The following is a 48,694-nucleotide window of genomic DNA, read 5'->3' on the forward strand; positions in this document are numbered from 1 at the left end:
GTGGGTCGTGCAGGATTCGAACCTGCGACCAATTGATTAAAAGTCAACTGCTCTACCAACTGAGCTAACGACCCATCAAGGTTGTGAAGCTTCTGAAGAAAACATCTAACATACAGCAGGTTAAGATGGTGGGTCGTGCAGGATTCGAACCTGCGACCAATTGATTAAAAGTCAACTGCTCTACCAACTGAGCTAACGACCCATCTTCAGGCTGCCGGACGCTTTGTTAAACTGCCCGGGCAACGGCGGCATATATTACTGATTTAGCGGGAGGGCGCAACCCTTATTTATCACCAAATCACTCAATTGCTTACCTTTCATGCTGCAAGACCAGAAATCATACGAAATCCGGTCTCTGCTGCACGAATTACATCCCAGCCAGACGCTTTTGCGCCAGCTTGGCAGATTCGCTGGTCGGGAATTGTTTGATCACTTGTTGATAGACCGCTTTGGCTTTCGCCGTATCGTTCTTCTCTTGCATGATCACGCCAACCTTAAACAGCGCTTCCGGGGCTTTCGGCGATTTCGCGTAATTCTTTACCACAGTGGCAAAATAATAAGCGGCATCATCTTTCTTGCCCTTGTTGTAATACAACTGACCGAGCCAGTAATTGGCATTGGGCTGGTAGGTGGAGTCAGGATACTTCTTCACCCACGCCTGCAGGGCCGTGATGGCCTGATCGAACTGTTTCTTCTCAAGAATCAGCGCAACTGCCGCATTGTAATCGGTATTCGCATCGCCGGTTTGTGCAGGGGCAGCGGAACTTCCACTGGCATTGCTACCACCTGCATCAGCGTTTCCCGCTGCTGCACCTGCGCCCGCCGCTGCGGCATCACCGCCACCGCTCGCCTGTGCCCCCGCATTACCGCTGCTCAACGTATCGATCTGCTGATAGAGCTGCTTCTGGCGCTCAATCACCTGATTAAGTTGATAGCTGTTCTGCTGGATTTGGCCGCGCAGCGAATCGATATCGCTTTGGTTGTCACTCATCTGCTGCTGCAACTGCTGCAGAAGCTGAGCCTGGGCATTGGAGATACGTTCAAGATTGGTGACACGGTCTTCGACCGAGCCTGAGCCAACGCTACTGATTGACGCCTGGGCATTAGCGGCCCAGGGGGCCGCTACGCCAACCAGTAACGACAGACTCAATAAATGAAGTCTGAAGTTACTCATCATGTAATGCTCTTAGTAAACCAGTACGGCACGACGGTTTTTAGCGTAAGCCGCTTCGTCATGACCCAGTACAGCTGGTTTTTCTTTACCGTAAGAAACGATAGACATCTGGTCAGCAGAAACGCCTTTACCCTGCAGGTACATTTTCACTGCGCTAGCACGACGTTCGCCCAGGGCGATGTTGTACTCTGGGGTACCGCGCTCATCCGCGTGACCTTCGATGGTCACTTTGTAAGACGGGTTGCCACGCAGGAAGTTAGCGTGCTGATCCAGCATCTGAGCATAGTCAGAAGACACGTCGTACTTATCCAGACCGAAGTAAACGATGTTGTTCTGCTGCAGCTGCTGCATCTGCAGACGCGCTTGCTCGTCAGAAGACATGTTACCGTTCTGGCCAGCACCGTAAGCGCCGTTGTCTGCGCCCATACCAGTCTGGTCGTTGTTGTTGTTTTTGTGCGAGCTACATGCAGCTACCGCGATTACCGGCAGAGCCAGCATCAAACCCTTCAGCACTTTGTTCAGTTGCATTTCTTTATCCTATTATTTTGTTTGCTATACATTGTCATCCCCCGCTATGCAGGGGACTCATGCATTACAGATACGGCGACCAGGCAGGGAATTTGACCTGTCCATCGGTTGCCGGAAGACGCGCTTTGAAACGCCCATCTGTTGAAACCAACTGCAACACGGAACCCATCCCCTGAGTAGAGCTATAGATTACCATCGTGCCGTTAGGCGCCAGACTTGGCGTCTCATCCAGGAACGTGTCCGTTATTGTTTGAACGGCTCCCGTTACCAGATCCTGTTTGGCGACATGCTGAGCACCACCGGCGCTGCTGATCATCACCATGGTTTTGCCGTCAGTTGACACATCCGCATCCTGGTTCTGCGCACCTTCCCAGGTAATACGTTGTGGCGCACCGCCGTTAATACCAATCTTATAAATCTGAGGCGCACCTGCCTGATCCGAAGTGTAAGCCAGTGTCTGGCTGTCCGGGAACCAGGTCGGTTCGGTGCTGTTGTAGCGACCATCGGTCACCTGACGCGTCTGGCCAGAAGCCAAATCCATCACATACAGGTTCAGGCTGCCGGTTTTAGACAGCGCGAACGCCAGTTTAGAGCCGTCCGGCGAGAAGGCCGGTGCACCGTTGTGACGTGGATAAGAAGCGACCTGACGAATCGCACCGTTTGCCAGCGTTTGCACTACCAGCGCCGATTTGCCGCTCTCAAAGGTCACGTAAGCCACTTTGCTGCCGTCTGGAGACCAGGCCGGAGACATCAGCGGTTCAGGTGAACGATGCACGGTAAACTGGTTGTAGCCATCGTAGTCGGACACACGCAGCTCATACGGGAACTGACCGCCGTTGGTCTGCACCACGTAAGCAATACGCGTACGGAATGCGCCTTTGATACCCGTCAGCTTCTCAAACACTTCATCACTGGCAGTGTGGCCTGCATAACGCAGCCATTGCTTAGTGACTTTGTAAGAGTTCTGCGCCAGCACCGTGCCCGGTGCACCGCCAGTGTCCACCAGCTGGTAAGCGATCTGGTAGCTACCGTCCGGGTTTGGCGTGACCTGGCCCACGACAACCGCATCAATACCCAATGCGCTCCAGGCAGCAGGTTGCACTTCCTGCGCGCTAGTCGGCTGCTGTGGCAGACGTGAACGATCCAGCGGGTTGAATTTACCGCTATTGCGCAAGTCAGCCGCGACGATGCCGCCAATGTCTTCTGGCGCCGCGCCTGGGCCAGCCCATTTGAACGGCACCACACCAATTGGACGTGCGGTGTTCACGCCCTGCGTAATTTCAATGCGCACTTCTGCGTGCAGCATGGCTGCCCACAGCAGTACAAAAAAACCTAAGGTTACACGAAGTGCCTGCTTCATCTTTTCTCCCTTATCTGAACCTGAGTCCACGATAATTCGCACAGTTCCTGAAAAACACGAGTGTTCATAAATTACGGCAAGCTAACCTTAGTTCAACCTGCCGTGAGTTACTGCATTATTCCGGTTTGAAACGCATTGGGGCGTTTTTAAACACTTCATACACCGCTTGCGATGGCGGCTTAGGAATTCGAGCCTGCTTCGCGGCGGTGATTGCGGCCTGGCACAATGCCGGGTCGCCACCTTCTGCTTTGACATCAATCAGCAAACCGTCAGGTGCCAATTTAATACGCAGATTACACTCTTTACCCTTAAAGGTATCCGCATCGTAGAAGCGACTTTGAATCGCACCAACGACCTGGCCCAAGTAAGAGTTAATCTCAGCGCCTGATGCACCCGCTTTCTTCTGATTCCCCTGCCCTGCCGCACCGCCAGAAGCCGTGCCACTTTTCGGTGCATTCTTACCGGACGAGAGACCACCTAACAGGTCATCAACATCACTTTCATTCTTGGCAGCTTCAGAAGCGGCTTTCTTTTTAGCATCTGCGGCTGCTTTCGCTTTGGCTGCTGCATCAGCTTTCGCTTTCGCGGCAGCATCCGCTTTCGCTTTCGCATCGGCAGCCGCTTTCTCTTTCGCTGCCTCAGCGGCTTTCTCTTTTGCTTCTGCGGCAGCTTGCTCTTTAGCCTCTTTGGCTTCCTGAGCGGCTTTCGCCTTCGCATCAGCTGCAGCCTGTGCTTTGGCCTCTGCGGCAGCTTGCGCTTTCGCTTCGGCGGCGGCTTTGGCTTGCTCTACCGCTTTCTCTTTCGCCGCTTCAGCAGCCGCTGCTTTGGCCTGTTCGTCCGCTTTCTTCTTCGCGTCCGCTGCAGCCTGCTTCGCCTCTTCTACCGCTTTGGCTTTGGCATCTGCCGCCGCTTTAGCTTGCGCATCCGCTTCAGCTTTGGCGTCGGCCTTAGCTTTTGCGGCAGCCGCTTCTGCAGCTTTCTGCTGATCCTGCGCCTGCTTCGCGGCCGCTTCAGCGGCTTTCTGTTGCTCAGCTTGCTGTTTGGCCTGCTCTTTGGCTTCCTGCTGCGCCTGCAAACGCTCTTTTTCCAGCTCTTTCAGACGCTGCTGCTCAGCGGCTTGCTTCTGCTGTAACTCTTCGGCCTGCTGCTGCGACTGTTTCTGACGCTGCTGCTCGGCACGCTGGCTGTCGCGTTGCTGATTCTGCTGGCGGTTGTACTGTTCAACCACCGCGCCGGAATCGACCATCACGGCATCAATGTCACTGCCGCCGCCACCGCCGCTGGATTCGATCTTTTCGTTAAACGAGCTCCAGATCAGCAGGGCGATCAGCACGATGTGCAGAATCACCGAAATGATTATCGCGCGTTTTAACTTGTCGTTCTGCTCGGTTACCTTCGACACTCTCGGATCCCAAAAACGGTTCGCTTTAAATCGGCTGTGTCATCAAACCGACAGATTTCACGCCTGCCTGATGTAACAGGTTCAACGCCTTGATGATTTCGTCGTAAGGCACGTCTTTTGCTCCACCAATCAGGAATACCGTCTTCGGATTGGCTTCAATGCGGCGCTGTGCTTCGCTTACCACCTGTTCCGGCGGCAGCTGCGTCATACGATCGTGATCCACCACCAGGCTGTATTGCCCGACGCCAGCCACTTCAACAATGACCGGGGGATTATCATCCGTTGAGACCGTTTTCGAGTCGGTCGCATCAGGCAGGTCCACTTCCACGCTTTGCGTAATAATCGGCGCAGTTGCCATAAAGATGAGCAGCAACACCAACAGTACGTCCAGCAGTGGAACTATGTTGATTTCCGACTTAAGGTCGCGGCGCCCGCGACCACGGGTTCTGGCCATCGTTAACCTCGACTTACTTCGTGTTGTCGGTGGAGAAAGCCTGACGATGCAGGATAGCCGTGAACTCTTCCATAAAGTTGTCGTAGCCCTGCTCCAGCTTGTTGACGCGCTGGTTCAGACGGTTATACGCCATAACGGCAGGAATGGCCGCGAACAAACCGATGGCAGTGGCGATCAGCGCTTCGGCAATACCCGGCGCAACCATCTGCAACGTCGCCTGTTTCACCGCGCCAAGCGCGATAAAGGCGTGCATGATCCCCCACACCGTACCGAACAGACCGATATACGGGCTGATGGAACCAACGGTGCCAAGGAAAGGAATGTGGTTTTCCAGCGCTTCCAGTTCACGGTTCATTGAGATGCGCATCGCACGGCTGGCTCCCTCGACCACCGCTTCTGGCGCGTGGTTGTTAGCACGGTGCAAACGGGCAAACTCTTTGAAGCCCGAATAGAAAATTTGCTCAGATCCGCCCAGCTCATCGCGGCGTCCCTGGCTTTCCTGATACAGGCGCGATAATTCGATGCCTGACCAGAACTTATCTTCAAAGGCTTCGGCTTCGCGACCCGCCGCATTCAGGATGCGCGTGCGCTGAATAATGATCGCCCATGAGGCAATAGAAAAGCCGATCAAAATCAACATGATAAGTTTGACCAGAAGGCTCGCCTTCAGGAACAAATCAAGAACATTCATGTCAGTCACTGCTTGAACTCCGCGACAATAGACTTGGGAAGCGCAATCGGCTTCATTAGATGTGGGTTGATGCAGGCAATCAGGACTTCTGCTTCATTCAGCACTTTGCCTTCTGCATTCACGATACGCTGCGAGAAGGTCATGGTGGCGCGAGTCATGGCGGTCACTTCACTCTGGATATCCAGAAGATCGTCAAGACGTGCTGCGGCAACAAAGTCTATCGTCATGCGTCGTACCACAAACGCCACCTGTTCTTCTAACAGGGCTTGTTGATTGAAATGGTGCTGGCGCAACATCTCGGTACGTGCTCGTTCATAGAAAGCAAGATAACTGGCGTGGTAAACCACACCACCGGCGTCGGTGTCTTCGTAATAGACCCTAACCGGCCAGCGAAACAGCGTTGTACTCACTCTACATCCCGGTCTCATTTTAAACGTTGCTACTATACGCAAGTGAGATCGGCTTGGGAATGGTCCGCCAGAGCCAGGAGAAAATAATTATCACACGTTAACAACTGGAAGGAATTTCAGGATATTTCTTGACCAGGCGCTGACATAAACTCACGTCAGCGCCCGAATAAAGCGGATAAAAAACAGCCTTGGGGGCTCAATGATAGAACCAATAGATTCCCAGAATCAGTACGATCATCGCAGGCAACGGTGAAAACACGGCTCGCCAGCGCGTTTGCAATGGACGGAAGCCCGTACCATGAATCACGCCGGTGCACACCGCCCAAATCATCAATAATCCATGCCAGATGGCTAAGTCGCTCGTGCGGGCGGCAAAGCGTGACGGTTGCCAGATAACACAGCCCGCCAGCCACAGCGCCAGTATCAGCGAAAGGGCCCGTAACGGGCCCTTGTCCATCAGACGATACAGCGTCTGAATCAGTGTGCGCATCAGTGTTGTTTATCCTTTGCGCCACTCTCTTCTGCTTGCTCAATCGCCAGCGCCGTGATCACGCCAAACGCACAGGCCAGCAAAGTGCCAAGAATCCAGGCAAAATACCACATGCTCAATCTCCTTAATCAGTACAGGGAGTGCGTATTGCTCTCAATGTGTTCTTTGGTGATACGGCCAAACATCTTGTAATAACACCACGCGGTATAGGCGAGGATAATCGGGACAAAGATGATGGCGGCGAAGGTCATCACTTTCAGCGTCAGCAGGCTTGAGGTGGCATCCCACATGGTCAGGCTAGTGCCCGGCACGGTGCTGGAAGGCATAATGAACGGGAACATCGCGATGCCTGCAGTCATGATGACGCATGCCAGCGTCAATGAAGAAAAGACAAACGCCCAGGCGCCCTTCTCCATGCGCGAACAGAGCACGGTCAGCAGCGGCAGCACCACGCCAAGCAGCGGGAACAGCCACAGGATTGGCGTCTGTTCAAAGTTCACCATCCACGCACCGGCTTCACGCACCACTTCTTTGCCCAGCGGGTTGGATGCAGCGTGATGATCGATGACGCTTTTCACCACATAGCCATCAATTCCGTATTTCACCCACACACCGGCTAATACGAAGCACACCATCATCACCAGCGCACTGATTTGCGCGGTGCCGCGCGCTCGCAGGTGCAGATCGCCGTTGGTACGCATCTGCAGATAGGTCGCACCCTGTGTCAGGATCATCGCGACGCTGATCACACCCGCCAGCAAGCCAAACGGATTGAGTAACTGGAAGAAGTTACCGGTGTAGAACAGACGCAGATACTCATCCGCATGGAAAGGTACGCCCTGCAGCAAGTTGCCGAAGGCCACGCCAATCACCAGTGGTGGTACAAAGCTGCCGATGAAAATGCCCCAGTCCCAGGTGTTGCGCCAGCGCATGTCCTCAATCTTCGAACGGTAGTCAAAACCCACCGGGCGGAAGAACAGCGAAGCCAGCACCAAAATCATCGCCACATAGAAGCCGGAAAACGCGGCGGCGTAAACCATTGGCCAGGCGGCAAACAGCGCGCCACCCGCGGTGATCAGCCATACCTGGTTGCCGTCCCAGTGCGGGGCGATGCTGTTAATCATGATACGTCGTTCGGTATCGGTACGGCCAAGGATGCGCGTCAGCATACCGACCCCCATATCAAACCCGTCGGTAACCGCAAAGCCAATTAGCAGCACGCCAATCAGCAACCACCAGACAAAGCGCAATACTTCATAATCAAACATGGTTGCTCTCCTTATCCACGAACGGGCTGAGCAGCCGCTTTCACGGTCTCATGATGGTAGCGGCCAGTCTTCAGGCTGCTAGGACCCAGACGGGCGAACTTGAACATCAGGTACATTTCCGCCACCAGGAAAAGGGTGTAGAGACCGCAAATCAGAATCATTGAGAACAGCAGATCGCCAACGGTCAGTGAGGAGTTCGCTACGGCGGTTGGCAACACTTCACCAATCGCCCAAGGCTGACGACCGTACTCAGCAACAAACCAGCCCGATTCAATGGCAATCCATGGCAGCGGAATACCGTACAGTGCCGCCTTAAGCAGCCAGCGGCTCTTGCCAATGCGGTTGCGAATCACACTCAGGAATGACAGAGCGATAATACCCAGCAGCAACACGCCACACAGCACCATGATGCGGAAGGCGAAATAGAGCGGAGCCACACGTGGAATCGAATCCTGTGTCGCTTTCTGAATCTGCGCTTCAGTCGCATTCGCCACATCCGGGGTGTAGCGCTTCAGCAGCAAGCCATAACCGAGATCCTGTTTGCTGGCTTCGAACTGGCTACGCACCGCAGGATCTTTGCTGCCCGCGCGCAGTTCATTCAGCAACGCGTAGGCTTTCATGCCGTTGCGGATACGCACTTCATGTTGCGACAGCAGATCTTTCAGACCGGTGACCGGTGTATCCACCGATCGCGTCGCGATCAGCCCGAGCAAATACGGGATTTGAATCGCGTACTTGTTCTCCTGCGAATCCTGATCGGGAATACCAAACAGCGTGAAGGCCGCAGGTGCAGGCTGCGTTTCCCACTCGGCTTCAATTGCCGCCAGTTTGGTTTTCTGCACGTCACCCATTTCATAACCGGATTCATCACCCAGCACGATAACGGACAGAATCGCGGCCATGCCAAAGCTGGCTGCAATACCGAATGAGCGCTTAGCGAAAGCCACATCGCGGCCTTTCAGCAGATACCAGGCACTGATACCCAGCACGAACATCGCGCCAGCGGTGTAACCTGCCGCCACGGTGTGGACAAATTTCACCTGCGCAACCGGGTTGAGCACCAGCTCGGAGAAGCTCACCATCTCCATGCGCATGGTTTCGAAATTGAATTCAGAAGCGATCGGGTTTTGCATCCAACCATTCGCCACCAGAATCCACAGCGCAGACATGTTAGAACCGAGCGCCACCAGCCAGGTTACCGCCAGGTGCTGGACTTTGCCAAGGCGATCCCAACCGAAGAAGAACAGACCAACAAAGGTGGATTCAAGGAAGAACGCCATCAAGCCTTCAATGGCGAGCGGCGCACCAAAGATATCGCCGACATAGTGGGAGTAATATGACCAGTTGGTCCCGAACTGAAACTCCATGGTGAGACCGGTTGCGACACCCAGCGCAAAGTTGATACCGAACAACTTGCCCCAGAACTTGGTCATGTCTTTATAAATTTGCTTACCCGTCAGGACATATACGGTTTCCATGATCGCCAACAAAAACGCCATACCCAGCGTTAAGGGGACGAACAGGAAATGGTACATCGCCGTCAGGGCAAACTGTAAACGCGACAGCTCGACAATATCTAACATGATGACTCCTTGCTCCTCGCATGAATTTACTCTGCGGCTGACAACGGTAAACAGCGAACATTGACGTGCAGAATAAGATCCAGGAACGACTGATTATTGATTCCAGTTTTATTACTGACAGAACAGAGAAATCTGTAGCCCGAAATGAGTGAGTAACAGTGGTGAAAATTTCCCGAAAAACCGATCGCTTCAATCTGTTTCGAGCAGGAGTGTGATGCAAGAAGGCGACAGAATTGCGCTAACAACGCCTGGCTCAAACTCCTGAAAATTCGCGGAAAAGACTGAATTGATGCAGCGCAATTTATACCGTTTGTCGTGCGTGATGCCAGCAGTAAAGTTTGTTATATCTCACGCTTTATTGATCTGGATTAAGACAATAATTTTTCAGATATGTAGTGTTAGCGTTGTTGTTAATTAGTTGTCATGAACGCGTGATGCAATTAAGTAAATAATTACTTCTCCCGTATTTTTTTAACGTTAATACCGGATACTCAGGTTTAATTTCCCCTGTGAGATCACGCACATTTTCCTATCTTTACCTTACCAACTCAGTAAGCATAGCCGCAGATTGTATCTCCGTTACGGTTTTTCCCTGCTTTTTGTGTGACTCTGCACAGGGCGCTGTGGCCACTGGCTTCCCCTTCCTTTCAGGCATAAAAAAAGCCACCCGAAGGTGGCTTCATGCACATCACCAGTGATGACTTATTTGATTGGCAGAACTGCTTTAACGGCGTCGCCAATGTCAGCCAGGCTGCGTACGGTTTTCACACCGGCCGCTTCCAGCGCGGCGAATTTCTCGTCAGCAGTGCCTTTACCGCCAGCAATGATGGCGCCTGCGTGGCCCATACGTTTGCCTTTCGGTGCAGTCACGCCCGCGATGTAGCCCACAACCGGCTTGGTCACGTGCTCTTTAATGAAGGCTGCGGCTTCTTCTTCCGCGCTACCACCGATCTCACCGATCATGACGATCACTTCGGTCTGTGGGTCATCCTGGAACATTTTCAGGATATCGATGAAGTTTGAACCTGGGATCGGGTCACCACCGATACCGACGCAGGTTGACTGGCCATAGCCGATGTCAGTGGTCTGCTTAACCGCTTCATAGGTCAGGGTGCCTGAACGAGACACGATACCTACGCGACCTGGCTGGTGAATGTGACCTGGCATGATACCGATCTTACATTCGCCTGGGGTGATCACACCTGGGCAGTTCGGGCCAATCATGCGCACGCCAGCTTCATCCAGCTTCACTTTCACGGTCAGCATATCCAGCGTTGGGATACCTTCGGTGATGGTGATGATCAGTTTGATGCCTGCGTCGATGGCTTCCAGGATACCGTCTTTGCAGAACGGGGCTGGAACGTAGATCACGGTAGCAGTGGCGCCAGTGGCTTCTACTGCTTCACGCACGGTGTTGAACACTGGCAGACCGAGATGTGTGGTGCCGCCTTTGCCTGGCGTGACACCGCCAACCAGTTGCGTACCATAGGCCAAAGCCTGCTCAGAGTGGAAAGTCCCCTGGCCACCGGTGAAACCCTGGCAAATGACTTTGGTGTTTTTGTCGATAAGAATGGACATTATTTACCCTCCGCGGCAGCAACAACACGCTGCGCAGCGTCTGTCAGGCTGGTTGCTGCAATGATGTTCAGACCGCTGTCCGCCAGTTTCTGCGCGCCCAGCTCGGCGTTGTTACCTTCCAGACGTACCACCACTGGCACGTTCACACCCACTTCTGCAACTGCACCGATGATGCCGTCTGCGATCAGGTCGCAACGCACGATGCCGCCGAAGATGTTAACGAATACTGCTTTAACAGCATCGTCAGACAGGATGATTTTGAAGGCTTCGGTTACGCGCTCTTTGGTTGCGCCGCCGCCGACATCAAGGAAGTTAGCAGGCTGGCCACCGTGGTGTTTCACGATGTCCATGGTACCCATTGCCAGACCGGCACCGTTCACCATACAGCCGATGTTGCCATCCAGCGCAACGTAGTTCAGTTCCCACTGTGTTGCGTGTGCTTCACGTGGATCTTCCTGGCTTGGATCGCGCATTTCACGCAGCTCAGGCTGACGGAACAATGCGTTACCGTCGGCGCCCAGTTTGCCATCGAGGCAGATCAGGTCGCCCTGCTTGGTGATCACCAGCGGGTTGATCTCAACCATCGCCAGGTCGCGTTCCAGGAACATGGTCGCCAGACCCATGAAGATTTTGGTGAACTGGCTAACTTGCTTACCGGACAGGCCCAGTTTGAACGCCAACTCACGACCCTGGTATGGCTGAGGTCCGGCCAGCGGATCCAATGCCATTTTGTGGATCAGGTGCGGGGTTTCTTCCGCCACTTTCTCGATTTCCACGCCGCCTTCGGTGGAAGCCATGAAGATCACGCGACGGGTAGCACGGTCAACGACCGCACCCAGATACAGTTCCTGGTCGATGTCAGTCGCGGCTTCAACCAGAATCTGGTTTACCGGCTGGCCATCAGCATCAGTTTGGTAGGTCACCAGACGCTTGCCCAACCAATGCTCAGCAAATGCACGGATATCTTCCTTGCTGTTCACCACTTTCACGCCACCCGCTTTACCGCGGCCACCGGCATGTACCTGACATTTTACTACCCACGGACCTGCGCCAATTTTAGAGGCGGCTTCTTCTGCTTCACGTGGCGTAGCGCAGGCGTAACCAGTTGGAGCTGGCATGCCATAGCGAGCAAACAACTGCTTCGCCTGGTATTCATGTAAGTTCATGATGTTCTATCCATTCAGATATGAGTTTGGGCGCACCGTTGTGCGATGCGCCCGGCGAAAATTAGACGTCCAGCAGCAGACGCGCCGGATCTTCCAGCATCTCTTTCACCGCGACCAGATAGCCCACGGATTCGCGACCATCGATCAGACGGTGGTCATAAGAGAGTGCCAGATACATCATTGGCAGGATCACAACCTGACCATTGACCGCCATCGGGCGCTCTTTGATCGCGTGCATGCCCAGAATCGCGCTCTGCGGTGGGTTGATGATCGGCGTAGACATCAGGGAACCGAACACACCGCCGTTGGTGATGGTGAAGTTACCGCCGGTCAGCTCGTCAACCGTCAGCTTACCGTCACGGCCTTTCACCGCCAGTTCTTTAATTTTCTTCTCGATGTCAGCCATGCTCAGCGCATCAACATCTTTCAGCACTGGGGTTACCAGGCCGCGCGGCGTAGACACCGCGATGCTGACGTCGAAGTAGTTGTGGTAAACCACATCTTCGCCATCGATAGAAGCGTTCACTTCTGGATAGCGTTTCAGGGCTTCAACCACCGCTTTGATGTAGAAGGACATGAAGCCCAAACGCACACCGTGACGTTTCTCAAACGCGTCGCCGTACTGCTTACGCAAATCCATGATCGGCTTCATGTTGATTTCGTTGAAGGTGGTCAGCATCGCGGTGCTGTTTTTCGCTTCCAGCAGACGCTCAGCCACACGCTTACGCAGACGCGTCATTGGTACGCGTTTTTCGCTGCGGTTAGCCACAGCAGCCTGTGGTGCCGCGGCCGCTGCTGCAGGCGCCGCTTTCGCGCCGTCAGCTTTCTTCGCGACATGCTTCTCAACATCTTCACGCGTCAGACGACCACCCACACCGGTGCCTTTAATCTGGCTCGCGTCGAGGTTGTTTTCAGCGATCAGGCGACGAACCGCTGGGCTCAGCGCATCGTTGCTCTCTTCTTCCAGAGACGCGGTTTTACGCTGTTCTGGTGTCGCTTCTTTCGTTTCTACTTTCGCAGAGGTCTCTTTACCACCGCTGTTGCCTTCCACCAGGCGGCCTAACAGCTGGCGCGAGAGCACCGTAGCGCCTTCGTCTTCCAGAATCGCTTCCAGTACACCGTCTGCTGAAGCAGGCACTTCAAGCACAACTTTGTCCGTTTCAATCTCAACCAGTACTTCATCGCGACTGACCGCATCGCCGGGTTTTTTGTGCCAGGTTGCAACCGTTGCATCCGCTACGGATTCAGGCAAATCGGGAACCAGAATTTCTACGCTACTCATTTTCTTTCCTTTTAATTAACCAAGGTTCAGCGCGTCGTTAACCAGGTCTTGCTGCTGTTGTTGATGTACGGACATGTAGCCCACGGCTGGTGAAGCAGAAGCCGGACGACCTGCGTAACGCAGTGACGCACCGAAGGGAACCACTTCGCGGAAATGATGCTGACTGCAATACCATGCGCCCTGGTTCAGTGGCTCTTCCTGACACCAGACGAAATCCTGCACATGCGCATAATTTTTCAATACGTCCTGCACTACTTTGTGCGGGAACGGATAGAGCTGTTCGATACGCACGATGGCGACATCGGTCTGCTCATTCTTGCGACGCTGTTCCAGCAGATCGTAATAAACCTTACCGGAACACATCACCACGCGTTTCACTTGTTTCGGATCCAGATCGTCAATCTCGCCAATCGCCGGTTGGAAGCTGCCATTGGCCAGCTCTTCCAGGCTGGAGACCGCCAGTGGATGGCGCAACAGCGATTTCGGTGACATCACAATCAGCGGACGGCGCATACCGCGCAGCGCTTGACGACGCAGCATGTGGTAAACCTGTGCTGGCGTTGACGGCACGCATACCTGCATGTTCTGTTCAGCACAGAGTTGCAGATAGCGCTCCAGACGCGCAGAGGAGTGCTCTGGCCCCTGACCTTCATAACCGTGTGGCAGCAGCATCACGAGGCCACACATACGGCCCCACTTCTGCTCGCCGGAGCTGATGAACTGGTCGATCACCACCTGAGCACCGTTGGCGAAGTCGCCGAACTGCGCTTCCCAAATGGTCAGCACGCGCGGTTCTGCGGTGGCATAGCCGTATTCAAAGGCCAGTACCGCTTCTTCTGACAGCACGGAATCCCAGACCTTGAACTGACCCTGGCCGTTATGGACATGGTGCAGTGGGGTGTAGGTTGAGCCGTTGGTTTGGTTGTGGATCACCGCATGACGGTGGAAGAAGGTGCCACGGCCGGAGTCTTCACCCGACAGACGGACAGGAATACCTTCGTCAACCAGCGTGGCGTACGCCAGGTTTTCCGCGCCGCCCCAGTCAAATGGCTTGTTGCCTTCCGCCATTTCTTTACGGTCATTGTAAATCTTCGCCACGCGCGACTGCACTTCGACGGCTTCCGGTACGCTGCTGATGCGGCGCGCCAGCTCTTGCAGGCGTTTGTACTCAACCGTGGCAGGATAGTTTTCATCCCACTCGTGGTTCAGGTACGGCGACCATGTGAAGGAGTGCAGGCTCATCGGACGCCATTCTGGCACCACGCATTCGCCTTCATCCAACGCATCACGGTAGAGATTGACCAGTTCAGTCGCATCTTCTAACGTCGCCACACCTTCGCTCTCCAGCTGATCGGCGTAGATCTTACGTGGCGTTGGATGTTTCTTGATTTTCTGGTACATCAGCGGCTGGGTTGCACTTGGCTCATCCGCTTCGTTATGGCCGTGACGGCGGTAGCACACCAGATCGATAAACACGTCGCGTTTAAAGGTGTTGCGATAATCCAGCGCCAGGCGAGTCACGAAGGCCACCGCTTCTGGATCGTCCGCATTCACGTGGAAGATTGGCGCCAGCACCATCTTGCCGATGTCGGTGCAGTAAGGCGTTGAACGCGCATCTTTCGGGTTCGAGGTGGTGAAACCTACCTGGTTGTTAATCACGATGCGAACGGTACCGCCCACTTCGTAACCGCGCGCCGCAGACATGTTCAGGGTTTCCTGCACCACGCCCTGGCCGATCACCGCCGCATCACCGTGGATGGTGATCGGCAGAACTTTGTTGCTGCCTGGCTCAGCCAGACGATCCAGACGTGCACGCACCGAACCCATGACCACTGGGCTTACGATTTCGAGGTGTGACGGGTTAAACGCCAGCGCCAGGTGCACTAAACCACCTTCGGTTTCAACGTCAGACGAGAAGCCCATGTGGTACTTCACGTCGCCGGTGCCGAGGTGCTCTTTGTGTTTGCCGGAGAATTCGTCAAACAGATCCTGTGGCTTTTTACCCAGTACGTTAATCAGGACGTTGAGACGACCACGGTGTGCCATCCCCAGTACCACTTCACGCGTACCGCTTTTGCCTGCATGGCGAATCATTTCGCGCAGCATCGGCACCAGAGCATCACCGCCTTCCAGTGAGAAGCGTTTTGCACCCGGGAATTTCGCGCCGAGGTATTTTTCCAGACCTTCAGCCGCGGTCAGCTCTTTCAGGAAACCTTTTTTCTCGTCGCTGCTGAATGACGCATGGCCGACCACCGATTCCAGACGCTGCTGAATCCAGCGTTTCTCATCGGTGTTGTTGATGTGCATGTACTCTGCACCAATCGAGCCACAATAGGTCTGCTGCAGCGCCGCGAACAGATCAGCCAGCTTCATGGTCTCTTTACCAATGGCAAAGGAACCTACGTTAAAGCTTTCCTGAAAATCGGCGTCGGTGAGATCGTGATAAGAAGGGTCAAGATCCGCCACCCGATCCTGTTTCCACAGGCCGAGCGGATCGAGGTTAGCGTGCTGATGGCCGCGGAAGCGGAACGCATTGATCAGCTGCAGCACTTTAACCTGTTTGGAATTAGTAGCCGGATCGGTGACTGAGGATGTGTAGCGGGTCGCATCTTTTGCCAGGCGGCGGAAGTAATCACGCGTGGTGGAGTGAAACTGCTCAGGTTTCACGCCAGTGCCGGGCAGCTGTTGGAACAGCTCGCGCCACATTTCATCAACTGAGTCAGGATCGGTCAGGAAATCCTCATAGAGTTGCTCTATGTAGGATTGGTTCGCGCCGGCCAGCCAGGAGGAGTCCAGCCAGGGTTTCATCGCGCTGTTCTGCATTGTGATCCCTTAAGCATTAATCTGCTTTTTATGAGGTTTCATTTGTTGCCGCTTTCGCGGCTTGCCGTAGTGAGTTCAGCGATACGAACCTGTGCGCAACCGGCGCCTGGCCCGTAAGGGAACCTTTATAAGCGTGGTCAGTACCGCGCTTATAAAGGCTTCCGTAAACTGCCGGGAACCTTAAGTTCCCGGACAGTGACTTCAGTGTGTTACGCCCCGCGTTGCAGCAGCATCGACTTAATATGGCCGATAGCGCGCGTCGGGTTTAGTCCTTTCGGGCACACGCTCACACAGTTCATGATGCTGTGACAGCGGAATACACTGAAAGCATCGTTCAGATTGTCCAGACGCGCATCGGTTTCGGTATCGCGGCTGTCGATCAGGAAACGGTAAGCGGCTAACAAACCTGCCGGACCGATGAACTTGTCCGGGTTCCACCAGAACGATGGGCACGAGGTCGAGCAGCAAGCGCACAGAATACACTCGTACAATCCATCCAGGTGCTCACGGTCTGCCGGGGTCTGCAGATGCTCGCGTGCTGGCGGATTTTCCCCATTATTCAACAGGAAAGGCTTAATCTTCTCATACTGCGTATAGAATTGTCCCATATCAACGACGAGGTCGCGGATCACCGGCAAACCAGGCAGTGGACGGATAACAATTTTCTTCGTGCCATTACCCAGCGCGGAGACTGGCGTGATGCAGGCCAAGCCGTTTTTGCCGTTCATGTTGAGGCCGTCAGAACCGCAAACACCTTCACGGCATGAGCGACGGAAGGCCAGCGTTGGGTCCTTCTCTTTCAGACGAATCAACGCGTCCAGCAACATCATGTCACGACCGTCTTCTGACTCCAGCGTGTATTCCTGCATACGCGGTTTGTCATCGACTTCCGGGTTGTAACGATAGATAGAAAATTCGAGTCTCATGATGATCTCCGCAATTAGTAGGTACGCGCTTTCGGCGGGAAGGCCGCACGCAGTTTCGGTTGCATGTTCACCTCACGGCGCGTCATGCTTTCCGTTTGCGGAACATAGAGGCTGTGACACAGCCAGTTAGCATCATCACGTTCCGGGTAGTCGAAGCGGCTGTGTGCGCCACGGCTTTCGGTACGGAAGTTTGCAGCGACCGCCGTGGCGTACGCGGTTTCCATCAGGTTATCCAGCTCAAGGCACTCGATACGTTGGGTGTTGAAATCTGGCGAACGGTCATCAAGACGCGCTGACTTCAGACGTTCACGAATCACTTTCAGCTCTTCCAGACCTTCACGCATCGCATCACCTTCGCGGAATACCGAGAAGTTGTTCTGCATGCAACGCTGCAACGCTTTACGGATTTCAACCGGATCTTCACCCGTGGTGTTGTTTTCCCAGCGGTTGAAGCGCGCCATGGCGGCATCAATGTTTTCCTGCGTGGCTTCGCGCAGTTCACCCTGCTCTTCCAGACACTCCAGCAGGTGCACACCCGCCGCGCGGCCAAATACCACCAGGTCGAGCAACGAGTTACCGCCGAGACGGTTAGCGCCGTGTACTGATACACACGCAATTTCGCCTACCGCGAACAGGCCCGGAATCACTTCGTCTTCACCCTGCTCGTTCACGCGCAGCGCCTGACCGGTCACTTTGGTCGGCACGCCGCCCATCATGTAGTGGCAGGTTGGAATAACCGGAATCGGCTCTTTAATCGGATCGACGTGCGCAAAGGTACGCGACAGCTCAAGGATACCCGGCAGACGCGATTCCAAAACTTCTGCGCCCAGATGATCGAGTTTCAGCTTGATGTGCGGGCCCCATGGACCGTCACAACCACGGCCTTCACGAATTTCCACCATCATGGAGCGTGCGACCACGTCACGACCTGCCAGGTCTTTGGCGTTTGGCGCATAACGCTCCATGAAGCGTTCGCCGTGTTTGTTCAGCAGGTATCCACCTTCACCACGGCAACCTTCAGTGACCAGCACACCCGCACCGGCGATACCGGTTGGGTGGAACTGCCACATTTCCATATCCTGCACCGGCACACCGGCACGCAGCGCCATACCTACGCCGTCACCGGTGTTGATGTGCGCGTTAGTAGTGGACTGGTAAATACGGCCTGCACCGCCCGTTGCCAGAATGGTCGCTTTCGCTTTGAAGTAAACGGTTTCACCGGTTTCCATGCAGATAGCGGTACAGCCGACAATCGCACCGTCTTCATTTTTCACCAGATCCAGCGCATACCATTCGGAGAAGATGGTGGTTTTGTTTTTCAGGTTCTGCTGATACAGGGTATGCAGCAGTGCGTGGCCAGTACGGTCGGCTGCCGCAGCGGTACGCGCCGCCTGCTCACCGCCGAAGTTCTTCGACTGACCACCAAACGGACGCTGATATACGCGGCCGTCATCAAGACGGGAGAAAGGCAGACCCATGTGTTCCAGTTCCAGAATCGCTTCCGGACCGACGTGACACATATACTCGATCGCGTCCTGGTCACCGATATAGTCGGAGCCTTTGACGGTATCGTACATATGCCATTCCCAGTTATCTTCATGGGTGTTACCCAGCGCAACGGTAATACCGCCCTGCGCCGATACGGTATGAGAACGGGTTGGGAAAACTTTGGATAACAGGGCACAAGTCTGGCCCGATTGGGAGATTTGCAGAGCCGCGCGCATTCCCGCGCCACCCGCGCCGATCACCACGGCATCAAATTCTCTGACTGGCAAACTCATTTACACACCCCACACAACAACGATTCCATAAACGGCATACGACAACAGCGCGACCACAATCACAAACTGCAGCAGCAAGCGGGTTGCTACTGGTTTAACGTAGTCGGTCAGGACCTGCCACATACCAATCCAGCCGTGGACCAGAATCGAGAACAGCGTCAGTATCGTAAACACTTTCGTGAAGGCAGAGGCGAAGAAGCCGTGCCAGGCGTCATAGGTCAGGGTGCCGGTCATCACCACAAAACCAAGGAGGTAGATGATGTAGAGCGTCATTAAGATTGCAGCAGCACGCAGTAACAGCCAGTCATGAATACCGTTGCGTCCTAATGCAGAAGCATTGCTTACCATACGAGGACTCCAGCCAAAATTGAGAGCACGACAGTGATACCAAAAGCCGCTTGCGCGGAACGGGTTCCCACCTGCAGGGTTTCTTCCATAAAGCCAAAATCAGCCAGCATATGACGAATACCGCCCACGACGTGGTACGCCAGCGCAGTCAGGATGCCCCACATGATGAATTTGGCGAAGAAGCTGTCCATGATGGAAGCCGCTTGCTGGAAGCCTTCAGGAGAAGAGAGAGAGAGACCCAGTAACCAGAGCAGTATTCCGAGAGCGACAAAGGTGATCACGCCGGAGACGCGGTGGAGAATGGACGATATTGCAGTAACGGGAAACCGGATCGTCGAGAGATCCAAGTTAACAGGTCTTTGTTTTTTCACGGTTTTGCCCACACAGCTCTTTTTTATTTTGCTTCCTCCGGACCTGAGTCGCATCAGAGCACAGCGCGTGTTCAGACTGCAACCGCCACCAAAAAAGCAACATCCAGTGTTAAGTGAAGCGAAAAAACGCTGGGTGGCTCCTGGTGTCAGGGTATTCCGGAGACCTGGCGGCAGTATAGGAGGATCACATTCTGATTACAATTCCCCTACAATCTCTTTGGTCACATTTAGGCTGAACAGTGATCCGACTCACGAATTTCACAATTCATACATTTTTAATTATCTGATTTGACAAAAGATCAACATTTCAGTTACAAACAAACGCATTAAAGCCCTATGATGCACAAAAGTTATGGGGATACACTTTCCCCTAAGCTCAAGTTATGTAACATTGCCTTTACGAGCAACACAAAGCATCAGGTTATTGGTTACCAAGAAGTTATGTCGTGACAGGATCTTTAACATCCGCGCTGTTCAGCATGTCATGCCCGAACGCCACCGACTGGCCCTAATACATCTCCCTGTAACCCTGCACGACAAACGTTACCGCAGAGTGATACTGTGAAGATTGTGGTTTTATACAACATGAAGGCTATTCTGGTGTCTAAGATCCTTACCTACTAAGGCGCTATGGAGACGAAAAATGACAGATAAAAAAGTGACGCTAACCCTACAAGATAATGCTTCCGTTGAACTGGATGTGATGCAAGGTACGCTGGGACAAGACGTTGTTGATGTCCGCACACTTGGCAATCACGGCCTGTTCACTTTTGATCCCGGTTTCACCTCTACTGCGTCATGCGAATCTAAAATCACTTTTATTGATGGTGATGAAGGCATTCTGTTACACCGCGGCTTCCCGATTTCCGAACTGGCAACCCACTCCAACTACCTCGAAGTGTGTTACATCCTGCTGAATGGCGAAGCTCCGACCCAAGCCCAGTTTGAAGAATTCCGCACCACCGTTACCCGCCACACCATGATCCACGAGCAAATCACCCGACTGTTCCATGGCTTCCGCCGCGACTCGCATCCGATGGCGGTCATGTGTGGTGTCACTGGCGCCCTGGCGGCGTTCTATCACGACTCCTTAGACGTCAACATTGAACGTCACCGTGAAATCGCTGCCTTCCGCCTGCTGTCCAAAATGCCGACCATGGCAGCGATGTGCTACAAATATTCGATTGGTCAGCCGTTCGTTTACCCACGTAACGACCTGTCCTACGCAGGCAACTTCCTGCATATGATGTTCGCCACACCGTGTGAAGAGTACAAAGTGAACCCGGTGCTGGAACGCGCCATGGACCGTATTCTGATTCTGCATGCTGATCATGAGCAGAACGCCTCTACCTCAACCGTGCGTACCGCCGGTTCTTCTGGTGCAAACCCATTTGCCTGTATCGCTGCGGGTATCGCTTCACTGTGGGGACCGGCACACGGTGGCGCCAACGAAGCTACCCTGCGTATGCTGGAAGAGATCAGCACCGTTGAGCACATCCCAGAATTCGTACGTCGCGCGAAAGACAAAAACGATTCGTTCCGTCTGATGGGCTTCGGTCACCGTGTTTACAAAAACTATGACCCTCGCGCCACCGTGATGCGTGAAACCTGTCACGAAGTGCTGAATGAGTTGGGTATGAAAGATGACCTGTTGGAAGTGGCGATGGAGCTGGAACATATCGCGCTGAACGACCCGTACTTCATCGAGCGTAAACTCTATCCAAACGTCGATTTCTACTCTGGCATTATTCTGAAAGCGATGGGTATTCCTTCTTCCATGTTTACCGTTATCTTCGCGATGGCGCGTACCGTGGGTTGGATTGCACACTGGAAAGAGATGCACGACGAAGGCATGAAGATTGCGCGTCCACGTCAGCTGTATACCGGTTACACCGAGCGTCCATTTAACTCGGCGCTGAAAAAGTAACCCACAGCTAAATGAGTGTGAAAGAAAGGCTGCCATTTCATTGAGATGGCAGCTTTTTTATTGTTCGCATTATGGGGTCAAAACTGACATCCCGGGCACCAGTAAAATGGCCGCGACGATAGCGTGCCTTTCTCAATCAGCGTGCCGCAGCGCCGACATCTCTTGCCCTGGCGATGAAACACCTCAAAGCGAAACGCCGCATCGGCATGGTATTTCTTCATACTGCCGCGCATCTGATACGACAAACGTGGCACCGCCAGCATCGCCTCACTTAATGCATTGAGCTGTGCCTCAGTGAGATCCTGCGCCCGATGCGACGCCAGCAATCCGGCATGCCATAAAATCTCCACACGCAAATAGTTACCCAATCCCGCCAGAAAGGCCTGATCGAGTAACAATCCGCTGAACTGACGGCGACGAAAACGCGGCGATAGCAGCCGCTCACGCACCTCTGCCACCGTTAAAGTGGCATCGAGCACATCAGGCCCCACGCGCTGCAGAAAGGGATGTGCGCCGACGGTATCTGCATTGAGCAGTTCAATATCCGAAGCGCTATAGAGCAGGATGGTCTGTTCGGCGTTTGCCAGCCGTACGCGCAACTGCCGCGAAGTGTTGGGTTCAGTGCCGGTCGGCACCACACGCCACACGCCGTACAATTGATTATGGCTATAAAGAATTAAGCCATTCGAAAAATGCGTCAGCAGTGCTTTGCCACGTGTTTCAAAAGCCGTAATGGTTTCACCCATTAGTGCCGGTTCGTAGGTTTTCAGTTCAGGAAAGGCAAACCACACATCAGTGAGTGGCCTGCCTTCCATCGCCGCTGCCAGTTGATCCGCCGCACGGCGGATCTCCGGTCCTTCAGGCATAACGTCTCCTGTTAATGCGTCGATCCACCGACCACGCGGATGTCATTTTCAGTGCTCAGCATCACCTGCAACGAGGTTTCCAGCGCCAGGATCACGCTGGCCGTCGCCATACTGGCGACGCCGGGATGGTTCACCGCCTGTTCCGGCATATAGGGAATATGAATAAAGCCCCCGCGCGCCGGGCTGTTGGTGGTCTTCAGCCAGTGCAACAGGCTGTACATCACGTGATTACAGGTAAATGTGCCGGCCGTTTGCGATACCGAGGCCGGCACCCCCACTTCACGCAGTGCTGCAACCATCGCTTTAATCGGTAAGGTGGAAAAATAGGCGGCAGGTCCATCCATCACGATGGGCTGGTCGATCGGCTGCTGCTGATCGTTGTCGGGAATACGCGCATCATCCACGTTGATCGCCACACGTTCGACGGTGATATCAACACGCCCACCGGCCTGGCCCACGCACAATACTCGGTCAGGTTGAATCTCATCCAGCGCTTGCGTTAGCACCTTTCCGCAGGTGGCAAACACCACGGGTAGCTGGCGCACCACAATTCGGGCTCCGGCAATCTCTTTACCGTCAAAACTGCGCACCGCTTCCCATGAAGGGTTAATGGTTTCGCCACCGAACGGCTCAAACGCCGTCATCAATACCGTTTTCATTGCGACCTCATAAGAACATCAGGAAGTAGAGCAGGAATACGTTTACCACCAACAGTAGCACACCGGTTGGCACCTGAGCCTTGATCACCCCGTTTCGATCCGGCAACTCCAGTAAGCGCGCGGGTACGATGTTGAAGTTCGCCGCCATCGGCGTCATCAAGGTGCCGCAATAGCCAGAAAACATGCCAATTGCCGCCATGACCGCCGGATTGCCGCCGTGTTGCAGCACCAGAATAGGAATCCCAATGCCAGCCGTCACTATCGGGAAGGCGGCAAACGCATTACCCATCACCATGGTCAGCAGCGCCATGCCAATCGCATACACCGCAACCGCAATCAGGCGATTGTCCACTGCCAGATACTGTTCAGTAAGATGTGAAATCGCAGTGCCGACGCCCGCGCTGGTGAATAACAGACCAAGCGTGGCAAGAATTTGCGGCAGAATAAATGCCCAACCCACTGCATCCAGCAGGCGGCGAGTTTCCTGCATCGACTGCAGCGGTTTTTCATGGGTGATTTGCAGCGCGATTATCCAGCCCAGCACGCAGCCGACCATCATCGAGAACAGGGTCACCAACGTTGAATGATTACCCGGGCCAAACACAGCATCTTGCAAGCCAGGGATGTTATTAAACGCCAGCACACCAATCACGGTGACCACCGGAATCGCCAGCGCGGGCAAAAACAGCTTATTACGCAAACGCTTCGCACTTTCGCGCTTCTGCTGATCGCTGCGCTGATGATAGCTGCCGAGGCGCACGCCGCCGAAACCGGCAATTAACGCCATCAACACCACCGCAATGCCGACGCCAATGTGCAGCATGCGTTTACCCGCAGCGGCATCGCCTGCCCACTGCCCCATTAGTTGATAAGCACCATCACCAATCAGGAACATCAGGCCATACAGCGCCCAGAATAAACCGGTCGTAAAGCGTCTTGGGTTAGCCGCATCACGCCAGGAGAGAACGGCGACCACCAGCAGGATCACCCCTGCCAGCCACATCAGATATTGTTGCTGAAACATTATTTCCCGCCTTTGGCGTGCAACGCCTGCTGATTAATGGCACCCAATTCACGCGCCAGCTGGCGGTCAAGGCGCACCAGTCGCGCCGAATGGATCAGGAAGGCACAGAGTGCGGTGGGAATACCCCACAAAGCGATATGCAGCGGCTCGGTGCTAATGCCTGCCGACTCCTGCATAAAGTTGTGCATGAAGATAATCGCGCCGAATGCGACAAAGATATCTTCACCAAAGAACAGCCCGACGTTATCGGTGGCTGCCGACATGGCGCGCAAGCGATGGCGCACTTCATCGGGCACTTCACCATAGCGGTTTTCTGTGGCGCCTTCTGCCATCGGTGCCAGCAGTGGACGCACCATCTGCGGATGACCTCCGAGGCTGGTTAAACCGAGTGCTGCGGTGATTTCACGCACGAACAGATAGACAATCAGCAAACGGCCCGCCGTCGCGGTTTTGATCTGCGCGATCCAGCTTTGTGCGCGCTCCTTCAAACCGTGGCGCTCCAGCAAACCGATCACGGCCAGCGGCAGCAGCAAAATCAGCGGCAAGTTGCGGGTGTTCAGGAAGCCGGAACCAAGTTTCTCCAGAATATCGGCCAGCGGCAGATGCGCGGCCAGGCCGGTCACAAAACCGGCAACAATCACCACCAGCACCGGGTTAAAGCGCAACACGAATCCCAGAACGATGGCGGCAATGCCGAGTAACGGCCAGAGATTGACCACGTTATCCATGTTTTTCCCCTCATCAGAAATAAAAAGCCCGATACAGATCGGGCGAGTTGTTATTCGTCATGCGCTGGTCACAGTAATTTGATGGTTAGCAAAAGCCGCACGCAACGTGCGCGCAAATTGCAGCGCGTGTGCACCATCGCCATGCAGACACACGGTTTCTGCATTCACCGGCACCCACTCCCCGCTGATACTCTTCACCTGACGCTGCTGCACCATAGTGAGCGTTTGCGCCAGCGCCTGCTCGGCTTCTTCAATCATCGCGCCTGGCTGGCTGCGCGGCACCAGTGCGCCGGTTGCCAGATAGCCACGGTCGGCGAACACCTCTTCCCGCGTGCGCAAGCCATGATGCGCAGCCGCCTTGATGGAAGCACTGCCCGCCAGACCGACCAGAATCAATGCGGGATCGATCGCTTTCACCGCGCGGGCAATCGCGTCGGCGAGCGTGGCATCCGCCGCGGCCTGGTTGTACAGCATGCCGTGTGGCTTCACATGCACTAAACGCTCACCTTCACTTTCGGCGATGCTCTTCAGTGCGCCGATCTGATAGATCATCTGCGCATACACCGTTTCCGGTGGCAGCTGCATCGCGGTGCGACCAAAATTTTCGCGATCCGGGAAGCTGGGATGGGCGCCAATCGCCACACCCGAGGCTTTGGCCCAGCGCACCGATTGCAGCATGGTTTGCGCATCACCGGCGTGGAATCCACAGGCGATATTGGCCGAACTCACCAGCGTTAGCAGCTCCTGATCGCTGGCGCTGCCTTCGCCGAGGTCAGCGTTAAGATCAATCTTCATGTGCAAGCCCCCAGGCAATTTGGTCAAAGGAGCGCTGTTGATGCTGCTTCGCCAGCAGCGCTTCTTCCAGAGTGCAATGGATAAAGTGAATCGGTTCGCCGAGTCGAATCTGCGCCAGTTGATACAGGTCAGCTTCGATAACACAGGCGATACGCGGATAACCGCCGGTAGTTTGCGCATCGGCCATGAGCACAATCGGTTGGCCATTAGGCGGCACCTGCACCACGCCGGGCACTAACCCATGTGACAACAAATCACGCGTGGCTTTACGCTGCAGTTGACGCCCCTGCATGCGGTAACCCATACGATTGCTCTGCGGGCTGAGCTTCCACGGGCTGCGCCAGAAACCTTCCTGCGCTTCGCGCGTGAACTCGTTGTACTCCGGGCCCGGTAAGGCGCGAATGCGGTTGCCCCACAACAACTGACGAACGCCCGCTTTGCCTTTGAAAGTGCGGGAGGGTTTTCCCAACGGCAGCTGATCGCCATCCTGCAGCTTACGGCCCTGGAAACCGCCAAAAGCCGCTTTGAGATCGGTACTGTGCGAGCCGAGCATCTCATCAATGGCGAAACCACCATTCACTGCCAGATAACTGCGCATACCGCGCACCGGCATCGCCAGGGACAGCACCTGACCTTTTTTCACCGGCAGTCGCCAGCCAGTCCACACCGGTTTGCCATCGAGATCGGCATTACAGCCCGCCCCAGTGAGTGCAAACCAGCCGTCACGTTTGAATTCCGCTTTGAACTGGCCGAGCACAATCTCTAATACCGCGCTCTCTTCCGGGTTGCCCACCAGCATATTGGCGGTGCGCATTGAGGGTTGATCGAGAGCGCCGCTAACGCTAATGCCATATTGCCGCCAGCCGGTACGGCCCTGATCCTGAATCGAGGTCATCAATCCGGCGCGTAGAATGTTTAACATACGCCCTCCTGTTGCGGCACAAAGCGCACGCTGTCACCGGGGCGCAGCAGTGTCGGCGGGTGTTGTAAGGGGTCAAACAGGCTGACGGGCGTATGGCCAATTAGCTGCCAACCGCCAGGTGCGGCCAATGGGTAGATACCCGTCTGACTGCCACCGATGCCGACTGATCCACTGGGAACGATAACTCGGGGTTCAGCACGGCGCGGCGTGTGCAGACGTTCATCCAAGCCGCCGAGATAGGGAAAACCAGGCTGGAAGCCGATGAAATAGACCACGTAATCAACACTGCTGTGCAGCTCGACGACCTGTTTTGGCGACAGGCTGGCCCCCTCAGCCACCACTTGCAGATCGGGGCCACCCGCGCCACCGTACACCACCGGAATCTCCACCCGACGTGATTCAGGAATCTGTTCCTCACTCTCTTCCCACCAGCGCTGAAGACGCTCAATGGCATCCAGCGCATTCAATTGCGGATCGCGCAGTAGCAGCGTCAGGTTATTCATCCCCGGAATCACTTCCTGAACCTGTTCATTGTGCTGCAGGCGCTGGCACAGTCCCCAGATGCGCTGCTGGCTGGCGAGTGAAACGGGGGGGGCCAGCTCCAGCACCACCGCTCGCTCACCCAGTAGATAACAACGTGCTCGTTGCAAAACCCACCTCCCGGTCATGATTGGCGCGGACAAAAAATGTCCACAAATCGCTTTGCTTATAATGAAAGTCAATAAGTTATGCGAAAGTGACAGAGATGTGTCAACAGATTTGCGTCCTTAACGTGGGTTAAGGACGCGGAGAGAGAGAAATCAGGCAGGATTGTCGATATCAATAAAGGTTACGTCGAGGCCATAGCTCTGCGCCAGCCATTCGCCCAGCGCCTTGATACCAGCGCGCTCGGTGGCATGATGCCCGGCGGCGAAAAAGTGCAGGCCTTGTTCACGTGCGCTGTGAATGGTTTGCTCAGAAACTTCGCCCGTGATAAACGCATCTACACCAAAAGCAGCCGCGCTATCGATAAAGCCCTGTCCGCCACCACTGCACCAGGCGACGCGTTTGATCAGTACCGGGGCATTATCACCACAGTGCAACGGTTTACGACCTAAGCGTTCGGCGATTTTCGCCGCCAGCGCTTCACCGCTCAACGGTTCAGCCAGCTCGCCCCATGGCACTAACGGCTGAATTTCCCCTTTCACTTCAATATCAAACAACTTTGCCAGCTGTGCATTGTTGCCGAGCTGTGGATGTGCATCGAGCGGCAGGTGCCAGCCATACAGGTTGATATCATTGACCAGCAGCGTATGCAGACGCTGGCGTTTCATTCCTTTAATCAGCGGCGATTCGCTCTTCCAGAAATAACCGTGATGGACCAGGATAGCGTCAGCATTGCGCTTGACCGCTTCATCGAGCAGCGCCTGACACGCGGTCACGCCCGTGATGACAGTTTTCACTTCCGCGCGACCTTCCACCTGCAAACCATTGGGCGCATAGTCACTGAAGGCGCTGGTGTTCAGCTGCTGATTAACAATGTGTTCTAACTCGACATGATTCATTTAGTAGGGCTCCCTGACCGCCTCAGGCCGCGCTGCGCGCGCGCTCGAAGGCGTCTAGTGTCTTTTTACGTGCGTCCTTATGTTCCACGATTGGTGCGGGATAATCGAGTTTCTTATTATTTTTCTTCGCCCAAATCTGCGGTTGATGAATATCACTCTCCGGCACGTCTTTCAGCTCTGGCAGCCACTGGCGGATAAATTCGCCTTTTTCGTCGAAGCGTTCACCCTGAGTAGTGGGATTAAAAATACGGAAATAAGGTGCCGCATCGGTGCCGGTGGAAGCTGCCCACTGCCAGCCGCCGTTGTTGGCCGCCAGATCGCCATCGATCAATTGCTGCATGAAGTAGCGCTCACCTTCATGCCAGTCGATCAGCAGGTCTTTTACCAGAAAGCTGGCAACAATCATGCGCAGGCGATTGTGCATCCAGCCCAGTGTATTGAGTTGGCGCATTGCCGCATCGACGATGGGATAACCGGTTTTGCCCTGCTGCCAGGCCGTGAGATGTGCATCGTTTTTTTGCCACTGTACGTTATGCGTCCACTCCACAAACGGCTGGTGCTTACACAACGCCGGAAAGGCCACCATCAGATGACGGTAAAACTCGCGCCAGATCAGTTCATTCAGCCAGGTAAAGGCTTTACCTTCGTTCAGTGCATCTGGGTGTTCTTTCAGAATACGATGCAAACATTGGCGCGGAGACAGCACCCCAATCGCCAGATAAGGCGATAAGCGGCTGGTACCATCTAATGCCGGTAAATCGCGCACCTCGGGATAGTGCTGCACCGATTGTTTGCCGAAATGGCGCAATTGCTTCAGCGCTGCCTCTTCCCCAGCCGGAAATAGCGATGCATCGAAATCTTCCTGCGGATAATCAAAAGCAGGGATTTTCTTACCCGCACTGATCGGCGCATCACGGCGCGCTTTCGGTGCATGATGACACTCCGGTAACCCCTGATGCAGTCGACGGACAAAGGCGCGGCTGAACGGCGTGAAGACTTTAAACATGGTGTGATTGCCGGTCTGCACGCTGCCCGGCGGCAATAACAGGCTGTCATCAAAGCCCTGACAAATTACGCCCTGAGCATCGAGACGCTTTTCAGCTGCAGCATCACGTTCGCGCTCATTTATCTCGTACTGATAGTTGTAATAAAGCTCATCCACCTGATGCTGGTCGCAAAACTCACTCAGATAATCCACCGATGCGGCAAAGTCATCGCACTGATGGTAATGCAACGGAATACCTCGCTCGGCCAGTGAGTCTTGCAACGCACACAGATTCTGGTGAATAAAGGCCGCCTGCTTGGGTGCCATATGGTGTTGCTGCCACTGTTTAGGCGTGGCAATAAACAGCGCCAGCACCCTGGCATGGCTGTCGCGGCAAGCGGCAGCCAGCGCAGTGTTGTCATTGATGCGTAGATCGTTTCGCAACCAGACTAAGTGGGTGGTCATAATGCTCCGAAATTATTGTCCGTAGCGCAGACGCAGCGCTTCCGGGTAAGGATCAAAGTAACGTTGCTGCGCCAGCCACGGATGCGGATATTCCGCCATATAGTGTTTCAGCATGGTGATGGGAACCAACAGTGGCTGGACGCCAGTGCGATAACGATCGATTAGCTGCGCCAGTTCCTGGCGCTGTGGTGAGGACAACTGCGGGCGGAAGTAGCCCTGTACATGCATCAGCACATTGGTGTGATTACGGCGCGAAGCCTGGTGGGACATCAGATGCATCAGGCGAATCCGGTATTCATAGGCGTAATCATCCAACGAATCCCACTGCTCCATCGCGGCCACAAAGCGTCCCATCTCGCGATACTCATCCTGCGCATGCGACAGCAGCAGCAACTTGTATCGACTGTGGAAGGCGATCAGCTTGTGGCGGGTTAAACCGCTGCGCCACATTTCATTGAACTCGTGCAGCGCATACACGCGGCCCATAAAGTTTTCGCGGATAGCATCATCATGCAAACGGCCATCTTCCTCTAAAGGCAGCCATGGCATCTCTTTTTGCAGAAAGGCAGTGAATACGCCGGTGCCCGCTTTGCGATTGTCATTGGTATCGGGCTGATAGACGCGCACGCGCTCAAGACCGCAGCTGGGTGATTTTGCGCAGAGAATATAGCCGCAAAGGTGATGCAGCGATTTCACACGATCGGCCGACCAGCGTTCCATCTCATCGGTCACCTCTTGCCCGCCATCTTTACTGAAACAAAGATGGATTTGATCATCCGACTCTTTGACCAGACGCAGTGCGGGACGCGGCGTGGGCAAGCCAATTGCCATTTCCGGACACACCGGTTCAAAGCGGATAAAGGGAGTCAGTTCTTCAGTTGCAAAAGCGAAACGCTTGTGGCCACCGTCAAAACGGACCTTATCCCCGAGCAGGCAAGCGCTGATACCGACAGGAATTTTTTCGCTCATACTTGTACAACCTCCAAATTCTTGTAGAGGTTTAAGTGTAGCTGAAACGGCGAGGGATAACAGCGGGTAACCGGGGAATACAGACAAAGTTTAGAATAAAAAAACCCGGCGCTTGATTGAAGCTGCCGGGTTCTTAGAGAGCCAAGAGAGCACTTACCAGTGGATGCTGCCTATCGCTTCTGTCTGCGCCAGCCAGACTGGCTTGGTGCTGGTCTTACACCAGACGCGGTGCAGATAGCTATAGAAACGGGCACGATCCTGGCGGAACAGCATCACGGGCAAGGCAAGTATGCCGACCAATACCGCCAGAAAACGGCGCAACACGATTTTATAGAGTGGATATGCCTGATACATGATTGCCTCCTGGGGTAATTTTTGCGTTGAAATGTGATCTGCCTCAGATATTACGCCTGGTTGTGTAATTTTACTACTCATCCGACCACTAATTTTGGTCTTTTTTTGTGCTTTACGGCTTAAGCTGAAAGTAAGTTACATAATTGTAAACGTAGGGATCTCGCAAGGTTACAAACATCATGACGGACGCGGTGACCAATTCTTGATAAAGTGCCGTGTTAACTTTACCTGTGGCAGGAGTCAGCGTGACGACCATCTTGATTGTTGAAGATGAAAAAGAGATTCGCCGTTTCGTGCGCCTGGCGCTGGAAAGCGAAGGTTTGAAAATTGTGGAAGCGGAGCAATTACAGCGCGGGCTGATTGAAGCAGCGACACGAAAGCCGGATTTAGTGATCCTCGATCTTGGGCTGCCGGATGGTGACGGCAACGACTTTATCCGTGAAGTGCGCCAGTGGAGCAGCATGCCGGTGATTGTGCTATCTGCGCGCAGTGATGAGCAGGACAAAATCGATGCACTGGATGCCGGTGCAGATGATTATCTGACTAAGCCGTTTGGTATCGGCGAGTTACTGGCCCGCGTGCGCGTGGCGTTACGTCGCCATCAAAGCAGCCAGCCTGAGCCGATCGTGAAATTTGGGGAAGTGAGTGTCGATCTGGCTGCGCGCCGCGTGCTGCGTAATGAACAGGAAATTCACCTGACGCCCACCGAGTTTCGCCTGCTGAGTTTGTTGCTGAACAATGCCGGGAAGGTTCTGACGCAACGTCAGTTGTTGAATCAGGTGTGGGGGCCGAATGCGGTGGAGCACAGCCACTATCTGCGCATTTATATGGGACATCTTCGTCAGAAGCTGGAAAGCAATCCCACCCAACCCAGCCATCTGCTGACCGAAACCGGTATCGGCTATCGGTTTATGCCATAAAAAAACGACCCATGTTGTCACATGGGTCGTTCCATAGAAAACGCGTGAAAAGGCGCACATAGCGCGCCTCGACGTTTAATTACGCGTTTTTCAGCACTTCGCTGACAATCTCTACGGCTTCTTTCTCGATCTGCTGGCGATGCTCAGCACCAAGGAAGCTTTCACAGTAGATTTTGTAAGCGTCTTCCGTGCCTGACGGACGCGCAGCAAACCAACCGTTTTCGGTCATCACTTTCAGACCACCGATTGACGCGCCGTTGCCCGGTGCTGCGGTCAGACGTGCAGTAATCGGATCGCCCGCCAGCGTGTCAGCACTCACCATTTCCGGTGACAGCTTAGACAGTGCCGCTTTTTGCGCTGAGGTCGCCGGCGCCTGCAGACGGTTATAGCTTGGCGCGCCGAAGCGTGCTGCCAGTTCGTCATAGTGCTGCTGCGGGTTCTTGCCGGTCACCGCAGTGATTTCGGCTGCCAGCAGGCACAGGATGATGCCGTCTTTATCGGTTGACCAGGCGGAACCATCGAAGCGCAGGAAGGAAGCACCCGCGCTCTCTTCGCCGCCGAAACCGAAGCTGCCATCAAACAGGCCATCAACAAACCATTTGAAACCAACCGGCACTTCAACCAGCTTGCGACCAATGTCATTGACCACACGGTCAATCATTGCGCTTGAGACCAGGGTTTTACCCACAGCAACATCTTTGCCCCACTGCGGGCGATGCTGGAACAGGTAATTGATGGCCACGGCCAGATAATGGTTCGGGTTCATCAGGCCCGCAGGCGTGACGATGCCGTGACGGTCGTAATCCGGGTCGTTACCGAACGCCAGATCGAACTTATCTTTGTACGCCAGCAGACCCGCCATCGCGCACTCAGACGAACAGTCCATACGCACCACGCCATCTTTATCCAGATGCATGAAACGGAAGGTCTGATCGACCGCATCATTAACAATGGTCAGATCCAACTTATAGTGCTCAGCAATACGCTGCCAGTAAGCGATACCGGAGCCACCTAATGGATCAACGCCGATTTTCAGGCCCGCTTTCTGGATTGCCGGGAAGTCAATGACTTGAGCCAGACCTTCAACATAGGGCTGAATCAGATCCTGCTCAACGATATGGCCGCTTGCCCAGGCCTGATCCAGCGGCAGACGTTTCACGTCTTTCAGTTCGCCTTTGATCAGCTGGTTAGCGCGATCTTCCACCACCTTGGTGACGTTGGTATCAGCCGGACCGCCGTTTGGCGGGTTGTACTTGATGCCACCATCTTCTGGCGGGTTGTGTGAAGGCGTGATGACGATACCGTCCGCCTGCGCGCCACCGCGTTTGTTGTGTTCCAGAATGGCGTTGGAGATCGCCGGCGTTGGCGTGTAGCCATTATCCTGCTGCACGATCACATCTACACCGTTCGCCGCCAGCACTTCCAGCACCGACAGAATCGCCGGCTCAGACAGTGCGTGAGTATCTTTACCCACGTAGCACGGACCGGTGATGCCATTCTTTTTGCGCTCTTCTGCGATGGCTTGCGCAATCGCCAGAATGTGCACTTCATTGAAGCTTTGGCGTCCCGCGCTGCCGCGGTGGCCAGAAGTGCCAAATTTCACCGCATGGTCCGGGTTAGCCGTATCGGGCTTCAGGACGTAATACTGCGAGGTTAATTGTGCAACGTTAATCAAATCGCTCTGCTGGGCAGGCTGCCCGGCACGGGGGTGATTGGCCATTGACGCTTCTCCCTGACGCTTCAGTTTAAATGGTGCCGCGAACTTTCTCTGTCAGTTCCTGTGGGAACTGCATAGCCAGCATGATGTGTTCCACCATGCTGCATTTGCGGCCTGTATTGGTATTGGTGATCACCCAGTACGGTGTGCCGGGAACGTGCTTCGGCTTAGTATGGGTGCCATTTTGCAGCAGTGTGTGCTCGTCACCCGCAAAATAGACGCGAGTGCGGCCCTGCAGCGAGGCAGTGGCTTCAGCAAAGGCTGCTGGATCAAGACGATAGAGCGTTGACAGTACCAGCATAAAGCGATTAACCGCCTTATTCTGCTCAGCATACTCATCAGAGAGCAGCAGTTCACGCACGGCGCGTACGCGATCCTGAGGACGCGCTTCGCTGCGCACTGGCTGCGCTTCCTTGACCGAAGCCGAAGCCGCAGCGACAGGTGCAGTCGGTGCGGTCTGGCCCGCGGTAAACTTCAGCATGCGGCGCAAAATATCGGAGGCGCTTTCACCAATGTGCTGCGTGTGGCTGGCAATATAACGGTAGAGTTCTTCGTCAACTTCAATCGTTTTCATCTTATTCCGTACAATTCTGGCAAATGACAGAACCACGCATTATTGCAACGGCCTTAGCAAAATCGAGCTGTGCAAAACGTGAGCGGGCTCTAACATAAGGATTATAAAGTTAAATCCGTGGCAGCCGATAGCGCTGGCGTCGTTTCAGGGCAAAAGTCGGAATATGCCCTAATGCCTGGCCGGCTGGCTCCTGGACAGGTGAATCCATGATACCCTAAGCCAAGGTCACAACCGTAAGAACTTTAGCCATGATTTTGAACGCCCGTCTGCAAACTGAACAATCTCCCCCTGAAGCGTCCCCGATTCTGTTAATTCATGGCCTGTTTGGCAGCCTGGATAACCTTGGCGTGCTGGCACGCGGCGTACGGGATGCTCGCCCCACGCTACAAGTGGACGTACGCAACCATGGTTTATCTGAGCGCAGTGAGGTGATGAATTATCACGCCATGGCGCAAGATATCGTGGAGACGCTGGATGCACACCAGATTGAACGCGCTGGCGTGATAGGCCACTCGATGGGCGGTAAGATCGCCATGGCATTGAGCGCAGTGGCCCCCGAACGTATTGAGAAGATGGTGCTGATCGATATCGCGCCCGTGGATTACCAAACCCGCCGCCACGATGAAATCTTTGCCGGTATTCGCGCCGTCACCGCCGCGGGTGTAACGCGTCGTAGCGAAGCGGCCGAGGTGATGCGTCAACATGTCACTGAAGAGGGGGTGATTCAGTTTATCCTCAAGTCCTTTGTCGAGGGTGAGTGGCGCTTTAACGTGCCGGTGCTGTGGGACAACTACACCACGATTTCTGGCTGGGAAGAAGTTCCCGCCTGGCCACATCCCGCATTGTTTATCCGCGGTGGCGATTCTCCTTACCTCGACAATCAGCACCGCGATGCACTGCTGCGTCAGTTCCCGCAGGCACACGCACACGTGATTAGCGGGGCCGGTCATTGGGTACATGCTGAAAAACCTGATGCGGTTTTGCGCGCAGTTCGTCGCTTTTTTAACCTGTAAAAGCAAAAGCTTGCCGTATGCGGTTTAGGGTTGGCGTCGCGGATGGTGCTGGAGTATGATGTCGCGCTAAAAATTTGCCGCGGATGATTTTTTCGCCGTGGTCGGGCCGATAATGTATAAATCGCGCAGCGCCTTTCCGCCGTTCGCGCCCACTCAGTTTCACAAATCATGGCAAAAGAACAGACAGACCGTACCACGCTTGATCTTTTTGCAAACGAGCGGCGTCCTGGTCGACCCAAAACCAGCCTGCTGACACGTGACGAACAGTTGCGTATCAACAAACGTAACCAGCTCAAGCGCGATAAAGTGCGAGGGCTGCGTCGTGTTGAGCTGAAAATGTCCAGCGAAGCGGTTGACGCCCTGAACACGCTGGCCGAGCAACAAAACATCAGCCGCAGCGAATTGATTGAACAAATGCTGCTGGCGCAACTCAAACTGTCTTAGCGCGCTGACCGCACGCAGGAACACAAAGTTCAAGCTTTACTCGTTCCGCCCTTTTCAACGGTCTGCTATCATTCGCTAACATGTGCAGTCAATTGACTTACTTTCACAATCAGGCTTTAAGAGGTTACTTAACCCATGGCAATCGTAGGCATTTTCTTCGGCAGCGATACCGGCAACACTGAAAACATTGCAAAAATGATCCAGAAACAACTGGGTAAAGATGTCGCCGAAGTGCATGACATTGCTAAGAGCACTAAAGAAGATCTCGCAGCGTTCGACATCCTGCTGCTGGGCATTCCTACCTGGTATTACGGCGAAGCACAGTGTGACTGGGATGACTTCTTCCCTACGCTGGAAGAGATCGACTTTAATGGCAAACTGGTGGCGCTGTTTGGTTGTGGCGACCAGGAAGACTACGCAGAATATTTCTGTGATGCGATGGGCACGATTCGCGACATCATTGAGCCAAATGGCGCGGTGATTGTGGGCCACTGGCCGACTGAGGGCTATCATTTTGAAGCCTCAAAAGGTCTGGCCGATGACAAACACTTCCTCGGCCTGGCGATTGACGAAGACCGTCAACCTGAGCTGACCAATGAACGTGTTGATGCCTGGGTGAAACAGATTTTTGATGAGCTGCAGTTAAAAGAGATCATTGAAGCCTGATGCCTCGCCTCCCCAATGTGAGCGCTGGCTCACATTGGGACAAAGGAATTTCCTATAAAAATAATAGCTACGGTTTTTTAACTTTTCCCCGCAAATCTGTAGAATACCCGCAATGGTCATCCGCTTATTCCTCTGATTGTTGACTGAGGCTGAGTGAAATGGAAACCCAAACCACACCGTTCCGCGCTGACGTAGGCGATGTTTAACCTTACGACTTTTGTTGATTTGCGCGATACCCCGGTTTTCATTTCACTGCTTGAGTTCTATAATGAGACGCAAATGAGAATACGCGTGACCTAAACATTCAAGGCCCCTGCGCCGTAAGTGACATGCAAAGTAACAGGACAATATCCGAATGACTGACAACAACTCCGCATTGAAGAAGGCTGGCCTGAAAGTCACTCTCCCAAGATTGAAAATTTTGGAAGTGCTTCAGGGACCGGGCCCCGAGTCCCATCACGTCAGTGCGGAAGATTTGTATAAGCGCCTGATCGATATGGGCGAAGAGATTGGCCTGGCAACGGTATATCGCGTTCTTAACCAGTTTGATGACGCGGGTATCGTCACCCGTCATAACTTCGAAGGCGGCAAATCCGTATTCGAACTGACTCAGCAGCATCACCATGACCACTTGATCTGCCTGGATTGTGGCAAAGTGATCGAATTCAGCGATGAATCAATCGAAACGCGTCAGCGTGAGATTGCCACTCGCCATGGCATTAAACTCAGTAACCACAGCCTGTACTTGTACGGCCACTGTGCACTGGGAGACTGCCGCGAAGACGAGACGCTCCACGATAAGTAATTGAGTGTGCTATGCAATATAAAAAAACCGGTGCTGGTCACCGGTTTTTTTATGCCTGTTATCAAGCGATAAAGGTCTCGTGGAGGTAGCGCCAGCGAGGAATGGTGGTGCTGCAATCCAGCACAGCCAAAGAGATGCGCGTTTGATGGGTGCCGTTCAACATCTGCAGTTCACGATACTGAATCGTCACTTCCTGGCTCTGTTGAGAAATGATGGCATGCTCACTGGTGGCAATGCGCAGCCCTTCCCGCTGACCGTGCAGTTTGCGAAACAGCACTTCGGTCTCATTCAGATCCAGCTGCTTACCCAGCGGCGTCACCATTTTGAAATCCGGGTGAAAGTGTGACAAAAGCAGTTCCATGCTGTCATCACTGCCTTCTACCTGGTTAAAAACACGTTCAATAAGCTGATGTAATACCACCACACTATGCTTAGCTTCCAGGGCGAGACTTGTCATTTTTTTTCCTTTGATAACCCGCAGAGCTCTATTTAAAGCGCATAGCCTACCTGAAATACAATTTTTCACACTCGCAAATGGGTTAATTTTGCTAAAGTCAGAATTCTCGCAAAATAGACAACAAGCTCAGCTTCCGGCCTTCAGCATAATTGATTGCCCGTGGCGAATTACAGGCAATAAAAAAGGGCGATTGCTCGCCCTTTCATGATCATATTGTGCTATCGACGAAAGATATTACTCGCCAATCTTCGCGAAAGTATCGCGCAGTCCAACCGTGCGGTTAAACACCAATTTACCCGGCTGTGAGTAGACGCTATCGGCACAGAAATAACCTTCACGTTCAAACTGATAAGCTGCGGTAGTGGCCGCTTCACGCAAACCAGACTCCACGAAGCCCTGTTTGATCTCCAGCGAGTTCGGGTTAATGGTGGTGAGGAAATCCTCAGCCGCCGCGGGGTTTGGCACGCTGAACAGACGGTCGTAAAGACGGAACTCAGCTGGCAGTCCATGAATGGCGGAAACCCAGTGGATCACACCTTTCACTTTGCGACCATCCGCCGGATCCTTGCTCAGGGTGTCAACATCACAAGTGGCATAGATGCAGGTAATGTTACCCTCTTCGTCTTTCGCCACACGCTCAGCACGAATCACATAAGCATTGCGCAGACGCACTTCTTTGCCCAGAACCAAACGTTTGTACTGTTTGTTGGCTTCTTCACGGAAGTCAGCGCGATCGATCCACACTTCACGGCTGAACGACACTTCACGCGTGCCCATCTCCGGCTTGTTTGGATGATTAGGCATGGTCAGCGTTTCTTCGTGGCCGGCGGGCAGGTTTTCGATCACCACTTTCAACGGGTCAAGTACCGCCATCGCGCGTGGTGCGTTCTCATTGAGATCGTCACGAATACAAGACTCCAGCGAGGCCATCTCAACGATATTGTCCTGTTTTGTCACGCCGATGCGGCGGCAGAATTCACGAATCGAGGCCGCGCTGTAACCACGACGGCGCAGGCCTGAAACGGTCAGCATGCGCGGATCATCCCAGCCTTCCACCACTTTCTCGGTGACCAGCTGCGTCAGCTTACGCTTCGACATCACCGCGTATTCCAGATTCAGACGCGAGAATTCGTACTGGCGCGGATGCTGTGGAATGGTGATGTTGTCCAGCACCCAATCGTACAGACGACGGTTGTCCTGGAACTCCAGCGTACACAGTGAGTGCGTAATGCCTTCGATCGCATCCGAAATGCAGTGGGTAAAGTCGTACATCGGGTAGATGCACCACTTATCACCGGTCTGATGATGATCGGCAAACTTAATGCGGTATAGCACCGGATCGCGCATCACGATAAAGCTGGAAGCCATGTCGATTTTGGCACGCAGACAAGCTTTACCTTCCTCGAAACCGCCATCACGCATTTTCTGGAACAGCGCGAGGTTCTCTTCCACGCTGCGGTCGCGGTACGGGCTGTTTTTACCCGGCGCAGTCAGGGTGCCGCGATATTCACGGATCTCTTCCGCAGACAACTCATCAACGTAAGCCAGACCTTTATTGATCAGCTCAACGGCGTAGTTAAACAGTTGGTCGAAATAGTCTGAGGAGTAACGAATGTTGCCGCTCCACTCAAAGCCCAGCCATTGCACGTCACGCTTGATGGATTCAACGAACTCCAGGTCTTCTTTCACCGGGTTAGTATCGTCAAAACGCAGGTTGCACTGTCCTTGATAATCTTGGGCGATACCAAAGTTCAGGCAGATAGATTTCGCATGGCCAATATGCAGATAACCATTGGGCTCAGGCGGGAAACGGGTATGCACACTGCTGTGCTTACCGCTCGCCAAGTCTTCGTCGATGATCTGACGAATAAAGTTCGTTGGGCGGGCTTCAGCCTCACTCATCTCAAAATCCTCAAAACAATAGCGGGTGATTTGTACCACGAAGTAACGGAGTATGATCCACAAAGCGCAGGAGGGAAACAACCGTTTGTTGGTCGTTTTAAAACAAAAAAGGCAGGAATTGCTTCCTGCCTTCTGGCTAAATCACAAGGACTTAGTTTTTCACTTCATACAACGGTGTCACACCTGCAACCACTGAACCGCTGGCCAGCAGATTCAGTCCGGCGAAATCATCGCTGTTGCTGACCACCACCGGGCTAATCATTGAGCGCGCGTTGGCGTTGAGGAAGTCCAGATCCATCTCCAGAATCGGCTGACCGGCAGTGACGGTTGCCCCCTCTTCCACCAGACGTGTGAAGCCTTTTCCTTCCAGCGCCACGGTGTCCAGGCCCATGTGCACCACGATCTCAACGCCGTTAGCGGCTTCCAGACAGAACGCATGGTTGGTGTTGAAGATTTTCACCACGGTACCGGCAATCGGTGCCACCACGGTTTTGTCGGTTGGTTTGATTGCCAGACCATCGCCCACCGCTTTGCTGGCGAACGCCTCATCCGGCACCGCGTCGAGCGCGACAATCTCACCGGTCACTGGTGCCACCAGCGTAGCAATCACCGCTTTTTCAGTGTTCAGCACGGCCTGGGGTTTAGTCGCGACCGGCGCAGCGGCGGCAGGAGCGGAAGCCGCAGCAACCGGGCCTTTGCTCAATACCGTTTTCATTGCGGAGGCGATGCTTTCAGCCTGAGTGCCGACAATCACCTGTACGCTCTGCTTGTTCAAACGAATCACACCAGACGCACCCAAACGTTTCGCCACGCCTTCATTCACCTGGGCTGAGTCTTTGACGTTCAGACGCAGACGAGTAATGCAGGCATCGATGTTGGTCAGGTTGTCTGAACCGCCGATGGCGGCAATGTAACGACGTGCCAGTGATTCGGTCTGGCTTTCACCATTACCACTATGATCGACGTTAACGTCATAACCATCAGTTTCATCACCCGCAGACAATTCGCGGCCCGGGGTCATCAGGTTGAATTTCTGAATAGTGAAACGGAACACCACATAGTAGATGGCGAAGAACACCAGACCTTGTGGAATCAGCATCCACCAATTCACCGCCAGCGGGTTACGCGTTGACAGCACCATATCCACCAAACCGGCACTGAAGCCGAAGCCTGCAATCCAGTGCATGCTCGCAGCAATAAATACCGAGATACCGGTCAATACCGCATGGATCACATACAAAACCGGTGCCACGAACATGAAGGAGAATTCCAGCGGTTCAGTGATCCCCGTGAAGAAGGCCGCGAAGGCCGCAGCCAGCATAATACCGCCGACTTTCGCGCGGTTTTCTGGACGTGCGCAGTGGAAGATAGCCAATGCTGCACCCGGCAAGCCAAACATCATGATCGGGAAGAAGCCCGCCTGATAGCGACCGGTGATGCCCGGGATACCCGTGCCATTCGCGATTGATTGTGCACCGCCAAGGAACTTAGGAATATCGTTAATGCCTGCCACGTCAAACCAGAATACGGAGTTCAGTGCGTGATGCAGACCGACCGGAATCAGCAAGCGGTTAAAGAAGGCGTACACGCCTGCGCCCACCGAGCCCATTTTCTGAATGTGCTCACCGAAGTTCACCAGGCCGCCGAAGATGAGTGGCCAGATGTACATCAGGATAAACGCCACAACGATCATCAGGAATGAGACAAGGATCGGCACCAAACGGCGCCCGCTGAAGAACGACAGCGCTTTGGGCAACTCAACATGGCTAAAGCGGTTATACACTTCAGCGGAGAGAATACCGACCAGAATACCCACGAACTGGTTGTTGATCTTGCCGAAGGCAGCAGGCACCTGATCGACCGGAATCTTCTGAATCATCGCTACTGCGGCAGGTGAACAGAGTGTCGTCACCACCAGGAAGCCCACGAAGCCGGTTAACGCGGCCGCACCATCTTTATCTTTGGACATACCGTAAGCCACACCGATGGCAAACAGCACTGACATATTTTCGATAATGGCAGAACCGGACTTGATCAGCAGAGCGGCCAGCGCATTGCCTGCACCCCAACTGTCTGGATCAATCCAATACCCTACCCCCATCAAGATTGCCGCTGCCGGCAGTGTCGCTACCGGCACCATAAGCGCGCGGCCGACCTTTTGCAGATATCCTAAAATACTCACCTTTTTCTCCCCCTATGAGACTGGCGTTTTGCCGTAGCGCGGGTTGATTTTATTATCCCTACGCTCGGTACCTTGATGACATCTTTCACCACGAGGCGCAGTGTAAAGATAAATTAATTCGCCTCGCAAATTAAAACCACAGTAACTGTGACTTTAATCACCATAATGGACGTTTATCACTGCGAAATGCTAGCCACCACCACAAACTTATTTTATGATGAAAAATATCAGGTCGCACTTTTCCCTGCTGGTTGCGCTTAAACCGATTACGCTTAATGGCAGCAACCTAAACCAGCATCGGCGACAACATTTTCCTAATCTTAATTGAGGTGAAGACATGAGACTGATCCCTTTGGCCACACCGACCCAGGTGGGTAAATGGGCTGCACGCCACATTGTTAACCGCATTAATGCGTTTAAGCCTAGCGCAGAACGTCCCTTCGTGCTGGGCTTGCCAACCGGTGGTACGCCACTGGAAGCTTACAAGCACCTGATTGATATGCACAAAGCGGGCCAGGTTAGTTTCAAGCATGTGGTGACGTTCAATATGGATGAATACGTGGGCCTGCCAAAAGAGCATCCGGAAAGCTACCACAGCTTCATGTACCGCAACTTTTTCGATCACGTTGATATCCAACCAGAAAATATCAATCTTCTGAATGGCAATGCGCCAGATATTGACGCAGAATGTCGCCAGTACGAAGAGAAGATTCGCTCTTACGGTAAAATTAATCTGTTTATGGGCGGCGTGGGCAACGATGGACACATTGCCTTTAACGAGCCGGCTTCTTCACTCTCTTCCCGCACCCGCATTAAAACCCTGACGCACGATACCCGTATCGCTAACTCGCGCTTCTTTAATGGTGATGTGGATCAGGTGCCAAAATACGCCCTGACCGTAGGTGTGGGCACGTTACTGGATGCTGAAGAAGTGATGATTCTGGTGACGGGCCATCTGAAAGCGCAGGCGTTGCAGGCCGCTGTAGAAGGTAACGTTAATCACATGTGGACCATCAGCTGTCTGCAGCTGCATGCGAAATCTGTGGTGGTGTGTGACGAACCGGCCACCATGGAACTGAAAGTGAAAACCGTGAAATATTTCCGCGAAATGGAAGCGGAAAATATGAAAGGTGTGTGAGAACACGTTGTGAAAAACCTGCTGCCTTAATGCGGCAGGCTTAGCCGGGAGAGAAAAACGATGTACGCATTAGTGAACGGCCGGATTTTTACCGGTCATGAAATTCTGGACAATCATGCAGTGGTGATTGCGGATGGCCTGATTGAGCGAGTGTGCCCACGAGAGGCGCTTGACGCAACGATTGCACAGCAGGATGTGGCTGGTGCGTTTATCGCTCCCGGATTTATTGATTTACAGTTAAACGGCTGCGGCGGCGTGCAGTTCAACGATGATATCGACGCACTGAGCGTGGAAACGCTGGAAATCATGCAGCGTGCCAACGAAAAATCAGGCTGCACCAGCTATCTGCCAACGCTGATCACCAGCACCAATGCTTTGATGAAGCGTGCCATCGAAACCATGCGCGCCTATCTGGCCAAACACCCTAATCAGGCGTTAGGTCTGCACCTGGAAGGTCCATGGCTGAACAAAGCCAAAAAAGGTACCCATAATCCAGATTTGATTCGTCTGCCCGATGCGGAGATGGTCGATTTTCTTTGCGCCAACGCAGACGTGATCACCAAAGTGACGCTGGCGCCAGAAAATGCCGGTGCCGATGTGATTGGCAAGCTGCGCAATGCCGGCATTATTGTCTCTGCGGGCCATTCAAACGCCACTTACGAAGAAGCCAAAGCGGGCTTCAGTGCCGGTGTCTCTTTTGCCACTCACCTTTATAATGCCATGCCAACCTTTGCAGGGCGTGAACCTGGTCTGATCGGTGCGCTGTTTGATTCACCTGATGTATACTGCGGCATCATTGCGGATGGTTTACATGTCCACTACGCTAACGTGCGTAATGCAAAGCGCATCAAAGGTGACAAGCTGGTGTTGGTAACGGATGCGACCGCACCCGCTGGCGCGTCAATTGATAAATTCATTTTTGCAGGCAAAACAATATACTATCGCGACGGCCTTTGCGTTGACGAAAACGGTACCTTAAGCGGTTCTGCGCTCACCATGATTGAAGCGGTGCAAAACAGCGTAGAACATTGTGGTATCGCGCTGGATGAAGCTTTGCGCATGGCAACGCTCTACCCGGCCAAGGCAATGGGTGTGGAAAAACAGCTGGGTTCAGTGACAGCAGGAAAAGTCGCTAACCTCACTGTCTTTACCCGCGATTATCAAATCACTAAGACGTTAGTCAATGGAGACGACGTCCTCAGCGAGTAAGTACTGAATGACCACTGGCGGCCAGACTCAAATAGGAAATGTCGATCTTGTCAAACAACTCAATAGTGCAGCCGTTTACCGGCTAATTGATCAACAAGGGCCGATATCGCGTATACAGATTGCCGATCTCAGCCAGCTTGCGCCCGCCAGCGTCACGAAAATTACCCGCCAGCTTATTGAGCGCGGCCTGATCAAAGAGGTAGAGCAACAAGCCTCTACCGGTGGTCGCCGCGCCATTTCCATCATTACCGAAACTCGCCATTTTCATACCATCGGCGTTCGCTTAGGACGCAATGATGCCACGCTGACATTATTCGATCTGAGCGGAAAATCGCTGGCGCAGGAAGATTATCCCCTGCCTGAGCGCACCCAGGAAACGCTGGAGAATGCGCTGTTCAATGCCATCACGGCATTTATGGCGGCGCATCAACGCAAGATTCATGAATTAATCGCGATCGCGGTGATTCTGCCAGGCTTGGTGGACCCGATTAACGGCATTATTCGCTATATGCCGCACATCGCTGTCAGCCACTGGCCGCTGGTATCCAGCTTGCAGAAACGCTTTAACGTCACCAGCTTTGTCGGTCACGATATCCGTAGTCTGGCGCTGGCGGAGCACTATTTCGGTGCAAGTCGTGACTGTGCAGACTCCATTCTGGTGCGTTTACATCGCGGTACCGGCGCGGGCATCATCGCTAACGGCCATATTTTCCTTGGCAGCAACGGCAACGTGGGCGAAATTGGCCACATCCAGGTCGATCCATTGGGTGAGCGCTGCCACTGCGGCAACTTTGGCTGTCTGGAAACGATTGCCGCCAACGGCGCGATTGAGAATCGCGTGCGCCATCTGCTCAATCAGGGCTATCCGAGCACGTTGACGCTGGATAACTGTCTGATGCCACAAATCTGTCGTGCCGCTAATCAGGGAGACGCGCTGGCCTGCGAAGTGATCGAATACGTGGGACGCTACCTCGGGAAAGCGATTGCGATTGCCATTAACCTGTTCAATCCACAAAAGGTGGTATTGGCGGGGGAAATCACCGACGCAGACAAAGTGCTGTTCTCGGCAATTGAAGGCTGCATTAATACCCAGGCGCTGAATGCCTTCCGCAAAAACCTGCCGGTGGTGCGTTCCGAACTGGATCACCGTTCCGCTATTGGCGCCTTTGCCCTGGCGAAACGTGCGATGCTGAATGGTATTTTGCTGCAGCATCTGCTGGAAGAATAATTGAAGCCTGCCGTCTGGCGGGCCCGACCGGAAGCCAATATGACCATCAAAAGCGTAATCTGTGACATCGACGGCGTGTTGATGCACGACAATACCGCCGTGAAAGGCGCGAATGAGTTTCTGCAGCGCATCCTTGAAAAAGAGATGCCGCTGGTGGTGCTGACCAACTATCCGTCGCAAACCGCTCAGGATCTGGCAAACCGTTTTGCCAATGCGGGTGTCGAGGTACCGGATTCAGTGTTCTATACCTCGGCGATGGCGACAGCCGATTTCCTGCGTCGTCAGGAAGGCAAAAAAGCCTACGTGATTGGCGAAGGCGCGCTGATTCACGAACTGTATAAAGCCGGATTTACCATCACCGATGTGAATCCCGATTTTGTGATTGTTGGGGAGACGCGCTCCTTTAACTGGGAAATGATGCATAAAGCGGCTTTCTTTGTGGCTAATGGCGCACGCTTTATCGCCACCAACCCGGATACCCACGCACGCGGTTTTGTGCCAGCCTGCGGTGCACTCTGCGCCGGTATCGAAACCATCTCCGGTCGCAAACCGTTTTACGTCGGTAAGCCGAGCCCGTATATCATGCGTGCTGCGCTAAATAAGATGCATGCCCACTCGGAAGAGACGGTGATTGTCGGCGATAACCTGCGCACCGATATTCTGGCCGGATTCCAGGCGGGCCTGGAAACCATTCTGGTGCTCTCCGGGGTTTCGACGTTGAGTGACATTGATGCGATGCCTTTCCGCCCTGACTGGATTTACCCTTCAGTGGCCGATATCGACCTGTTCTAAACCTTCTCTTATCGCGTTTACTTATCGCCCTGCCCGTACGTCGTGTGAGCAGGGCGTTTGTTTTTACATCCCTTTATTATGATTCTGTGCACCATTAATTGCGCAGGAAATCATCCAAAACGCCAATTCATTAGACGCCATCTAATTTAATTGACATTTGATTAGATGAAATTCAATTTTTAAGCCATCACAACAATCTTTTTATCAAAAGATCGCAATTTAACTTGCGTTAACACCACCTGTTAGCGCATTTTCTTATACATCACGCAGTCAAGGCTGCCGGACAAACGTAGAAATAACATCGCCGCAAGGTGAGATCAGGAGTCAGTTATGTGTTCGATTTTTGGTGTGCTGGATCTGAAATCCGATCCTGTTGAACTGCGCAAGAAAGCGCTGGAGTGTTCCCGTCTGATGCGTCACCGTGGACCGGATTGGTCTGGCGTGTATGCCGATGACAAAGCCATTCTGGTGCATGAGCGCCTGTCGATTGTTGACGTCAACAACGGCGCACAGCCGCTGTACAACGCTGACCACACCCACGTACTGGCCGTGAACGGTGAGATCTACAACCATCAGGCTTTGCGTGCTGAACTGAGCGATCGTTATGCGTTTCAGACCGGTTCTGACTGCGAAGTGATCCTCGCGCTGTACCAGGAAAAAGGTCTCGATTTCCTCGATGATCTGCAAGGTATGTTCGCCTTCATTCTGTGGGACAGCGTGAAGCAGCAGTATCTGATTGGCCGTGACCACATCGGGATTATCCCACTGTACATGGGCAACGATGAGCACGGAAACCTGTTTGTCGCCTCTGAAATGAAAGCGCTGGTGCCGGTTTGCCGCACCATCAAAGAATTCCCGCCGGGAAGCTTCCTGTGCAGCAGCGATGGCGAAATCCGTCGTTACTGGCAGCGCGACTGGATGGATTTCTCTGCCGTTGCCGAGAACACCACTGACGCTGCGGGCCTGAAGCATGCGCTGGAAGAGTCAGTGAAAAGCCACCTGATGTCTGACGTGCCTTATGGCGTGCTGCTGTCTGGCGGCCTCGACTCCTCTATCATTTCTGCCGTGACTAAGCGCTTTGCGGCAAAACGTGTGGAAGATGAAGATAAAAGTGATGCCTGGTGGCCACAGCTGCACTCTTTTGCGGTAGGTCTGGAAGGCTCACCTGATCTGAAAGCGGCCAAATCAGTGGCGGAACATCTGGGCACCGTGCACCACGAGATTCACTTCACCGTGCAGGAAGGTCTGGATGCGATTCGCGATGTGATTTACCACATCGAAACCTATGACGTCACCACCATTCGCGCCTCTACGCCGATGTATTTGATGTCGCGTAAAATCAAGGCAATGGGCATCAAAATGGTGCTGTCTGGTGAAGGCGCGGACGAAGTGTTTGGCGGCTACCTGTACTTCCACAAAGCACCGAACGCTCAGGAATTCCACGAAGAGAACGTGCGTAAACTGCTGGCGCTGCACATGTTTGACTGTGCGCGTGCCAACAAAGCGATGTCGGCATGGGGCGTTGAAGCGCGCGTACCGTTCCTCGACAAGAAATTCCTTGATGTGGCGATGCGCATCAACCCGGAAGACAAAATGTGCGGCAGCAACGGCAAAATGGAGAAACACATTCTGCGTGAATGCTTCTCTTCTTACCTGCCGGAGAGCGTGGCATGGCGTCAGAAAGAGCAGTTCTCTGATGGCGTAGGCTACAGCTGGATCGATAGCCTGAAAGAAGTGGCCGCGAAGCAGATCACCGATCAGCAGTTGTCTACCGCGCACTTCCGTTTCCCGTACAACACGCCGAACTCGAAAGAAGCGTATTTGTACCGCGAAATCTTTGAAGAGCTGTTCCCGATTGCCAGTGCAGCAGAGTGTGTTCCGGGCGGTCCATCTGTTGCCTGTTCATCTGCCAAAGCGATTGAGTGGGATGAAGCTTTCAAAAACATGGATGACCCATCTGGTCGTGCTGTCGGCGTGCATCAGTCCGCCTACAAATAAGCTTGTGAATGAGTAGGATAAGGGGTCTGTAAAGGCCCCTTTTTGTTCTCATTGTCGATGTGACGATAGAAAACTGCTGAATAAATCGCCACCCTGGTTACAAGCCAGTCAAACAGGCGTTTTAAGGCAAAAAACGGCAAAAAACTTGTTGACGCTACAAAGCTCAATACGCATAATGCGCCCCGCAACGCCGATGAAGGTTAGCGAAAAAAGATGGCTACGTAGCTCAGCTGGTTAGAGCACATCACTCATAATGATGGGGTCACAGGTTCAAATCCCGTCGTAGCCACCATCTTTTCGCGGGAGTGGCGAAATTGGTAGACGCACCAGATTTAGGTTCTGGCGCCGCAAGGTGTGCGAGTTCAAGTCTCGCCTCCCGCACCATTTCAGTCTTCGGCAGCCGGATGGGGTATCGCCAAGCGGTAAGGCACCGGTTTTTGATACCGGCATTCCCTGGTTCGAATCCAGGTAACCCAGCCAATCCGATATTTACTCGTGGATGCGAGTCGACAAATGGGTTATCGCCAAGCGGTAAGGCACCGGTTTTTGATACCGGCATTCCCTGGTTCGAATCCAGGTATCCCAGCCATTATCGGATGCAGTAAGCAGTAAACTCAGGCTACGTAGCTCAGCTGGTTAGAGCACATCACTCATAATGATGGGGTCACAGGTTCAAATCCCGTCGTAGCCACCAAATTTTTGGGGTGTCGCCAAGCGGTAAGGCTCTGGTTTCTGATACCAGCATTCCGGGGTTCGAATCCCTGCACCCCAGCCAA

The 48,694-nt window shown here is 53.8% G+C and carries 46 protein-coding genes and 8 tRNA genes; 17 read left to right on the forward strand and 37 right to left on the reverse strand.

What is annotated here, in order from left to right:
• Position 1 precedes the first annotated feature (1 nt).
• From QMZ65_RS23625 to sdhC, 21 genes are all read right to left on the reverse strand, one after another.
• Positions 2–74, reverse strand: a tRNA-Lys gene (locus tag QMZ65_RS23625).
• Between the two features lie 52 nt (positions 75–126).
• Positions 127–202: transfer RNA gene (locus QMZ65_RS23630), tRNA-Lys, on the reverse strand.
• 165 nt (positions 203–367) lie between these two features.
• Entirely contained in the window at positions 368–1,177 is an 810-nt protein-coding gene (cpoB, locus tag QMZ65_RS23635) for a cell division protein CpoB (RefSeq protein ID WP_058962357.1), read from the reverse strand.
• 9 nt (positions 1,178–1,186) lie between these two features.
• Positions 1,187–1,702, reverse strand: a complete 516-nt coding sequence (pal, locus tag QMZ65_RS23640) for a peptidoglycan-associated lipoprotein Pal (protein ID WP_283216858.1) — start codon at positions 1,700–1,702, stop codon at positions 1,187–1,189.
• 64 nt (positions 1,703–1,766) lie between these two features.
• Positions 1,767–3,062 (reverse strand): Tol-Pal system beta propeller repeat protein TolB, encoded by a 1,296-nt coding sequence (gene tolB / locus QMZ65_RS23645; protein ID WP_160832594.1) that lies wholly within the window; start codon positions 3,060–3,062, stop codon positions 1,767–1,769.
• A 115-nt stretch (positions 3,063–3,177) separates the two neighbouring features.
• The gene (tolA, locus tag QMZ65_RS23650; RefSeq protein ID WP_283216859.1) at positions 3,178–4,464 is read right to left on the reverse strand and encodes a cell envelope integrity protein TolA; all 1,287 of its coding nucleotides are present in this window, start codon (positions 4,462–4,464) and stop codon (positions 3,178–3,180) included.
• A 25-nt stretch (positions 4,465–4,489) separates the two neighbouring features.
• Positions 4,490–4,918, reverse strand: a complete 429-nt coding sequence (gene tolR, locus QMZ65_RS23655; protein ID WP_034829164.1) for a colicin uptake protein TolR — start codon at positions 4,916–4,918, stop codon at positions 4,490–4,492.
• Positions 4,919–4,931: 13 nt separating this feature from the next.
• Complete coding sequence (tolQ, locus tag QMZ65_RS23660; protein ID WP_034829162.1) at positions 4,932–5,618, reverse strand: Tol-Pal system protein TolQ; 687 nt, start codon at positions 5,616–5,618, stop codon at positions 4,932–4,934.
• Positions 5,615–6,037 carry a tol-pal system-associated acyl-CoA thioesterase gene (gene ybgC, locus QMZ65_RS23665; protein ID WP_202404442.1) on the reverse strand — a complete coding sequence of 141 codons (423 nt, stop codon included), beginning with the start codon at positions 6,035–6,037 and terminating at the stop codon, positions 5,615–5,617. The genes tolQ and ybgC overlap by 4 nt, the downstream gene beginning before the upstream one ends.
• Positions 6,038–6,215: 178 nt before the next feature.
• Positions 6,216–6,509 carry a cyd operon protein YbgE gene (ybgE, locus tag QMZ65_RS23670; protein ID WP_045833524.1) on the reverse strand — a complete coding sequence of 98 codons (294 nt, stop codon included), beginning with the start codon at positions 6,507–6,509 and terminating at the stop codon, positions 6,216–6,218.
• Positions 6,509–6,622 (reverse strand): cytochrome bd-I oxidase subunit CydX, encoded by a 114-nt coding sequence (gene cydX / locus QMZ65_RS23675; RefSeq protein WP_058962355.1) that lies wholly within the window; start codon positions 6,620–6,622, stop codon positions 6,509–6,511. The genes ybgE and cydX overlap by 1 nt, the downstream gene beginning before the upstream one ends.
• Positions 6,623–6,637: 15 nt before the next feature.
• Positions 6,638–7,777, reverse strand: a complete 1,140-nt coding sequence (gene cydB, locus QMZ65_RS23680; protein ID WP_058962354.1) for a cytochrome d ubiquinol oxidase subunit II — start codon at positions 7,775–7,777, stop codon at positions 6,638–6,640.
• Positions 7,778–7,788: 11 nt separating this feature from the next.
• A complete protein-coding gene (gene cydA, locus QMZ65_RS23685) occupies positions 7,789–9,360 on the reverse strand; it encodes a cytochrome ubiquinol oxidase subunit I (protein WP_058962353.1) in 1,572 nt (523 codons plus the stop codon).
• 702 nt (positions 9,361–10,062) lie between these two features.
• Entirely contained in the window at positions 10,063–10,938 is an 876-nt protein-coding gene (gene sucD, locus QMZ65_RS23690) for a succinate--CoA ligase subunit alpha (RefSeq protein ID WP_034829155.1), read from the reverse strand.
• Entirely contained in the window at positions 10,938–12,104 is a 1,167-nt protein-coding gene (gene sucC, locus QMZ65_RS23695; RefSeq protein WP_097117414.1) for an ADP-forming succinate--CoA ligase subunit beta, read from the reverse strand. Before sucC ends, sucD begins: the two co-directional genes overlap by 1 nt.
• Positions 12,105–12,165: 61 nt before the next feature.
• Positions 12,166–13,386, reverse strand: a complete 1,221-nt coding sequence (gene odhB, locus QMZ65_RS23700; protein ID WP_034829152.1) for a 2-oxoglutarate dehydrogenase complex dihydrolipoyllysine-residue succinyltransferase — start codon at positions 13,384–13,386, stop codon at positions 12,166–12,168.
• Positions 13,387–13,401: 15 nt separating this feature from the next.
• Entirely contained in the window at positions 13,402–16,209 is a 2,808-nt protein-coding gene (sucA, locus tag QMZ65_RS23705) for a 2-oxoglutarate dehydrogenase E1 component (protein ID WP_097117415.1), read from the reverse strand.
• Between the two features lie 209 nt (positions 16,210–16,418).
• Positions 16,419–17,135, reverse strand: coding sequence for a succinate dehydrogenase iron-sulfur subunit (locus tag QMZ65_RS23710; RefSeq protein ID WP_034829149.1), 717 nt, complete (start codon positions 17,133–17,135; stop codon positions 16,419–16,421).
• Positions 17,136–17,149: 14 nt separating this feature from the next.
• Positions 17,150–18,916 carry a succinate dehydrogenase flavoprotein subunit gene (sdhA, locus tag QMZ65_RS23715; RefSeq protein WP_034829148.1) on the reverse strand — a complete coding sequence of 589 codons (1,767 nt, stop codon included), beginning with the start codon at positions 18,914–18,916 and terminating at the stop codon, positions 17,150–17,152.
• Positions 18,917–19,264, reverse strand: coding sequence for a succinate dehydrogenase membrane anchor subunit (gene sdhD / locus QMZ65_RS23720; protein WP_058962135.1), 348 nt, complete (start codon positions 19,262–19,264; stop codon positions 18,917–18,919).
• Positions 19,258–19,647, reverse strand: a complete 390-nt coding sequence (gene sdhC / locus QMZ65_RS23725) for a succinate dehydrogenase cytochrome b556 subunit (RefSeq protein WP_034829146.1) — start codon at positions 19,645–19,647, stop codon at positions 19,258–19,260. The genes sdhD and sdhC overlap by 7 nt, the downstream gene beginning before the upstream one ends.
• 631 nt (positions 19,648–20,278) lie before the next feature.
• Here sdhC and QMZ65_RS23730 point away from each other — a divergent pair.
• Complete coding sequence (locus QMZ65_RS23730) at positions 20,279–21,562, forward strand: citrate synthase (protein ID WP_034829145.1); 1,284 nt, start codon at positions 20,279–20,281, stop codon at positions 21,560–21,562.
• A gap of 77 nt (positions 21,563–21,639) precedes the next feature.
• Here QMZ65_RS23730 and nei read toward each other — a convergent pair whose 3' ends face one another.
• From nei to QMZ65_RS23785, 11 genes are all read right to left on the reverse strand, one after another.
• Complete coding sequence (gene nei / locus QMZ65_RS23735; protein WP_097117417.1) at positions 21,640–22,428, reverse strand: endonuclease VIII; 789 nt, start codon at positions 22,426–22,428, stop codon at positions 21,640–21,642.
• Positions 22,429–22,439: 11 nt separating this feature from the next.
• Positions 22,440–23,087, reverse strand: coding sequence for a pyroglutamyl-peptidase I (gene pcp / locus QMZ65_RS23740; RefSeq protein WP_058962137.1), 648 nt, complete (start codon positions 23,085–23,087; stop codon positions 22,440–22,442).
• Between the two features lie 7 nt (positions 23,088–23,094).
• Positions 23,095–24,111, reverse strand: coding sequence for a DUF979 domain-containing protein (locus QMZ65_RS23745; protein WP_097117418.1), 1,017 nt, complete (start codon positions 24,109–24,111; stop codon positions 23,095–23,097).
• Positions 24,111–24,839, reverse strand: coding sequence for a DUF969 domain-containing protein (locus tag QMZ65_RS23750; RefSeq protein WP_034829137.1), 729 nt, complete (start codon positions 24,837–24,839; stop codon positions 24,111–24,113). Before QMZ65_RS23750 ends, QMZ65_RS23745 begins: the two co-directional genes overlap by 1 nt.
• Before the next feature lie 57 nt (positions 24,840–24,896).
• The gene (gene pxpA, locus QMZ65_RS23755; RefSeq protein ID WP_097117419.1) at positions 24,897–25,634 is read right to left on the reverse strand and encodes a 5-oxoprolinase subunit PxpA; all 738 of its coding nucleotides are present in this window, start codon (positions 25,632–25,634) and stop codon (positions 24,897–24,899) included.
• Complete coding sequence (gene pxpC, locus QMZ65_RS23760) at positions 25,624–26,556, reverse strand: 5-oxoprolinase subunit PxpC (protein ID WP_038648230.1); 933 nt, start codon at positions 26,554–26,556, stop codon at positions 25,624–25,626. The genes pxpA and pxpC overlap by 11 nt, the downstream gene beginning before the upstream one ends.
• Positions 26,550–27,206, reverse strand: coding sequence for a 5-oxoprolinase subunit PxpB (gene pxpB / locus QMZ65_RS23765; protein WP_283216860.1), 657 nt, complete (start codon positions 27,204–27,206; stop codon positions 26,550–26,552). The genes pxpC and pxpB overlap by 7 nt, the downstream gene beginning before the upstream one ends.
• 150 nt (positions 27,207–27,356) lie before the next feature.
• A complete protein-coding gene (locus QMZ65_RS23770; protein ID WP_283216861.1) occupies positions 27,357–28,100 on the reverse strand; it encodes a type 2 GTP cyclohydrolase I in 744 nt (247 codons plus the stop codon).
• Between the two features lie 22 nt (positions 28,101–28,122).
• The gene (phrB, locus tag QMZ65_RS23775; RefSeq protein WP_097117422.1) at positions 28,123–29,550 is read right to left on the reverse strand and encodes a deoxyribodipyrimidine photo-lyase; all 1,428 of its coding nucleotides are present in this window, start codon (positions 29,548–29,550) and stop codon (positions 28,123–28,125) included.
• A 12-nt stretch (positions 29,551–29,562) separates the two neighbouring features.
• Positions 29,563–30,519: a YbgA family protein gene (locus QMZ65_RS23780; protein ID WP_034829125.1), complete on the reverse strand. Its 957-nt coding sequence runs from the start codon at positions 30,517–30,519 to the stop codon at positions 29,563–29,565.
• 153 nt (positions 30,520–30,672) lie between these two features.
• Complete coding sequence (locus QMZ65_RS23785) at positions 30,673–30,873, reverse strand: YbfA family protein (protein WP_058962143.1); 201 nt, start codon at positions 30,871–30,873, stop codon at positions 30,673–30,675.
• Positions 30,874–31,118: 245 nt separating this feature from the next.
• On the opposite strand from QMZ65_RS23785, the gene kdpE reads away from it, so the two are divergent.
• Positions 31,119–31,793 carry a two-component system response regulator KdpE gene (kdpE, locus tag QMZ65_RS23790; protein ID WP_034829121.1) on the forward strand — a complete coding sequence of 225 codons (675 nt, stop codon included), beginning with the start codon at positions 31,119–31,121 and terminating at the stop codon, positions 31,791–31,793.
• 79 nt (positions 31,794–31,872) lie between these two features.
• On the opposite strand, the gene pgm is transcribed toward kdpE, so the two are convergent.
• Positions 31,873–33,513, reverse strand: a complete 1,641-nt coding sequence (gene pgm, locus QMZ65_RS23795; protein ID WP_283216862.1) for a phosphoglucomutase (alpha-D-glucose-1,6-bisphosphate-dependent) — start codon at positions 33,511–33,513, stop codon at positions 31,873–31,875.
• Between the two features lie 25 nt (positions 33,514–33,538).
• The gene (gene seqA, locus QMZ65_RS23800) at positions 33,539–34,084 is read right to left on the reverse strand and encodes a replication initiation negative regulator SeqA (RefSeq protein ID WP_058962146.1); all 546 of its coding nucleotides are present in this window, start codon (positions 34,082–34,084) and stop codon (positions 33,539–33,541) included.
• Positions 34,085–34,332: 248 nt separating this feature from the next.
• Here seqA and ybfF point away from each other — a divergent pair, with 248 nt between their 5' ends.
• The 4 genes from ybfF to fur all read left to right on the forward strand — a co-directional run bounded on the left by ybfF (position 34,333) and on the right by fur (position 37,012).
• On the forward strand, positions 34,333–35,097 hold the full coding sequence (ybfF, locus tag QMZ65_RS23805; RefSeq protein ID WP_097117425.1) for an esterase: 765 nt from the start codon (positions 34,333–34,335) through the stop codon (positions 35,095–35,097).
• A 168-nt stretch (positions 35,098–35,265) separates the two neighbouring features.
• Positions 35,266–35,541, forward strand: coding sequence for a LexA regulated protein (ybfE, locus tag QMZ65_RS23810; RefSeq protein WP_097117426.1), 276 nt, complete (start codon positions 35,266–35,268; stop codon positions 35,539–35,541).
• Positions 35,542–35,676: 135 nt separating this feature from the next.
• Positions 35,677–36,207, forward strand: coding sequence for a flavodoxin FldA (gene fldA, locus QMZ65_RS23815; protein ID WP_034829111.1), 531 nt, complete (start codon positions 35,677–35,679; stop codon positions 36,205–36,207).
• Positions 36,208–36,562: 355 nt separating this feature from the next.
• Entirely contained in the window at positions 36,563–37,012 is a 450-nt protein-coding gene (fur, locus tag QMZ65_RS23820; protein WP_058962149.1) for a ferric iron uptake transcriptional regulator, read from the forward strand.
• A gap of 61 nt (positions 37,013–37,073) precedes the next feature.
• Here the strand turns inward: fur and QMZ65_RS23825 are convergent, their stop codons facing one another.
• The 3 genes from QMZ65_RS23825 to nagE all read right to left on the reverse strand — a co-directional run bounded on the left by QMZ65_RS23825 (position 37,074) and on the right by nagE (position 41,547).
• On the reverse strand, positions 37,074–37,469 hold the full coding sequence (locus tag QMZ65_RS23825; RefSeq protein ID WP_038648263.1) for a hypothetical protein: 396 nt from the start codon (positions 37,467–37,469) through the stop codon (positions 37,074–37,076).
• 234 nt (positions 37,470–37,703) lie between these two features.
• Complete coding sequence (gene glnS, locus QMZ65_RS23830; RefSeq protein WP_160832605.1) at positions 37,704–39,371, reverse strand: glutamine--tRNA ligase; 1,668 nt, start codon at positions 39,369–39,371, stop codon at positions 37,704–37,706.
• Between the two features lie 151 nt (positions 39,372–39,522).
• Positions 39,523–41,547 (reverse strand): N-acetylglucosamine-specific PTS transporter subunit IIBC, encoded by a 2,025-nt coding sequence (nagE, locus tag QMZ65_RS23835; protein WP_283216864.1) that lies wholly within the window; start codon positions 41,545–41,547, stop codon positions 39,523–39,525.
• 343 nt (positions 41,548–41,890) lie between these two features.
• Here nagE and nagB point away from each other — a divergent pair, with 343 nt between their 5' ends.
• The 11 genes from nagB (at position 41,891) to QMZ65_RS23890 (ending at position 48,693) form a co-directional block, all read left to right on the forward strand.
• A complete protein-coding gene (nagB, locus tag QMZ65_RS23840; RefSeq protein ID WP_034829102.1) occupies positions 41,891–42,691 on the forward strand; it encodes a glucosamine-6-phosphate deaminase in 801 nt (266 codons plus the stop codon).
• A gap of 60 nt (positions 42,692–42,751) precedes the next feature.
• Entirely contained in the window at positions 42,752–43,900 is a 1,149-nt protein-coding gene (nagA, locus tag QMZ65_RS23845; RefSeq protein WP_097117428.1) for an N-acetylglucosamine-6-phosphate deacetylase, read from the forward strand.
• A 7-nt stretch (positions 43,901–43,907) separates the two neighbouring features.
• On the forward strand, positions 43,908–45,128 hold the full coding sequence (gene nagC, locus QMZ65_RS23850) for a DNA-binding transcriptional regulator NagC (protein ID WP_283216863.1): 1,221 nt from the start codon (positions 43,908–43,910) through the stop codon (positions 45,126–45,128).
• Positions 45,129–45,167: 39 nt separating this feature from the next.
• The gene (locus QMZ65_RS23855) at positions 45,168–45,920 is read left to right on the forward strand and encodes an HAD-IIA family hydrolase (protein WP_034829095.1); all 753 of its coding nucleotides are present in this window, start codon (positions 45,168–45,170) and stop codon (positions 45,918–45,920) included.
• Between the two features lie 330 nt (positions 45,921–46,250).
• Positions 46,251–47,918 (forward strand): asparagine synthase B, encoded by a 1,668-nt coding sequence (asnB, locus tag QMZ65_RS23860; protein WP_034829093.1) that lies wholly within the window; start codon positions 46,251–46,253, stop codon positions 47,916–47,918.
• A gap of 215 nt (positions 47,919–48,133) precedes the next feature.
• Positions 48,134–48,210 (forward strand) — tRNA-Met (locus tag QMZ65_RS23865).
• 7 nt (positions 48,211–48,217) lie between these two features.
• Positions 48,218–48,302: transfer RNA gene (locus QMZ65_RS23870), tRNA-Leu, on the forward strand.
• A 21-nt stretch (positions 48,303–48,323) separates the two neighbouring features.
• A tRNA-Gln gene (locus QMZ65_RS23875) sits at positions 48,324–48,398 on the forward strand.
• Between the two features lie 34 nt (positions 48,399–48,432).
• Positions 48,433–48,507 (forward strand) — tRNA-Gln (locus tag QMZ65_RS23880).
• Between the two features lie 28 nt (positions 48,508–48,535).
• Positions 48,536–48,612, forward strand: a tRNA-Met gene (locus QMZ65_RS23885).
• A 6-nt stretch (positions 48,613–48,618) separates the two neighbouring features.
• Positions 48,619–48,693, forward strand: a tRNA-Gln gene (locus QMZ65_RS23890).
• Position 48,694: the final 1 nt, after the last annotated feature.

Origin of the sequence: Pantoea sp. EABMAA-21 (genome assembly GCF_030053335.1) — a bacterium.
In the GTDB taxonomy this organism is placed as follows: Bacteria; Pseudomonadota; Gammaproteobacteria; order Enterobacterales; family Enterobacteriaceae; genus Pantoea; species Pantoea communis.

Excerpts from the sequence above, each read along its gene's own strand:
- cpoB (WP_058962357.1), bottom strand. The coding sequence starts at position 1,177 with ATGATGAGTAACTTCAGACTTCATTTATTGAGTCTGTCGTTACTGGTT.
- pal (WP_283216858.1), bottom strand. The coding sequence starts at position 1,702 with ATGCAACTGAACAAAGTGCTGAAGGGTTTGATGCTGGCTCTGCCGGTA.
- tolB (WP_160832594.1), bottom strand. The coding sequence starts at position 3,062 with ATGAAGCAGGCACTTCGTGTAACCTTAGGTTTTTTTGTACTGCTGTGG.
- tolR (WP_034829164.1), bottom strand. The coding sequence starts at position 4,918 with ATGGCCAGAACCCGTGGTCGCGGGCGCCGCGACCTTAAGTCGGAAATC.
- ybgC (WP_202404442.1), bottom strand. The coding sequence starts at position 6,037 with ATGAGACCGGGATGTAGAGTGAGTACAACGCTGTTTCGCTGGCCGGTT.
- ybgE (WP_045833524.1), bottom strand. The coding sequence starts at position 6,509 with ATGCGCACACTGATTCAGACGCTGTATCGTCTGATGGACAAGGGCCCG.
- cydX (WP_058962355.1), bottom strand. The coding sequence starts at position 6,622 with ATGTGGTATTTTGCCTGGATTCTTGGCACTTTGCTGGCCTGTGCGTTT.
- cydB (WP_058962354.1), bottom strand. The coding sequence starts at position 7,777 with ATGTTTGATTATGAAGTATTGCGCTTTGTCTGGTGGTTGCTGATTGGC.
- cydA (WP_058962353.1), bottom strand. The coding sequence starts at position 9,360 with ATGTTAGATATTGTCGAGCTGTCGCGTTTACAGTTTGCCCTGACGGCG.
- sucD (WP_034829155.1), bottom strand. The coding sequence starts at position 10,938 with ATGTCCATTCTTATCGACAAAAACACCAAAGTCATTTGCCAGGGTTTC.
- sucC (WP_097117414.1), bottom strand. The coding sequence starts at position 12,104 with ATGAACTTACATGAATACCAGGCGAAGCAGTTGTTTGCTCGCTATGGC.
- odhB (WP_034829152.1), bottom strand. The coding sequence starts at position 13,386 with ATGAGTAGCGTAGAAATTCTGGTTCCCGATTTGCCTGAATCCGTAGCG.
- sucA (WP_097117415.1), bottom strand. The coding sequence starts at position 16,209 with ATGCAGAACAGCGCGATGAAACCCTGGCTGGACTCCTCCTGGCTGGCC.
- QMZ65_RS23710 (WP_034829149.1), bottom strand. The coding sequence starts at position 17,135 with ATGAGACTCGAATTTTCTATCTATCGTTACAACCCGGAAGTCGATGAC.
- sdhA (WP_034829148.1), bottom strand. The coding sequence starts at position 18,916 with ATGAGTTTGCCAGTCAGAGAATTTGATGCCGTGGTGATCGGCGCGGGT.
- sdhD (WP_058962135.1), bottom strand. The coding sequence starts at position 19,264 with ATGGTAAGCAATGCTTCTGCATTAGGACGCAACGGTATTCATGACTGG.
- QMZ65_RS23730 (WP_034829145.1), top strand. The coding sequence starts at position 20,279 with ATGACAGATAAAAAAGTGACGCTAACCCTACAAGATAATGCTTCCGTT.
- nei (WP_097117417.1), bottom strand. The coding sequence starts at position 22,428 with ATGCCTGAAGGACCGGAGATCCGCCGTGCGGCGGATCAACTGGCAGCG.
- pcp (WP_058962137.1), bottom strand. The coding sequence starts at position 23,087 with ATGAAAACGGTATTGATGACGGCGTTTGAGCCGTTCGGTGGCGAAACC.
- QMZ65_RS23745 (WP_097117418.1), bottom strand. The coding sequence starts at position 24,111 with ATGTTTCAGCAACAATATCTGATGTGGCTGGCAGGGGTGATCCTGCTG.
- QMZ65_RS23750 (WP_034829137.1), bottom strand. The coding sequence starts at position 24,839 with ATGGATAACGTGGTCAATCTCTGGCCGTTACTCGGCATTGCCGCCATC.
- pxpA (WP_097117419.1), bottom strand. The coding sequence starts at position 25,634 with ATGAAGATTGATCTTAACGCTGACCTCGGCGAAGGCAGCGCCAGCGAT.
- pxpC (WP_038648230.1), bottom strand. The coding sequence starts at position 26,556 with ATGTTAAACATTCTACGCGCCGGATTGATGACCTCGATTCAGGATCAG.
- QMZ65_RS23770 (WP_283216861.1), bottom strand. The coding sequence starts at position 28,100 with ATGAATCATGTCGAGTTAGAACACATTGTTAATCAGCAGCTGAACACC.
- phrB (WP_097117422.1), bottom strand. The coding sequence starts at position 29,550 with ATGACCACCCACTTAGTCTGGTTGCGAAACGATCTACGCATCAATGAC.
- QMZ65_RS23780 (WP_034829125.1), bottom strand. The coding sequence starts at position 30,519 with ATGAGCGAAAAAATTCCTGTCGGTATCAGCGCTTGCCTGCTCGGGGAT.
- QMZ65_RS23785 (WP_058962143.1), bottom strand. The coding sequence starts at position 30,873 with ATGTATCAGGCATATCCACTCTATAAAATCGTGTTGCGCCGTTTTCTG.
- pgm (WP_283216862.1), bottom strand. The coding sequence starts at position 33,513 with ATGGCCAATCACCCCCGTGCCGGGCAGCCTGCCCAGCAGAGCGATTTG.
- seqA (WP_058962146.1), bottom strand. The coding sequence starts at position 34,084 with ATGAAAACGATTGAAGTTGACGAAGAACTCTACCGTTATATTGCCAGC.
- ybfF (WP_097117425.1), top strand. The coding sequence starts at position 34,333 with ATGATTTTGAACGCCCGTCTGCAAACTGAACAATCTCCCCCTGAAGCG.
- ybfE (WP_097117426.1), top strand. The coding sequence starts at position 35,266 with ATGGCAAAAGAACAGACAGACCGTACCACGCTTGATCTTTTTGCAAAC.
- fldA (WP_034829111.1), top strand. The coding sequence starts at position 35,677 with ATGGCAATCGTAGGCATTTTCTTCGGCAGCGATACCGGCAACACTGAA.
- fur (WP_058962149.1), top strand. The coding sequence starts at position 36,563 with ATGACTGACAACAACTCCGCATTGAAGAAGGCTGGCCTGAAAGTCACT.
- QMZ65_RS23825 (WP_038648263.1), bottom strand. The coding sequence starts at position 37,469 with ATGACAAGTCTCGCCCTGGAAGCTAAGCATAGTGTGGTGGTATTACAT.
- glnS (WP_160832605.1), bottom strand. The coding sequence starts at position 39,371 with ATGAGTGAGGCTGAAGCCCGCCCAACGAACTTTATTCGTCAGATCATC.
- nagB (WP_034829102.1), top strand. The coding sequence starts at position 41,891 with ATGAGACTGATCCCTTTGGCCACACCGACCCAGGTGGGTAAATGGGCT.
- nagA (WP_097117428.1), top strand. The coding sequence starts at position 42,752 with ATGTACGCATTAGTGAACGGCCGGATTTTTACCGGTCATGAAATTCTG.
- nagC (WP_283216863.1), top strand. The coding sequence starts at position 43,908 with ATGACCACTGGCGGCCAGACTCAAATAGGAAATGTCGATCTTGTCAAA.
- QMZ65_RS23855 (WP_034829095.1), top strand. The coding sequence starts at position 45,168 with ATGACCATCAAAAGCGTAATCTGTGACATCGACGGCGTGTTGATGCAC.
- asnB (WP_034829093.1), top strand. The coding sequence starts at position 46,251 with ATGTGTTCGATTTTTGGTGTGCTGGATCTGAAATCCGATCCTGTTGAA.